This is a genomic window from Massilia sp. UYP34, assembly GCF_056279385.1.
On sequence record NZ_JBWBRF010000002.1, the window covers coordinates 115,344 to 173,014 of the forward strand.

Consider the following 57,671-nt stretch of genomic DNA (forward strand, 5'->3'; position numbering starts at 1 on the left):
AACGGGCCGCTGGCGAGCATCGCCGGCTTCCTCCTGCTGGCGGCGCCGCTGGCGATCTTCGTGTTCTACCGCACGATCGGCCCGGCCAGCCAGGTGGCCGAGGCCGGGCGCAAGCTGCAGCGCTTCAATCGCTGGGAACGCCAGGTGCACTGGGCCACCGCCTTCAGCTTCATCGCCCTCGGCGTCACCGGCATCATCATCATGTATGGCAAGAAGATCCTGCTGCCATGGATGGGGCACGACCTGTTCTCGTGGGTGGCGATCATCTCGAAATACCTGCACAACTTCGTCGGGCCGCTGTTCATCCTGTGCTCGATCCTGATGTTCCTCACCTTCCTGAAGCGCAACTTCTACAACCGCGCCGACTGGCAATGGGTCAAGCAGGGCGGGGGCATCGTCAGCCACAAGCACGTCCCGGCGGGCTTCTTCAATGCCGGCGAAAAAACCTGGTTCTGGGGCGGCGTGGCGCTGCTGGGCCTGATCATGTCGGTCACTGGCCTGGTGCTCGACTTCGCCGTCGGCCAGACCCGCTACGTGATGCAGGTGGCCAACGTCCTGCATGTGGGCGCCGCGGCGCTGTACATGGCGGCCGCGATGGGCCACGCGTACATCGGCACCTGGGGCACGCCGGGCGCCTATGAGGCGATGCGCTACGGCACGGTGGACGAGAACTGGGCCAAGGCCCACCACCGGTTGTGGTACGAACAGATGAAGACCGGCGTCCCGCCCGGCATGGACAAGGACGGCAACATGGTGCCTGGCCAGGGCGGCCAACCGCGACCCGGTCCGGCGCACTGAGGAATGGTGATGAAACGACGCACTGCATCGACGATCGGCGGCATGGCCCTGGCGGCCATCGTGCTGGCCGCCTGCGACCGCGACCAGGCGCCTGCCGCCAACGGCGTGATCCAGACCAACTACCCCGGCCAGGTCTCGGCCGGCGGCATGACCAGCGGCCAGATCATGGCGCGTACGGCGCGGCCGGAAACCGACGCCACCTATGCCGGCGGCACGCCGGGCACCGCCGGCGGCTCGGGCGGCAATACCAGCGGCGCCGAGACCGGCGGCGCGACCCGGGAAACCGGCCAGGGGCCGTCGAGCGGCGTCACCCAGCCCTCTAGCGCCGGGCGGGAAGGCAGCAATCTGCCGTCGGGCGAGCATCGTCCCAGCGCGCCGGCGCCGGGAAGCACCGAAGCGCCAGCGGCCAGCAATGCCGCGCCCCAGGGGCAGTCAGGAGGGACACGATGATGACCAGGCGATTGCGCGCCTTGCCGGCGCTGGCGTTCGGCTTGAGCCTGGCCGGCGCATCCTGGGCGGCCCTGCCGCCGCCTTCGCCGGCCCAGGCCCAGGCCGCGGCGGCGAAGAAGGCCGAGGCCGACGCCAAGGCGGCCAGGGACAAGGACGCATTGCACGCGTCGATGGACCGGATCAGCGCCCAGTGGCGCCAGCGCGCCGCGCAGGAGGGCTGGACGATCAGGCCGCCGCCGCCCGTGACCGGGCCGCTGGGTGTCGCCGCCTCCGATCCCACCCCGGCCGGCGCCGGCGTGCCGGCGCCGGCCCCTGCCGGCGGCGCCCCCGGCACCTCGGGCGCCGCGCCGGCCACGGCCGCCGCGCCGCGCGGGGCGCGTGCGCTGCACGCGGCCGAAGTGCCGGTCAAGAGCGAGAAGCTGGGCACGGCGCGGCCAAGCGAGGACGTCAAGCAGGGGCCGACCCGGTCCCTGCCGGCCGGCGCCGCGCCGACCGTCAACAAGCATGGCGTCCCCGACGACGCCACGAAGCAGTGAAGGGGCCGCGATGAAAATGGGAAGCATGCCGGTCGCCATCATCATGCAGCGGCGCGCGGTGCGGCACCGCTGGGGCGACATGGACAGCTGGGCTGCGGTGGGCATCGTGCCGGACCGCGGCGAGCTGCCGCGCCTGTCGGTGCTGAGCCAGAGCGCGGAACGCGACGACTACCTGGTGCGCGGCCTCGAACTCGAACTGTACACCGACGAGAACGAAGGCTATTACGAGAACGTGATGGCGCCGGAATCGAAGGTGTTCGTGCTGTGGCGCATGGAAGACGGCCGCGCGATGCCGGCGCGCGCCTCGGTGAGCTATGTCGAGGGCACGCGCATGTTCGATTCGGGCGAAGCGGCCGACGGCGTGACCATGCCGGCCGAGATCTACAGCTGGGTCGCGGGCTACCTGCGCGAGCATTTCACGCCGCGCCCGCGCAAGGGCAGGCAGCACGGATGAGCGCGGACGTCATGGCCGAGGAAGGATTCCTGCGCCGCTGGGCGCGCCTGAAGGCGGCGCCCGCGCCGGCGCCCGAGCCGGCGCCGGCCAGCGTTGCGGAGCCGGCCGGCAGCGCCGCGCCGCCCCTTGCCGCGCTGGAGGACGAACGGGCGCTTCCCACCCTGGACGACGTGGCCCGGCTCACGCCGCAATCCGATTACTCGGTCTTCGTCGCCAAGGGCGTCGACAAGACGGTGCAGCGCATGGCGCTCAAAAAACTGTTCGCCGATCCGGGCTTTGCGGTGATGGACGGCCTGGACATCTACATCGCCGACTACACCCAGTCCGCGCCGCTCACCGACGCCATGCTGGCTTCGCTCAGGCACGCACCGGGGGTGCTGAACCGGCTGCTGGGCGAGCACGAGGATGAGCACGAGCACGCAAATGAGGACAAGCACGAGCACGAGGACGAGCACAAGGACGAGCTTGGCCCGGCGGCCGAAGGCGCGCCGGGCACGCCGACACAAGGGACCCCATGACTAGCCGATTCGACGACGCCGCAGCTTTCGACCCCGTCCAGGACGGCCGCGACCGGGCCGCCCGCCAGGCCGCGCTGCAGGCGGCCCGGGATGTTCCCGACGTCGAGGCGGCCGTCACGGTCGACTACCGTTCGCACGGACGCACGCTGGTGGTGGGCAGCGCGCTTGACGCGCTGGCCCTGGCCGACCGGCTGGCCGGCACCTTGCCGGTCACCGCGCTGCTGCTGGACGAGCCAGGCGGGCAGCCGCGCCCGTATCCGGTGCACAAGGTGGAGAACGTGGCCGTGGCCGGCTGGCTGGGCGCCTTCGAAGCGCGCTGGCGCGCGGCCGGCGAGCCGGTCAGGGAGAGCGGAAAGGGCCGGTTCGACCTGGTGCTCGACCTGTGCCCGGCGCGCCTGATCGCCAGCCACCAGCGCCCGCACGGTTATTACGCACCCGGGCGCGACGAGGCGGCGCGCCTGGCCGCGGTCGAGGCCCTGCAGGGCATGGTCGGCGACTTCGAGAAGCCGAAATACTTCAGCTACAAGGAGCGCATCTGCGCCCATGGCCGCAACGGCATCCACGCCTGCAGCGCCTGCGTCGACATCTGCTCGGCGCAGGCGATCGTGAGCGACGGCGACCGGGTGAAGGTCAACCCGTATCTGTGCGCCGGCTGCGGCGCCTGCGGCGCCGTATGCCCGACCGGGGCCATGAGCTATGTCTATCCGCCGGTGCCGCTGACGGGCAAGCGCATCCAGGCCGCCCTGCGCGCGTTCCGCGCGGCGGGCGGCGCGCAGCCGGTGCTGCTGCTGCACGATGCGCAGGGACGGGACGCGATCGCGCTGCTGGCCGAGCGCCTGCCGGGGCGCATCCTGCCGTTCTCGCTGCACCACGTCGCCTCGACCGGCATCGACGTCTGGCTGGCGGCGCTGGCCTATGGCGCGGCCGGCGTCGCCGTGCTGACGACGGGCACTGAAGCGCCCCAATACGTGCAGGCGCTGGGCGAGCAGATGGGCATCGCCCAGGCCGTGCTCGATGGCCTGGGCTATGCCGGGCCGCACTTCCAGCTGCTCCAGCTGCGGAACTCGGCACTTTCCGCAGCCGAGGAACTGGCGCTCGCGCTGCGTCATGCGCCGCGCGGCGAGGCCCCATCGGCGCCGGCGGTGTTCCACCTGTCGGTCGAGAAGCGCACCACCCTGGACTACGCGCTCGACCACCTGCACCACCACGCGCCGGTGCAGCCGCTGCACATCGAGCTGCCCATGAAAGCGCCGTTCGGCGCGCTGGCCATCGACCGCCAGGCCTGCACCCTGTGCATGTCCTGTGCCGGCGTCTGCCCGGCCAATGCGCTGCAGGACGGGCAGGGCGCGCCGCAGCTGCGCTTCATCGAAAAGAACTGCGTCCAGTGCGGCCTGTGCGCCAATACCTGCCCCGAGGACGCGATCGCGCTGACGCCGCGCATCTCGTTCGCGCCGGAGCGCTTGCAGGCGGTGGTGCTGAACGCATCGCAGCCCTTCCACTGCATCCGCTGCAGCAAGCCTTTCGGCACATTGCAGATGGTCGAGAACATGCTTGGGCGCCTGGGGGCCCACCCGGCGTTCGCGGCCAACCTCGATCGCCTGCGCATGTGCGGCGACTGCCGCGTGATCGACATGATGACGCCCGGCGACGAGATGCAGGTGACGCCGCTGCGGCGCAACTAGATATTACCCAACCGTCAGGCGTCACCGCCGGCCGAATCGGTGGCAGAATGGTCGCAAGGCGGGGGCATCAACCGATGCACCCCGCCATCCACATGGCATAGCGACCAGGAGACACCCATGACGCCAACCCAGCGCTTCGTGCAGGCGCGCGACTTCCTCCAGCGGCACCGGCTCGACTACGACACCGCCTACCGCGATTTCGAGCAACCCGCGCTCGACCGCTTCAACTGGGCGCTCGACTTCTTCGACCACCAGGCCCGAAATAATCACGCTCCCGCCCTGTGGGTGGTCGAGGAAGACGGCAGCGAACGCAAGATCTCCTTCGCCGACATGGCCGCGCGCTCGAGCCAGGTGGCCGAATACCTGCGCAATCTCGGCGTGCGGCGCGGCGAACGGGTGCTCCTGATGCTGCCGAACCGGGTCGAGCTGTGGGAAATCATGCTGGCCGGGATCAAGCTGGGCGCGGTGCTGGTGCCGACCACGATCGCGCTGGCGGGCGACGACCTGGCCGACCGCCTGGAGCGCGGACAAGTGAAACACGTGGTTGCCGAGGCCGGCGAAGCCCACAAATTCGCGGCAATCCCCGGCAGCTACACCCGGATCGCGGTCGGGTGCGCGCATGGCGCGCCGACCGGCTGGCACGATTACGAGGACAGCCACGACGTGGCCAGCGTCTTCGTCCCCGAGGGCGAGACCCGCGCCACCGATACGCTGCTGCTGTACTTCACCTCCGGCACCACCGCGAAACCGAAGCTGGTGCTGCACACCCACCAGAGTTATCCGGTCGGCCACCTGTCGACCATGTACTGGATCGGCCTGCAGCCGGGCGACGTCCACTGGAACATCAGCGCGCCCGGCTGGGCCAAGCATGCCTGGAGCTGCTTCTTCGCGCCGTGGAACGCGGGCGCCACCGTGTTCGTGTTCAATTTCGAACGCTTCAGCAGCCGCGCCGTGCTCGACACGCTGGTGCGGTGCGGCGTGACCTCGCTGTGCGCGCCGCCGACCGCCTGGCGCATGCTGATCAAGGAAGACCTGGCCGCCTGGAAGCCCGCGTTGCGCGAACTGGTCGGCGCCGGCGAACCGCTCAATCCCGAAGTGATCGAGCAGGTCGAGCGCGCCTGGGGCATACGCATCCGCGACGGCTTCGGCCAGTCCGAGTCGAGCTGCCAGATCGGGAACTCGCCGGGCCAGCCGATCAAGCCGGGCTCGATGGGCCGTCCGTTGCCGGGCTACCGCGTCGCGCTGCTCGATCTCGACGACCGGCCGGCGGCGGAGGGCGAAATCTCGGTGGAACTTGCGTCGAATCCGATCGGTCTCATGGTCGGCTACGAAGGCAACGAGGAAAAGACGCGGGAAGTGATGCGGGCCGGCTACTACCACACGGGCGACACGGCGAGCGTGGACGGCGACGGGTATTATTTCTATGTCGGCCGCAACGACGACGTGTTCAAGTCATCCGACTACCGTATCAGCCCATTCGAGCTCGAGAGCGTGCTGATCGAGCACGAGAGCGTGCTGGAGGCCGCCATCGTGCCCAGTCCCGACCCGCTGCGCCTGGCCGTGCCGAAGGCCTTCGTGACGCTGCGCGCCGGGGTGGAGCCGAGCCGCGAGATGGCCGCGGCGCTGTTCGCCTTCACGCGCGAGCGGCTGGCGCCGTACAAGCGGATCCGGCGCATCGCCTTCCGCGAGCTGCCCAAGACCATCTCGGGCAAGATCCGGCGCGTCGAACTGCGCCGCGAGGAAGCGGGGCGCAGCGCCGGCGCCGGGGACACGGCCGAGTACTGCGCGGAGGATTTTCCGGCTTAGCCGTCCTGACAGGAGAACGACCATGCAACTGCACGCGCCGATCCAGCCCTGCCTGTGGTTCGATACCCAGGCCGAAGAAGCGGCCAAGCACTACATCTCGATCTTCCCCGACTCGCGCATCACGCACGTGTCGCACTACGGCGCGGCCGGCCGGGACGTGCACCGCATGACGCCCGGCAGCGTGATGGCGGTGCAGTTCGAAATCGACGGCCAGCCCTGCATCGCCATGAACGGCGGGCCGCTGTTTCGCTTCACCGAAGCCGTCTCCTTCATGGTGATGTGCGACAACCAGGAGCAGATCGATTATTACTGGGAGCGCCTGGGCGAGGGCGGGGATGAGGCGGCGCGCCAGTGCGGCTGGCTGAAGGACCGGTACGGGCTGTCGTGGCAGGTGACGCCGACCGACATCATGTCGTTGATGGCCGGTCCGCACGCCGACGCCGTCATGACGGCGCTGCTGCCGATGAAGAGGATCGACGTCGCCGCCTTGCGCGCCGCGGCCGGACTTTCCCGATGAAGCGTGCGGCCAGTGCGCGCCGATTGACGCCATAATGGATGCATTCATTCAATCGTCCATTCGGCACCCAGATGACCAACAAGAAGAGCTCCACCAAGGGCGGCGGCAAACCCGCCGACACCGACCCGATGGTCGAGGTACGCCAGTCGAGCGTCCACGGCAACGGCGTCTTTGCACTGCGCCCGATCGCCGCCGGCGAACGCATCATCGAGTACAAGGGCCAGCGCATCGAATGGGACGAGGCGACCCGGCGCGCCGAGAAGGCGGGTGGGCCGATCAACCATACCTTCTATTTCAGCCTGGCCGACGGCCGCGTGATCGACGGCGGCCGCGACGGCAACGACGCGCGCTGGATCAACCACGCCTGCACGCCCAACTGCGAAGCCTTCGAGGACGACGGCAAGGTCTATATCCACGCCATGCAGGACATCGAGGCCGGCGCAGAGCTGAACTACAATTATGCGCTGATCTACGACGAGCGCCACACGCCCAAGCTCAAGAAGCTGTTCGCCTGCCGCTGCGGCACCCCCGGTTGCACCGGCACCATGCTGGCGCCAAAGCGATCTTCAAAGCGCCGCGCCGGGAAGTAGGCGACAATACCGCTTGTCGCGCCCGTTGCGCACATGCCTGGAGCCTTGATGAAACCCGTAGTCCGCAGCCTGCTGGAGACCGATCTTTACAAGTTCACGATGTGGCAGGCCTTGCTTCACAGCCACCCCGGCGCCACCGGCGAATACGAATTCCGCTGCCGTAACGAGCCGGCCTACCCGCTGGCCGAACTCAAGGACGACGTCGAGCGCGAGCTTGACTACCTGTGCGGCATGATGTTCACCGAAGGCGAGGTTGCCTACCTGCGCGGCCTGCGCTTCATCAAGAGCGACTTCGCCGACTTCCTCACCCTGTTCCGCTTCCAGCGCAAGTTCATCCGGGTCGACACCGAGGGCCCGCGCCTGGTGATCCGCGCCAGCGGCCCGCTGGTGCACGTGATGGGCTTCGAGATCTTCGTGCTCTACATCGTCAACGAGCTGTACTTCCGCCGCTTCGACCAGCAGGAAGCGTTGCTCGAGGCGCGGCGCCGCCTGCAGTTGAAGATCGACGAACTGCGCGCCTTCGGCGACGAGGCGCCGCGCGCCAATCCCTTCGAGTTCTTCGACTTCGGCGTGCGCCGCCGCTATTCCGGCGAGTGGCACGACGAAGTGGTGACGACCATGGCGGGCGAGCTGCCGCAGTACTTCAAGGGCACCTCGAACGTGTATCTCGCGTATAAGCTCAGGCTGACGCCGATCGGCACCATGGCCCATGAATACCTGCAGGCCCACCAGTCCTTCGGCACCCGCCTGCGCGACTTCCAGAAGGCGGCGCTCGAGAACTGGGTGCAGGAATACCGCGGCGACCTGGGCACGGCCCTGACCGACGTGGTGGGCATGGACGCCTTCCTGGCGGACTTCGACCTGTATTTCGCCAAGCTGTTCGACGGCCTGCGCCAGGATTCGGGCGACCCGTTCGTGTGGGGCGAGAAGGCGCTGGCGCACTACGCCAAGCTGCGCATCGATGCGCGCACCAAGCGCCTGGTGTTTTCCGACTCGCTCACCGTGCCCAAGGCGCTGGAGCTGTACCGTCACTTCGCCGACCGCGTGATGACCGGCTTCGGCATTGGCACCAAGCTGACCAATGACACGCCCCACAAGCCGCTGAACATCGTCATGAAGCTGGTGCGCTGCAACGGCCAGCCGGTGGCCAAGCTGTCCGACACCAAGGGCAAGTCGCAGAGCACCGACGAGACCTTCATCGCCTACCTGCGCCAGGTGTTCAACAAGTACGATGCGGGGGACTGAGGAGCGACTGAGGGGTGACTGAGCCCTGGCGTGCGCAATTGTGTGAGATTGTGCGGCGCCGGGACGCGCTATGCTGTCGGCGTTCGATCCTTTCCACACGGAGTCCGCCATGAAACAGCTCGCACCGATCGCCCTCGCCATGATGTTCGCGCTGCCCGTCGCCGCCGTGCATGCGCAGGAAACCGAACACAGCAAGGCGGGGGTGGCCGCCGCCGGGCACTGGCTCGCGCTCGCCGACGCGAGCAAGGCAGCCGAGACCTGGAGCAGCGCCGGCGCGGTGTTTCGCGCCGCCGTCACCGCCGAGCAGTGGAGCGGCATGCTGGCGGCGGCCCGCGCGCCGCTGGGCGAACTCGCATCGCGCACCCTGGCCAACGCGCGCCATACCCGCACGCTTCCCGGCGCGCCGGAAGCCGACTACGTCGTGATCCAGTACGGCGCCGTGTACGCCAACCGTCCGGGCGTGACCGAGACCGTGGTCACGACCCGCGAGGCGGACGGCTGGAAGGTCATTACCTATCTGATTCAGTAAGCTTCCACAACTCGGCAGCGCCGCCGGCGCGTCCGGCTTGAAGAAACTCGAATCCTGGATGTGCGAGGTCGTCACGTAGATCGTGCCGTCCGGCCCCTGAGTGAAGGTGTCCGGCCAGCGCAGGCGCGGATCCTGCACCACCATCCGCACCTCGGCCTGCGGTCCGGCGTCGAGGTCGCGCATCTTGATCGCGTCGTCCTGCACCGAGGTCAGGAACAGGCGGTTGCTGCCACGGTCGAACAGCAGGCCGTCGTTGACGCCGTTGTGGCCGTATTCCTCCACTGCGTCGCCTACGTCGCCGCCTTTCAATCCGCGCTCGATCAGCACTTGCGTGGGGATGCGGTACAGGGTATCGCCCTTGATCGCCTGCCAGTACAGCCAGGCGCCGTCGCCAGACAGTTCGATGCCGTCGGCCGAGAACTCCACCCCGCGTCCGTCCGGCCGGCGCAGCACCTGGCCGTCGGCTTTCACGTTCAAGCCCTTCTTCATCTGGGTCGACGGATGGCCGTCGAGCAGGCGCGCGGTCTTGTCGTTGGCGAGGTCGACCACCAGGATGGCGCCGACCACGCCCGAGTCGGTGATGTAGGCATAGTTGCCGTCGTTCGAGAAGCGCACGTCGTTCAGGTAGGAGCCCTGCGGCGCCGTGTCCTCGTCGAAGGCGATCGTGCGCACGACCTTGTCGTTCGCCAGGTCGACCTGCACCAGCTTGGCGCCGCCGGACACCAGGTGGGCCTGGGCCGGCGCCGCCGGGTCGAGCACCCACAGGCTGCCGCGGCCGTCGGCCACGACGCTCTGCACGCAGACCCAGTGGTCGTTCGGGGAGACCTCGTCCTTGCGCGCATTGCGCCAGGCGTTCCATTCCTGGTCCGGGTAGGGCCGCAGCGAACCATCCGCTGTCAGTTCGGCCACCGAAACGGCGTTGTCCTCGGTCCAGCGCGGGAAGTTGACGAAGATGCGGTTATCCTCGGACACCGAGACGCCGGTGACCTGATGGTCGAAACGGGCGACGAGTTCGATCTTGTGTGTGGTCATGCCAGTCCTTTCGTGATGCGCTCAAGCGGCCGCGCGGGCGGCCGGGCGCGATGGTTTGCGGGTCGCGGCCTTCTTCGGCGCAGGCTTGCCGCGTGGCGCCGGGGGCCGCGGATGATCTTGCAACTGCGCCTGCTCGTGGCGCAGGCGCTGCTGCAGCATGGCCAGCACCGCGGCTTCCTCCGGTTGCAGGGCGTGCAGGTCTTCCTGCAGCGTCTCCTCGGTGCGCTCGCGCAACACCTCGATCGCGGCGCCGTCGAGATAGGCGTCCAGCACCGCCGGGTGCACGTAGCACTTGCGGCAGACCGACGGCGTATTGCCGAGCTTCTCGGCCACCGATTCGATCGCGCGCACGATGTTCTTCTTGGCCTGGGTCTCGGAATCGAATTTTTCGAACTCCTGCAGGGCCAGCGCCGCCAGCACGGTGCCCGACCAGGTGCGGAAATCCTTGGCGGTATAGTCTTCGCCGCTGATGGCGCGCAGGTAGTCGTTGACGTCGCTCGAATCGATGGCGTGGGTCGCGCCGTCCTCGTCCACGTACTGGAACAGTTCCTGGCCCGGCAGGTCGCGCGAGCGCGCGACGATGCGCGCCAGGCGCCGGTCGTGCACCCTGACCTTGTGATAGACGCCGCTCTTGCCGCGGAAGCTGAACTCGACGTCGCTGCCGTCGACCCTGGCGTGCCGGTTGCGCAGCGTCGTCAGCCCGAACGATTTGTTGGTGCGCGCGTATTCCTCATTACCGACGCGCATCATGGTCGTCTCGAGCAGGTAGACGATGGTGGCCAGCACTTTTTCGCGCGGCAGGCCGGGCAGGCGCAGGGCGCGGTCGACCTCGGCGCGGATGGCCGGCAGGGCCTGCCCGAACTTGAGCATGCGCTCGTACTTGACTTCGTCGCGCGCTTCGCGCCACTTGGGGTGATAGCGGTATTGCTTGCGGCCGCGGGCGTCGCGCCCCGTCGCTTGCAGGTGACCGTTCGCTTGCGGGCAGATCCAGACGTCTTGCCAGGCCGGGGGAATCACGAGGCGCTTGATGCGCGCCAGCGTGTTGTCGTCCGTGACCGTTTCGCCGCGGGCGTCGAGATAGCGAAAGCCATCCCTGACGGCCTCGCGCCGGATGCCGGGCCGGTCGTCATGGACGTAGCGCAGGCCGGCCGCGCGCGCGGCGGCGGGTGGATCGCTGGGGACGGCGTCGGCATCGGCTTTTTTGCTGGGCATGGCAGGTTCGCTGGAAGGTGGATCGTCCAGCCGATGCTACCCGTGCATTCCTATGCACACTGTACGCGAAGTAACGCAGGCGCGCTCCGCGGCAGACCGTGCGCTCAGCGGTAACGCGCCTCGACCAGGTCGATCTCGCGCAGCAGCTTGCGCGCGATCTCGTCCGACAGCTGGTTGTGGCGCGCCATGCGCAGCAGCACGGCGCGCTCCTGCTCGAGCGCGGCCAGTCGGTAGTGGCGCTCCGCATCCTCGGCGGCGCGGGCGCGCGCCGGCGCGATGCCGGCGCCGCCGGCGTTGCCCTGCCAGCCGTCGAGACGGTACTGGTACAGGCTGCGCACCTGGTCGGCCGCGCTGGCGTGCATCTCGGCCGCGCCGTCGGCGTCGCACCCCGGGGGCGGCGCCGGCGGCGGAGCCGCCGCGATCGCCTCCAGCGCCGCCAGCGCGGCGGCATGGCGCGCCTGGTCTTCCTCGCTTTCGTGGGCCGCTTCGGCCGGCAGTTCGAGGCCGCGCAGCACGCGCGGCAAGCCGACGCTGGCCAGCACCAGCGACACCACGATCACGGCGCTGGCCAGGAAGATCACCAGGTCGCGCCCCGGGAACGGCGTCCCGTTCGGCATCGCCAGCGGCAGGGTGAGCACGCCGGCCAGGGTGATCGCGCCGCGCACGCCGGCCAGCGAGGTGGCCAGGATCAGGCGCGGATTCGGACGGTAGACGGCCTGCTGCTGGCGCCGCGCGGCAAGCAGGGTCAGGCGCAGCGAGACCCAGACCCAGATGAAGCGCAGCAGGATCAGGCCGACGCTGATGGCCAGCGCATTGCCCAGCAGCCACCAGACATCGTTGGCCGCCGGCAATTCGGGCGCACCGAGCGCGGCGCTGACGATGGACGGCAGCTGCTCGCCCAGCAGCACGAACATCACGCCGTTCAGCGCGAACTGGACGGTATCCCACACCACGGCGCGGCGCACGCGGGTGGTCGCCAGCGCGCGGCCGCTGAGTTCGACGTAGCTCATCGTGATGCCGGCCGCCACCGCCGCCAGGATGCCCGAGGCTTGCAGGTGCTCGGCCGCCAGGTAGGCGCCGAAAGGCAGCAGCAGGTTGACCAGGATCGGCGAGCCGCTTTCCTCGCCGATGCGCGCCGCCAGCGTGCGCTGGGCCCAGCTGACGGCGACCGTCAGGCCGACGCCGATCGCGATGCCCGCGAGCGCCACCCACAGGAAGGTGAGGGCGGCGTCGCCCAGCGAGAAGGTGCCGGTGAGCGCGGCCGCCACCGCGAACCGGAAGCACACCAGGCCGCTGGCGTCGTTGAGCAGCGACTCGCCCTCGAGGATGTGCATCAGGCGCGGCGGAATCGGCACCCGCGCCGCGATCGACGACACCGCGACCGGGTCGGTGGGCGCCAGGATCGCGGCCAGCGCGAACGACACGGCCAGCGGCAGCGACGGGATCAGCCAGTGGATCAGGAAGCCCGCGCCGATCACGGTGAACAGCACCAGGCCGAGCGCCAGCTCGAGGATGGTCGAGCGGTCGCGGAACAGGCCCACCTTGGGGATGCGCCAGCCATCGAGGAACAGCAACGGCGGCAGGAACACGAGGAAGAAGATGTGCGGTTCGAGCCGCGCGCCGTGACCCGTGGCGCCGGAAATGGCGGCGCCGAGCGCGATCTGGACCAGCGGCAGGGGAACGGCGAACGGCAGTATCCGCACCAGGTAGCCGCTTGCCACCACCGCCAGCAGCATTGCCAGTACGATGCCCACCTCATCCATCGATATCGCTCCCGTTCAAAAAAAGCATGATAAGGGATGCGGGACGATCGCGTTGGACGGCAGTGCCTGCGCCGGGCTCCGGTCAGCTGTCCCCCTGAGCATGTGCACCGGCTTCCCGGTTTCTCCTTGCTCCACCATCGCGGGTACGCGCTGCAGTTGCGTACGCTCGTCGTCGTCCTTGCGCACGAGACCAGCTTGCGCCGGATGGCGACATGCGCCGTCTGCAGCGCTTGCGCGGCGGGTACGGCGAGGCTCAGGCTGAAACGCGCAGATGCTCGAGCAGAGCTGCCAGCGGCATCGGCCGATGGAACAGGAAGCCCTGCATGCTGGCATTGCCGTGGCGTGCGAGATACCTGGCCTGGGCCTCGGTCTCGACGCCTTCGGCGACCACGCGCAGCCCCAGGTGACCGGCCATCGACAGGATCGATTGCACGATCGCGGTGCCGTCCTTGTCGTGCGGGGTGTCACGGATGAAGCTCTTGTCGATCTTGAGCTCGTACAGCGGCATGCGGGTCAGGTAGGCCAGGCTCGAGTAGCCGGTGCCGAAATCGTCGACCGAGATGCGCACGCCCAGCGCCGCCAGCGCGTGCATGCGGTCGATGGTCTGGTCGAGGCGGTCGACCAGCAGGCCTTCGGTCACCTCGAACACCAGCTGGCCGGGCGGCACGCCGGTGTCTCGCAGGATGCTTTCCACCCGCGCCACGAAGTCGGGCTGGCGAAACTGCACCGGGCTGACGTTGACCGACAGCGGCAGCCGATGGCCGGCGCGCGCCAGCGCATGCCAGGCCAGGCAGGCTTCGCGCAGCACCCACTCGCCCAGCGGCACGATCAGGCCGCTCGACTCGGCGATCGGGATGAACTGGTCGGGCGGTACGCTGCTGCCGTCCTGGCGGCGCCAGCGCGTCAGGAGCTCGGCCCCGCTCGGGCGCCGTGCGCCGTCGACCTGCAGCTGCAGGTGCAGCGACAGCTCGCCGTGCTCGAGGGCCTGGCCCAGGTCGCGCTCGAGGGTCAGGCGGCGCTCGGCGTCGCGCAGCATGCCGGCCTCGAACAGGGCCACGCCGTTGCGGCCGCGCGCCTTGGCGTGGTACATGGCGGTATCGGCCTCGCGCAGCAGGTCGTGCACCGGGAGCGGCGCGCCTGCCGCCGCGGTCAGCGCGACGCCGATGCTGGTGGTGGCGTAGTAGCCCTGGCCGTCGATGATCATCTTTTCGCACAGCGCCGCGCGGACGTTTTCTGCCAGCGCCAGCGCGCGCGTGGCGGCGGCGCCGGCGTCCGCGCCCAGGTCGTCCAGCAGCACCACGAATTCGTCGCCCCCCAGGCGCGCCACGCAGGCCTGCGCTCCGGCCGCCGCCGCCAGGCGCGTGGCCGCCTGACGCAGCATCTGGTCGCCGACGGCATGGCCGCGCGCGTCATTGACGTTCTTGAAATTATCGAGGTCGACGTACAGCACGGCGCCCCGGCTGTTGCTGTGGCGCGTACGCTCGGCCAGTTCGGCCAGGCGGTCCATCAGCAGGCGCCGGTTCGGCAGGCCGGTGAGCATGTCGTAGAAAGCCAGGCGGTTGACGGCGTCGGCGGCGGTGCGCGCTTCCTGCGCCGAGCGCGCCAGGCCCTTGAGCAGGGTGCCGGCGGCAAAGGTGATGAGGCCGCCCACGCAGCTGAAGTTGATCGCCACCACCAGCGAGGACAGCAGCGGATCGGTTTCCACTCCCGGCACGTACAGTCGCGCATAACCGTTCATGCCGAATACCACGATGCATAGCGCGCCGAGGGCCAGCGCGAGGATGCCGTGCCGGTTGCCGAGCAGGATCACGGCCATGATCGGCGGCGCCATCAGGTAGTTCAGGCTCACCGGCCCCACCGCCAGCATCAGGCCGATGGCGACCATGAACAGCATGGCCAGGAAGTTCAGCACGCGGAAGGTGTGGGGCAGGCGGTCGAGGCGCCAGATGGCGAAGATCCAGGCCAGCGCCACCGCATCCATCACCGCGATCTGCCACAGGCCCTGGCGCAGCGCCAGGGCGATGCTCGGCAATGCGGCGCTGGTGCCCAGCACCAGCACGATCGGCAGCAAGGTAGAGAAAACGCGAACGCGCCATTGCGCGATATCGTCAGGCGCAACCATCAGGCAGCATCCAGGTCAGCATGCCCACAGAATTTCTCCAAAGTGCATAAATTTGCTCAGTGGCAATTCTATGTAGATTGCATGGAGCCTGTCACGCGATATTTACGATGATGTTGTTCCGAGACGACCACATGTGACATGGCGACGGGCCCGCGCCGCCGCGCTGCGGGCCCGCTGGTGGTTCAGCGCGCGGCGGCGGTGGTCAGCAGCTCGCCCAGTTGCAGCGTATTGACCGGCTTGACCAGGTAATGGTCGAAGCCGGCCTGGCTGGCCGCCTCGCGGTCTTGCTGGCGCCCATAGCCGGTGGCGGCGACCAGGGTCGCGTCGCTGGTCTGCGGCAGCCGGCGCAGGCGGCGCGCCAGTTCGTTGCCGTCCATGTCGGGCAGGCCGATGTCGAGGATGCAGACCTGGGGCGCGAACACCTTGGCGATCTCGATCGCGTCGACGCCGCAATAGGCGACCTCGACCTCGTAGCCGGTGGCGCGCAGGAACAGGTTGAGCGTGTGCGCGGCGTCGAGGTTGTCGTCCACCACCAGGATGCGCAGCGCGTTCGGCGGCGGCGCATCCAGGATCGGGCTGCCCGCGGGGAGGTGGCCCGGCAGTTGCGCGGGCAGGGGCACGCTCTCCTGCCGGTGGCGCGGCAGGCGCACGCTGAAGGTGCTGCCGTGGCCCAGGCCCGCGCTGCGCGCGCCGACGCTGCCGCCATGCAGCTCGACCAGGCTCTTGGCCAGCGCCAGTCCCAGGCCCAGGCCGCCCTGCGAGCGGTCAGGGGTGCGCTCGGCCTGGGTGAACAGGTCGAATACCCGCTCGACCAGGCTCGCCTCCATGCCGATGCCGTCGTCGCTCACGCTCAATTCCCAGTCGCCGTCGACCTCCAGCAGCTGGAGCTGGATGTGCCCGCCCTCGGGCGTGTACTTGGTGGCGTTGCCCAGCAGGTTGGCCACTACCTGCACCAGGCGCTTGTGGTCGCCCTTGACGTGGGCCGGGCCGGCCGGCAGGTCGAGCACCACCTTGTGGCGCCGCGCGCCGATCAGTGGACGGATCTGCTCGGCGGCGTCGTCGACCACGTTGCGCAGGTCCAGCACCTGGGTCGACAGCGACACCAGGCCGCGCGTCACGCGCGACACGTCCAGCAGGTCGTCCACCAGGCTGGTCATGTGCTCGACCTGGCGCGCGATGATGGCGCAAGTCTGGGTGATCTGGGCGTTATCCGAGTGCAGCAGCTTGAGCAGGTGGGCGCCGGTGCTGATCGGCGCCAGCGGATTTCTCAGCTCGTGCGCCAGCATCGCCAGGAATTCGTCCTTGCGCTGGTCGGCGGCACGCAGCTCGCGCTCGGCCTGGCTGCGCGCGGCTTCCTTCTTCTGCAGGTTTTCGGCCATTTCGTCCAGCGCCGCCGCCAGCCGCCCGATCTCCTCGTTGCCGTAATCGATCCGGGTGCGCGCATCGAGTTCGCCGGCGGCGATACGGCGCGCTACCGTGGTCAGGCCGCGCACCCGCTGCACGATCAGTTTTTCGCCGGCCAGCCAGGCAGCCAGCAGCGCCAGCACGGTGGTGGCGCCCAGGCCGAGCAGGGACATGAACTGGGCGTCGCGGGCTACCTGGGTGATCAGGTCGGTCGGCATCCCGATGGTAATGGTGTAGTCGGTGAGGGCCGGCGAGCCGACGCGGGCGAAGGCGTGCAAGCGCTCGATCCCGTCCTCGCCGGGCACCACCACCGCGCGGTCATGCGGCCCGCGCATGGCGTCCAGCAGCGCACCGCTGATGCGCTTGCCGAACCAGCGCTCGGGCTCGGGGCGGCGCGAGATCAGGTTGCCCGAGGCGTCGGCCGTCTCCAGGATCGAGCCCGGCGGCATGCTGATGTTGTTGACGAAGGTGTCGAGGCTCGCCAGGTCCATGGCCGCGAACACCACCGCCACCACGTCGCCCGAGCGGTCGATGACGGGATAGGTGAGATTGATCGTGTGCTTGCGGATCACGCGCCCGAACACGTAGTCGCTGGCGATGAAGCGGCGTTCGGCGATCGCGCGCTTGAAATGGCTGCGGTCGCCCAGGTTGACCGGGTGGAGCATCGGCACCGCGCTGCAGGTGATGTCGCCGTTCAGCTGGATCAGGCCGAAGTTGACGTAGCCCTCGTTGCGGTCGAGGACATTGGCCAGCAGGGCATTGCAGTCGGCGGTGTCGCCCATCAGGTCGGGCACGCTGACCAGGTCGACCAGGATCTGGCGCGCGCGGTCGATCGACTGCGCTTCGTTGGCGGCCGCCAGGACGGTGAGGCGCTTGAGGTTTTCTTCCGAGGCGCGGATCGCCGCCTCGCGCTCGCGCAGGCCGCCCAATATGGTGACGACGGCGATCGGCGTGATCGCCAGCAGCACCAGCAGCATCAGGCGGCTGCGCAGGCTGTTCAGGCGAAAGCGTCCCAGCAGACTGCTCATCGAGGCTCCGCCAGCCGCGCACCGAACGCAAGGATGCGGCGCACGCCTTCCATCAGGGTGTCTTCGTCGTCCGAGATGTAGCCGATGCGGATGAAGCCGGGCGCGCCGAGCGCGTCGCCGGGCATCAGCGCCACCCGTTCCTCGTCCAGCAGGCGCTCGGCGAAGCCGACCGTGTCCATGGTGAGCCCACGCACGTCGCCCCACAGATAGGGACCGGAAGCCGGCGCCTGCATGGAGATCCAGGGCGCCGCGGCGAACCGGCGCACCACCAGGTCGCGCCGCGCGCGATAGTCGCGCAACAGGTCGTGCGGGGCGCCGGTGGCGAAGGCCGCCGCCGCCGCCACCTGCGACAGGTGCGGCGCGGCGGCCGTGATCGGTCCCTGCAGGGTCTGCATCGCATTCACCAGCGCGGACGGCGCGAGCGCGAAACCGACCCGCCAGCCCATCATGGCATAGCTCTGCGAGGCCGAGAACAGGGTGACCACGCCCAGAGCGCGCCAGTCGCACAGCGCCGCCAGCGTGACGTGCTCGCCGTCATAGATCAGGTGTTCGTAGCTCTCGTCGACGATCACGTGCACCGCGCCGGCCGCCGCCCAGTCGCGCACCAGTTCCAGCTCGCGCCGGGTGAACACCTTGCCGGTCGGGTTGTGCGGATTGTTCAGGACCAGCACCTTGACCTTGCCGAGGCCCGCCAGGCAGGCTTCGGTCAGCGTCTCCGGCAGGTCGGCCAGCACCACCTCGAGTCCCAGCAGTTCGGCGGTCGCGAGATAGGCCGGCCAGTGCGGACGGAACACGGCGATGCGGTCGCCCGGATCGGTCATCGCGTACAGCGCCTGGTAATACGCCTGCTTGCAGCCATTGGTCACGATGATCTCATCGACCTGCGCCTCGACCCGATTCTCGCCGGCGAGCTTGGCGCGCAGCGCCTCGCGCACCTTCAGCGCGCCGCCCACCTCGGTATACGGCAGTGTGCGCTCGCGCTCGATGGTCCCGGAGACCGCGTCCAGCACGCCGGCCGGGGCCGGGAAGTGCGAAATCGCGATCGAGAAATCGATGACGCGCTCACCGGCATTGCGCAGCGCCTCGGCGCGACCATGCATGGCGGTGGTGGCAAGAGGGCGGGAGCGCGCGATTCGGTCTGAGATCTTCATCTTGTCGGTGGCATTTATCCAAGTTGGGTGGCCGGAGGCGCATCATCCGGGCTCTCGGTATGTTCTTTCTGGATTGTACTAAAAACTGGCGATTTCAATCGGAGGATTATTTCGTGCGCAACAAGTCATTGACAGCGCGAGCAAGGGGGCGGGTAAACTATCTCCCACACCAGCACCGGGAGAGATAATGAACATCGTTTGCGTGGGCGGCGGTCCTGCCGGGCTCTACTTTGGCCTGCTCATGAAACTGCGCCACCCGACGCATGCGGTGACGGTCATCGAGCGCAACCGGCCAGGGGACACCTTCGGCTGGGGCGTGGTGTTCTCGGACCAGACGCTGGGCCATCTGGCCCGGGCCGACGAACCGAGCGCGCGCGCCATCCTGCAATCGTTCAACCACTGGGACGCGATCGACGTCCACTTCAAGGGCGCCACCGTCACCTCGCATGGCCACGGCTTTTGCGGCATCGGGCGCAAGCGCCTGCTCGACATCCTCTCGGCGCGCTGCCGCGCGCTGGGCGTGGAGCTGGTGTTCGAGACGAAGGTCGAGGACGTGCCTGACCTCGCGCGCCGTTACGGCGCCGACCTGGTGGTGGCCGCAGACGGCGTGAACAGCGCGCTACGCCAGCGCTACAGCGAGGCGTTCCAGCCCGAGGTCGAGGAGCGCCTGTGCCGCTTCGTGTGGCTGGGCACGCGCAAGCGCTTCGACGCCTTCACTTTTGCTTTTGAGGAAACTGAACACGGCTGGTTCCAGGCCCACGCCTACCAGTACGATGGCGCGACCTCGACCTTCATCATCGAGACGCTGGACGCCACCTGGCGCGCGAGCGGCCTGGCCGACATGGCCCAGAGCGCTGCGCTGGCGTTCTGCGAGCGGCTGTTCGCGCGCCACCTGGACGGGCAGCCGCTGATGGCGAACGCCGCGCACGTGCGCGGCTCCGGCATGTGGATCCGTTTTCCGCGCCTGGCCTGTCGCCACTGGGTGCATGCGGTTGGGGTCGACGGGCGCCAGGTGCCGCTCGTGCTGATGGGCGACGCCGCCCACACGGCGCACTTCTCGATCGGCTCCGGCACCAGGCTGGCGCTGGAGGATGCGATCGGGCTGGCCGACGAGCTCGGACGCGAAGGCGAACTGTCGGCCGCCCTGGCGCGCTACCAGGAGGCGCGCCAGGTGGAGGTGCTGAAACTGCAGAGCGCCGCGCGCAACTCGATGGAATGGTTCGAGAACGTGGCGCGCTACACGGCGATGGAGGCCGAACAGTTCGCCTATTCGCTGCTCACGCGCAGCCAGCGCCTGTCGCACGAAAACCTGCGCCTGCGCGACGCCGCCTATGTCGACGGCTTCGAGCGCCGTTTCGCCATGGCGGCGGCGCGGCAGGCCGGCGTGGCGCCGCCCTCCGGGGCCATGCCGCCGATGTTCACGCCCTACCGGGTGCGCGGCGTGGTGCTGAAGAACCGGGTGGTGGTTTCGCCAATGGCGCAATACGCCGCCGTGGATGGCGTGGTCGGCGACTTCCACCTGGCCCACCTCGGGGCGCGGGCCCTGGGCGGGGCGGCGCTGGTGATGGCGGAGATGACCTGCGTCTCGGCCGACGCCCGCATCACGCCCGGCTGCCCGGGCCTGTACACGCAAGAGCAGATGCTGGCTTGGCGCCGCATCGTCGACTTCGTGCACACGGCCAGCGACGCGAAGATCGGCGTCCAGCTCGGCCATGCGGGGGCCAAGGGCTCGACCCGGCCGATGTGGGACGGCATCGACCTGCCTTTGGAAAGCGGCAACTGGCCGCTGCTGTCGGCCTCGCGCCAGCAGTACCTCGCCGGGGTCTCGCAGATCGCGGTCGAGGCGAGCCAGGACGACCTGGAGCGCATCAGGGACGACTTCGTGCGCGCCACCCGGGCCGCCGTTGACGCCGGCTTCGACTGGCTCGAACTGCACTGCGCGCACGGCTACCTGCTGTCGAGCTTCATCTCGCCCTTGACCAACCGGCGCCAGGATGCCTACGGCGGCAGTCTCGAACAGCGCTGCCGCTATCCGCTCGCGGTGTTCGCGGCGGTGCGCGCGGCCTGGCCGGACCACTTGCCGATCAGCGTGCGCATCTCGAGCCACGACTGGGTCGAGGGCGGCATCACGCCGCGCGACGCGGTGGACATCGCGCGCCTGTTCCGCGCGGCGGGCGCCGACATGATCGACTGTTCCTCGGGCCAGGTCAGCAAGCACGAAAAGCCCGTGTACGGCCGCATGTACCAGGCCCCGTTCGCGGACCGGATCCGCAACGAGGCCGGCATCCCGACCATCGCCGTCGGCGGCATCGTCGAGGCCGACCACGTGAACGGCATCATCGCCGCCGGCCGCGCCGACCTGTGCGCGGTGGCGCGCCCACACCTGGCCAATCCGGCCTGGACGCTGATGGAAGCGGCGCGCATCGGCTACACTGGCGCTGCCTGGCCGCGCCAGTACCTGGCCGGCAAGCAGCAGTTGGAGCGCAATATGGAGCGCGAACGCCAGCTGCAGGCGGCCTCCAGCGGCCTGTCGCCACAGCAAGCGGCCGCGCGCCTGTCCGAAGGCTGACCACATATCATCAGGAGTCATACGAATGCATTATCTACCGGGGCAGGCGCACCGCCTGCCGGGCGGGCGAAACAGTTTTGCGGGCCATGCGGCGCAGCACTTCGGCTTCGCGCTCGAGGCCGGCGTCGCCACCCTCACCCTGGACCGTCCCGAGCGCAAGAATCCGCTGACCTTCGATTCCTACGCCGAGCTGCGCGACCTGTTTCGCGCGCTGGCGTATGCCGACGACGTGAAGGCGGTCGTGATCGCCGGCGCCGGCGAGAACTTCTGCTCCGGCGGCGACGTGCACGAGATTATCGGCCCGCTGACGAAGCTGGACATGCCCGGCCTGCTGGCCTTCACCCGCATGACGGGCGACCTGGTCAAGGCGATGCGCGCCTGCCCGCAGCCGATCGTGGCGGCGGTCGACGGCGTGTGCGCCGGCGCCGGGGCGATGCTGGCGCTGGCCTCGGACATCCGCTACGGCACGGCGCGCAGCCGCACCGCTTTCCTGTTCACCCGGGTTGGCCTGGCCGGCTGCGACATGGGCGCCTGTGCATTGCTGCCACGCATGATCGGGCAGGGTCGGGCCGCCGAGCTGCTGTACACGGGGCGCTCGATGGATGGCGAGGAAGGGGAGCGCTGGGGCTTTTTCAACCGCCTGTGCGCGCCCGAACGGCTGCTCGGCGAAGCGAGCGCGTTTGCCGCCATGCTGGCCAGCGGCCCGACCTTCGCCCATGGCATGACCAAGAAGATGCTGCAGCAGGAGTGGAACATGGGCGTGGACGAGGCGATCGAAGCCGAGGCCCAGGCCCAGGCGATCTGCATGGCGACCAATGATTTTCATCGCGCCTACCACGCCTTCGTGGCCAAGGAACGGCCGCGCTTCGAGGGGGATTGATGGACTACCTGGACTGGCCCTTTTTCGAAGAGCGTCATGGCGCGCTGGCGCGCGAACTCGACGCCTGGGCGGCGGACAATCTTCACGACGCGCATGGAAGCGACGTCGACGCGATCTGCCGCGCGCTGGTCGCGCGCCTGGGCCGCGCCGGCTGGCTGCGCCACGCCGTGGGTGAGGAAGCCATCGACACCCGCGCCATCTGCCTGATCCGCGAAACCCTGGCGCGCCATGCCGGCCTGGCCGACTTCGCCTTCGCGATGCAGGGCCTGGGGAGCGGGGCGATTTCGCTGTTCGGCACGCCGGACCAGAAGCGGCGCTGGCTGCCGCCGGTGGCCAATGGGGACGCGATCGCGGCATTCGCGCTGTCGGAACCGGACGCCGGCTCCGACGTCGCCGCCATGCGCTGCGCTGCGCGGCGCGATGGCGACGACTGGGTGCTCGATGGCGAGAAGACCTGGATCTCGAACGGCGGGATCGCCGATTTCTACGTCGTGTTCGCCCGGACCGGGGACGGCGGCAAGGGTGGCGAGGGCGGCGGGCGCGGCTCGAAAGGCATTTCGGCCTTCATCGTCGACGCCGCCACCCCCGGCCTCGAGATCGCCGAGCGCATCGACGTGATCGCCCCGCATCCGCTGGCGCGCCTGCGTTTCGCCGGCTGCCGGGTGCCGGCCGGCTGCCTGATCGGCGCCGAAGGCCAGGGCTTCAAGGTGGCGATGGCGACGCTGGACGTGTTTCGCACCTCGGTCGCCGCCGCCGCGCTGGGCTTCGCGCGGCGCGCGATGGAAGAAGCGCTGGCGCGCGCCCAGGCGCGGCCGATGTTCGGCAAGCTGCTTTCCGATTTCCAGCTCACCCAGGCGAAGCTGGCCCAGATGGCGCTGGAGGTCGACGCCGCCGCGCTGCTGACCTACCGCGCCGCCTGGCTGCGCGACAGCGGCAAACGGGTGACGAAGGAAGCGGCGATGGCCAAGCTGGCGGCCACCGAATCGGCGCAGCGCGTCATCGACGGCGCGGTGCAGCTGTTCGGCGGCGAGGGCGTGCGCAGTGGGCAGGTGGTCGAAAGCCTGTACCGCGAAATCCGCGCGCTGCGCATCTACGAGGGAGCCAGCGAAGTGCAGCTCCTGATCATCGCGCGCGAGCTGCTCGCGCCGAAGGTTTAATCCAAGGTTTGGAGCAGGGATGGACATTCTTCAACCGCCGCTCTGGCCGCGTCCCCGCGGCTATGCCAATGGCGTGGCCTGCCGTGGGCGCCAGGTCTTTGTGAGCGGCATGATCGGCTGGGACGCCGAAGGGCGCTTTCACACCGACGACTTCGTCGGCCAGGCGCGCCAGGCCCTGCACAACATCGTGACCGTGCTGCGCGAAGCGGGCGCCGGACCGGAGCACATCGTGCGCATGACCTGGTATGTGGTCGACCGGCGCGAGTACCTCGACGCTGGACGCGAACTCGGCGCCGCCTACCGCGAGGTGCTGGGAAGCCACTATCCGGCCATGAGCGCGGTCCAGGTGGCGGCGTTGATGGAAGACCGGGCGCGGGTCGAGATCGAGGCGACCGCGGTCATACCCGATCCGTGAGGAAGAGACGGTGCAGCGACGCACACGCTTGACCTCGCGGGGGGCCGACTCGCCGTGACGACGCCGGGTTCGCCACCCTGCATGCCGGATTCTTCGCTGCCTCACGGCGCATGTCAATTCCGGTCTGCAAGTGCTGGTGTCGACCGAGCGCCACCGCGCCGGCCATTCTGGTAACTTGGTTCGATAGTGAACCAAGGAGCAGCACATGAACAATCCCATCGTACACGTCATCCAGGACTTCGCCATCGCCGAGCGCCTGCGGGCCGACCTGCTGGCGGCCGGCCTTTCGCAGGACAGCGTGGTCCTGTCGCCCATCGGAGACGAGGCGGGTCCAGGCCAGTCCAACTTCACGGTCGGCGACTCGCCGTCGGCCAAGGGCGGCACCGACTACAACGACGTCTATCGGCCGGATGGCGATATGCAAGGCGCCTGCATCCTCAGGGTCCTGACCCAGGATCGCCGTGAGGAAGAGCTGGCGCTGGCCATCGTCGAACGCCATCGCATCGCGGCCCCGCACGCGCTGAGCAAGCAGCGCGAACCATGACGTCCCGCCGGGCGCCCCGGCGGGAATGACGGGTGAGTACTTAGCTCCAGCTCAGATCCGTCTTGCTGAGCGGGAGTTCGCGCACCCGCTTGCCGGTGGCGGCGAAGATCGCATTGCACACCGCCGGGGCCAGCGGCGGCAGGGGCGGCTCCCCCAGGCCGGTCACCGGGTGGTCCGACTTCACGAAGTGCATCTCGATCCTCGCCGGCGCGTCGCCGATGCGCAGCAGCTGGTAATCGTGGAAGTTGCTCTGCACGATGCGACCATTCTCGAGGTTCAGTTCGGGGAACATCAGGGTCGACAGGCCGTCGATCACCGACCCCTCGACCTGGTTTTCGGCGCCCGACAGGTTGATGATGGTCGGGCCGACATCCACTGCCACCACGACGCGGTCCACCTTCACCTTGCCGTCCTTCGAGACGGTGACCTCGGCCACCTGCGCCACGTAGCCGCGATGGCTGAAGTGGAAGGCGATGCCTTGTCCCTGGCCGCGTGCGAACGTCTTCTTGCCCCAGCCGGCCTTGTCGGCGGCGGCCTGCAGCACCGCGCGCATGCGCGCCACGTTGTAGGGCTGGCCGCGCTCGACGCTCGGCGCCACGATGTCCTTGTCGCCCAGCAGTTCGAGACGGAAGGCGAGCGGATCGCGCCCGCCCGCATGCGCCAGCTCGTCGATGAAGCTGTGGAAGGCCCAGGCGAACACGCAGCTGCCCGGCGCGCGCCACGGTCCCATCGGCACGCTGCATTCCAGCGCGGTCTGCTCCAGCCGGCAGTTGGCGAGCCAGCGGCCCGGGAACTCGTCGGGCGACAGGCTGCCGCCGCTGCCGGGGCGCAGGGTGCTCTTGCCGTCCTGTTCCACCCGGTTGGCGAAGGTGACGAAGTGGTCGTGCCAGCCGACGACCTTGCCGGCCTTGTCGACGCCGCCGCGCAGGAAATGAAAGCCGCCCGGACGGAAGTGGTCGTGCTGCAGGTCGTCCTCGCGGGTCCAGGTCAGCTTGACCGGCGCCTTGTCCCGCATGCGCTGGGCGATCGCGGTGGCTTCGACGATGAAGTCCGAGCTCAGGCGCCGGCCGAAGCCGCCGCCGCTGCGGATGATGTGCATCGTGATCTTCTCTTTGGGGATGCCGCAGGTGCTCGATACCAGCGCCTGGCCCGCGTTCGGATTCTGGGTCGGGGCCCACAGTTCGAGCGCGCCGTCGGGCTTGATCCAGGCGGTGCAGTTCTGCGGCTCCATGCTGGCATGCGAGATGAAGGGATAGCTGTAGGCCGCTTCCACCGTCTTCGCCGCGCCCTCGAGGGCGGCGCCGACGTCGCCATCGCTGCGCAGCACGGTGGCGCCGGGCTGTTTCGCGGCTTTTCTTGCCTGGGCCGTGAAGTCGGCCCAGCTGTGCCGCGCGGCGCCGCCTTCGTCCCAGGTCACTTCGAGCGCGCGGCGGGCGCGGATCGCGGCCCAGGTGGAGGTGGCGACGATCGCCACGCCGGGACGCAGGCCGTTCAGGTTGCCGGTCCCTTCGACGATGAAGGCGTCCTTGACGCCGGGCAGGGCGCGCACCGCGTCCAGGTTGGCGCGCAGCGGCTTGCCGCCGAACACCGGGCACTTGACGTATTGCGCGTGCAGCATGCCCGGCAGCTGGACGTCGATGCCGAACAGCGGCTTGCCGCTGACGATGGCGGGGTTGTCGACGCCGCCGATGCGCTTGCCCAGCAGCCTGAAGGTGGCCGGGTCCTTGACCGCCACGCTCGCGGCGTCCGGCAGCGGCAGCTTTGCCGCCGCCCCGACCAGCTCGCCGTAAGCCAGGCGCCGCTTGCCGGCCATGTGCAGGACATGGCCGCCGTCGGTCGTGCATTCGCCGGCCGGCACTTTCCAGGCCTGGGCCGCGGCCTGCACCAGCACGGCGCGTGCGGTGGCGCCCAGGCGGCGGAAGTTCTCGTAGTTGTTCGGGGTCGAGTTCGAGCCGCCCGCACCCTGGCTGCCATACGCTTCCAGGTCGAGGTCGCCCTGGACCACGCGCACGCTTTCCCAGGCGACGTCGAGTTCCTCGGCGATCACCATCGGCAGCGAGGTCTTGATGCCCTGGCCGATCTCGGGCTGCTTGGAAATCAGGGTCACGCTGCCGTCGCGCGCGATGCGGATGAAGGCGTTCGGCACGAAGTCCCCTTGAGCGGCGCCGGCCCCGGTCCCGGCCCCGCTCACGGCGGCCAGCACGCCCTGCGCCGACATGCCGATCAGGAGGGCGCCGCCGGCGGCGCCGGCGCGCAGGAAGTCGCGGCGCGAGGTGGATGCGCGCGTCATGCTTTTTTCCCTTGCGTCGATGCGATCTCGGCGGCGCGGTGGATGCCCTTGCGGATCCGCATATAGGTAGCGCAGCGGCACAGGTTGCCGGCCATGGCGTCGTCGATCTGGGCGTCGGTCGGCTTCGGATGCTGCTCGAGCAGGGCGCAGGCGCTCATGATCTGTCCCGACTGGCAGTAGCCGCATTGCGGCACGTCCAGCTCTTGCCAGGCCAGCTGCAGCGGATGGCGGGCGTTGGCGTCCAGGCCCTCGATGGTGGTGATCTTCGCGTTGCCGATGCTTGACACCGGCAGCACGCAGGAGCGGGTCGCCACCCCGTCGAGGTGGATGGTGCAGGCGCCGCACTGGCCCAGGCCGCAGCCATACTTGGTGCCGACCAGGCCCAGGGTATCGCGCAGGGCCCACAGCAGCGGGGTATCGGCTTCGACGTCGACGGCCTGCGCCTTGCCGTTGACATTCAGGGTGTATGTACTCATGACGCTCCTTCAAGACGGTCCGGACAGGCTGCCAATGCTAGCTGATATTTCATCTTTTCAACAGCATTACCGGGCGAGGGATGTTGCCATTCATATACCTCATGTATCGTTTCGTCCATAGTTCTTGGTCGGGATGGCTTAATATGTAATACTTTGCCGCCTTGCGGTCGACAAATATTGATATGCCTAAACGCGGTCGGCGCCTGATGCCGGCGACCCTGAAGCTGCGCATCGCCTGCGTTGCCGCCCTCCTGGTGTTCGTGGCGACCTTGCTCGTCACGCTGGCCACCCTGGCGGTCGCCGAACGCGGCATGAAGTCGGTGATCGGCAACCAGCAATATGCGATGCTGGCCAGCGCCGCCTCCTTCATGGACGACCGCATCGTGGCGCGCGTGGCGCAGCTGGAGTCGCTGGCGGCCAGCCTGCCGCCGGCGGCGCTGGACGATCCGCAGGCCGCGCGTCGCTTTCTCGACGCCCAGGGGCCGATCTGGGAACACGAGTACCTGAATCTGCTCCTGCTCGATGCGCGCGGCCGGCAGGTGGTGTCGCTGCGCTCGTTCGGCCACGACAAGCCGCTGGACGCCGCGGGGCGCGAGTACTTCGAGCGCCCCCGGGCGACCCTGCTCGGCTTCATGTCGCAGCCTTTCGTCAGCCGCGTCTCCGCACGGCAGGTGGTCATCGTCAGCGCGCCCGTGCTCGACCAGGGCGGCAACCTGACCGGCGTGCTGACGGCCAGCATGGACTTGCAGGCGACCGGCTTCCTGCGCCAGATCAGCGCCCTCAAGCCGGGCGCCTCGGGCTACCTGTTCCTGATGACGCCCGACGGGGTCATGATCGACCATCCCGACCCGCGCCGCGTGCTGCAGCGGGCCGGGCCGCACACCGCGGGCCTGGAGCGCGCCCTGCGCGGCCTGGAGGGGTGGATCGAGGCGGACGGCCCCGATGGGCGCGCATCGATCTACGCCTACCAGCGCCTGCGCACCACCGGCTGGATACTGGGGGCGCGCTACCCCACCGAGGAAGCTTTCGCGCCGCTGGCGCAGATGTGCAGGAACGCCATCTTCGGCGCGACCGCGCTGGCGCTGGCCTCGGGCGTGCTGGCCTGGGTGCTGGTGTTCCGGCTGCTGGCCCCGCTGCAGCGGCTGCGCGACCGCATCCGCGCGATCCGTCATGACGGCGCCGACATCGCGGTGCTGCACGACACCCGGCGCGACGAGATCGGGGAGCTGGGCAACGCCTTCTACCAGCTGATGGCCGAGCGCGAGAACGCCGAAGGCCTGCGCGCGGCCAGCGAGAAGCGCCTGCGCCTGATCACCGACAACCTGCCCGTGCTGATCGCCTACGTCGACCGCGACCGGCGCTTCAGGTTCGGGAACGCGACCTTCGAGCGCTGGTTCGGGGTCGCGCCCGAGCGGCTGGTCGGCATGTCGATCGCCCAGTTGATGGGCGAGGATGCCGCGCGCCAGGGGGCCGAGGGCCTGGACAACGCGTTCGCCGGCCGCGCCGCCACCTGCCAGATGCGGCTGGTGATCAATGGGGCGCCGCGGGTGCTGGAAGGCGTCTACATCCCCGACCTGCAGCCGGACGGCAGCGTCGCCGGCGTGTACGCGCTCAAGCATGACATGACGCACGTGAAAGAGGTCGAGGAGCAGTTGAGCCGGCTCGCGCGCATCGATACCCTGACTGGCCTGGCCAACCGGCGCAGCTTCAACGAGACCCTGCAGCAGGCGCTGGCGCGCGCCGCGCGCCACGGCCGGGCGCTGGCGCTGGCCTACCTGGACGTCGACCACTTCAAGCGCATCAACGACAGCCACGGCCATGGCGTGGGCGACGAGGTGCTGAAGGAATTCGGCGTGCGCCTGTGCGCCTGCGTGCGCGCCAGCGACCTGCCTGCGCGGCTCTCGGGCGACGAGTTCGTGGTGATCCTCGAAGAGATCGGCGGCGCCGAGGCCGAGGCCGAACATATCGTGGCCCGGATCGCGGCCAAGATCGTGTCCACGATGCGCGCGCCCTTCGCCACCGGCGCCGGGATGCTGGCGGTGTCGGCCAGCGTCGGCGTCGCCTTGTGGCGGCCGGGGCAGGATGAAGACGCGCTGCTGGCGGCGGCGGATGCGGCCTTGTACGTGGCCAAGGCGAATGGCCGCGATGGGTACGCGGTAGGGTTGGCGGCTTCGCCGCCGACGCGGTGATAGTTGGCAGCAAGATCATCCGGCGCGAAAGCGGAGCCGATAACGATCACCGCAGCCGGCCGCCGCGTCGGCAGCGAAGCTGCCGACCCTACAGCCCTTCCGGATACGTCTCCGGCGGCTCGCCCGAGTGCCAGCCGCCCGTCGCGTCGAGCGGCTCGACCGCCGTGGTGCGGTCGATGTGGATCACGGCGTCGAACTGGCGCGGCAGCTGGGCCATGAAGTAGTGGCTGCGGCGCTCGCTGCGCGGCAGGTACAGCACGCCGATGGCGCGCTCCAGCCGCTCTTCCATCAGTGCGTCGCGCGCCGGCGACGGCGCCTGGAGCGGCAGGAAGAAGCGCCCGATGCCGGTGCAGTGCAGCAGGTGCTCGTAGCTGTTCTGCAGGGCCGGCCGCACGTGCTTGTGCAGGCCTTCGCCATCCCATTCGGAGGCCGCAGTGACCCGGCCTTCGTAGGTGGTGAAGCCGATCAGGACCGTGTCGGCGCCATGGGCCTTGCGCGCCAGCTCGCCCACCGTCCATTCGCCGTGGCGCCCGATCTCGGTCGCGCGCGCGTCGCCGATGTGCGAATTGTGTTCCCACACCACGACGCGCGCGGGTTCGCCGCCGCGCGACAGGTGGCGCGCCACCGCGTCCAAGGTCTCGGCCATGTGGCTGTCGCGCAGGTTCCAGGACGAGATGCGGCCCTTGAACATGGTGCGGTAGTACTCCTCGGCGTTCTTGACCAGGCGCGCGTTCTGCTGGGCGTAAAAGTAGGCGTCTGCGGCGCCGGGTGCCTCGGGCCGCACGTAGTCGAAGGCGCGCTGCTGCAGCGTGCGCAGGGTGGCGATCACGCCGTCCTGGCAGGAAGGCGACATGCCGAAGCTGGCCTCGTAGCCGTATTGCTGGCTGTCCCGCTCGTAGTGGTCGAAGCAGGCGTAGACCTTGCGCGCGTCGCGCGCGGCATCGGGGTCGACCTGGTCCAGGTAGTGCAGCACCTCATGGATCGAGGTATACATACTGTACAGGTCCAGGCCGTAGAAGCCGGTTTTGGCATCGGCGTCCAGGCCATCGTTGTGCGCGCGCAGCCACTCGACGAAGTCGAGCACCGCCGTGTTGCGCCACATCCAGGCCGGGAAGCGCTCGAATCCCATGAGTGCGGCGCGGCCATGCTCGTCCGCGCCTTCGCCGCGCACATAGCGGTTGACGCGCCAGGCGTCGGGCCAGTCGGCTTCGACCGCGACCGCGGTGAAGCCTTTTTCGGTGATCAGGCGCCGGGTGATGCGCGCGCGCTCGGCATAGAACTCGTGGCTGCCGTGGGTGGCTTCCCCGAGCAGCACGAAGCGGGCGCTGCCCACCATCTCGAGCAGGGCGTCGTAGTCGTCCGCGCCCCCCGTGAGGGGGCGGGCCGACGCGCGCACCGCGTCGAGGGTGGCGCTGGTGAGGATGGTCACATCAGTGCAGGAAGCTGTGGTCCGGCGCCGCCTGGCGGCCGGCGTAGTGGGCGCCGCCGCGTTCGATGAATTCCTTCATGCGCGCCAGGTCGTCGTCCATCTGGCGCTGCGGATCGGCGCCGAGCATGCGTGCGATGCCGTGGCCCAGCGCGCCGGCCGGCGGCGAGTAGGTCATGCGCACCGTGACGCGCGTGCCGTTGCCGGATGGCTCGAAGGTCACCGTGCCTTCCTGCTCGATCTCCGAGCCCGGTTCGCTGCGCCACGACAGGCGCTCGGGACGCGACTGCTCGGTCATGACCGCGTTCCAGGCGTATTCCATGCCGCCGGGACCGCGCACCACCCAGTGCGAGCGGCGGTGGCCGAGGTCGCGCACCTCGGTCACGTGCGACATGAAGCGCGGGAAGTTCTCGACTTCGGACCAGGCGTCGAACACCTCCTTCGGCGCGGCGTCGATGTGGATCGAGTTTTCCACCTTGACCTGGCCGGCGGCGCCGCGCTGACGCAGCGAATCGACCAGGTGGCGGCCGCGGTCGCTGCGCAGCAGCACCGCCAGCGCGCCCAGGCCGAGCAGGGCGGCCAGCGGCGAGCGGCGCGCCAGGCCGACCACGCTCAGGGCGCCGGTGCCCAGCAGGGCCGAATTGGTGAGCGTCGGGCTGCGCGCGCCGAACACCTGGCTCAGGTGGTCGGTCCATGCGCGGACCTGATTGCCGGCGGCGTTGGCGCGCGCGCGGGCGTCGGTTTTGAGGCTGTGGGCGCTCTGTTCCAGGCGTTCGCGCGCCTGGTCGGCGCGGATGCGGGCGCGTTCGGCGGCGTCGGCCGAGGCCGCTGCCGTGTACTCGGCGCGGTCGCGCGCCTTGGCGGCGGCATATTCGGCATGTTCGCGCGCCTCATGGGCCACATGGCCGGCGCGGTCGCGCGCCTCGTAGGCGGCGTGCTTCACGCGGTCGCGCGTCTCGTGCGCGACGTGGCTGGCGCGGTCTCGCGCTTCGTATGAGGCGTCGGCCAGGCGCTCGCGCGCATGGTCGAGCCGGTCGCGCGTGCGGTGCGAGGCCTCGGTCAGGCGGTCACCCGCCGCATGGGCGGCGCCGGCCAGGCGCTCGCCGGCGCGGGCCGCGGCGCCGGTGGCGCGCAGGCGCGCCGAGTCGAGGCGATCGCCCGCATTGTGCAAGGCATGTTCGAGGCGGTCGCCGGTGCGCACGCGCGCGTCGCGCAGTGCGCCGCGGGCGTTGGCGCGGCGCCTGGCGCCGCGCTCCGGGTCGAATGCGTACATCAGCAAGGCGCCCGCGACTGCTGCGCCGATCCATTTGCCTGCGTTGGTCGATTTTTCATTCGTATCGTTCATGTCGGCTCCTTTGGGTGGGGTTGGCTGGCGGCGTCGCGCGTCGGCGCCCACGCTTGTGCCAGCAGGGTCTGCACTTCTTCATCGCCCGTCTGGTCGAAGCGGCGATACCACTGCCCGACGGAACGAAAGCGGGCCGGGGCCACCAGGCATACCACGTCGTCGACCACGCCGCGCAATGCGTCCAGCGAATCCCGGGCCGCCGCCGGCACCGCAACCACCAGCCGGGACGGCCGCTGGCGGCGCGCGACTTCGACCGCCGCCAGCATCGTCGAGCCGGTGGCGATGCCGTCGTCGACCAGGATCACGCAGCGTCCCGCGACCCGGCATGGAGCACGCTCGCCGCGATAACGCCGCTCGCGCCGCGCCAGCTCGGCCCGTTCCGCTGCAATGACCGCGTCGACTTCGGACTGGGTCACGCCCATCAGGCCCGGCACGCCAGGCTGGAGCACCAGCACGCCGCCACTGGCGATGGCGCCCATGGCGAACTCGGGCTGGCCCGGCAAGCCGAGCTTGCGCACCAGCATCAGGTCGAGTTCGGCCCCCAGCGCCTGCGCGACCGGAAACGCGACCGGCACCCCGCCGCGCGGCAGCGCCAGCACGAGCACGTCGTGGCTGCAGCGTGCCGATGCGGGCGCCAACGCCAACGCCTGCGCCAGCGCCGTTGCCAACTTCGTGCCCGCGTCGGCACGGTCGATGAATGGTTCGAACTCTCGCATGATGAAGAAGTTGTTAACTTCCAGCATACACAGGGACGGGCGTGGCCGTCGTTCGTTTGCCGTGCGGAATGATGCAGCGAGGGCGGCGGCCCCGGACGGGGCCGCGCGTGGATCAGCCGAGCTGGCGGCTGTGGAAACGCAGATGGTCTTCGACGAAAGTCGAGATGAAGTAATAGCCGTGGTCGTAGCCCGGATGGCGGCGCAGGGTGAGCGGCTGCCCGGCCTTGGCGCAGGCTTCTTCGAACGCCTCGGGCAACAGCTGCTCGGCCAGGAATTTGTCGCCCAGGCCCTGATCGATCAGGATGCCGCCAGGGAATGGCGCGCTCGCATGCGACGCCATCAGGGCGCTGGCGTCATGTTGCTGCCAGACGCTTTCGTCGGGACCGAGGTAGCCACTGAAGGCCTTCTTGCCCCACGGGCAGCGGCTGGGCGCGGCGATCGGCGCGAAGGCCGAGACCGAGCGGAACAGGTCGGGATGCTTGAGCGCCATGGTCAGCGCGCCATGGCCGCCCATCGAGTGCCCGAAGATGCCCACCCGCGCCGGGTCGGCCTGGAAGGTGGCCAGCACCAGCGCATGCAACTCCAGCAGGTAGCTGTGCATGCGGTAGTGGCGCGCCCACGGTTCCTGGATGGCGTCGAGGTAGAAGCCGGCGCCGACGCCGAAGTCCCAGCTGTCGCTTTCTCCCGGCACGTTGGCGCCGCGCGGGCTGGTGTCGGGCGCGACCAGGATGATGCCCAGTTCGCTGGCCACGCGCTGGGCGCCGGCCTTGATCGTGAAGGTTTCTTCGGTGCAGGTCAGGCCGGCCAGGTAGAACAGGACCGGCAGCGTCTTCTCGCCCGCCGCCGGCGGCAGGTAGACCGAGAATTTCATCGGCAGCCCGATGGCGGCCGAGTCGTGCTGGTAGAAGCGCTGCACGCCGCCGAAGCAGGCGTGCTCATTGAGGAGTTGGGGCATGTTGGTGTCGATCGCAGTGGATACGCGGTTTACAAGGAAAGCGTCAGTATGCCGCGTCCCGGCGCCGCTTGCCAACTAGACCACGCCCAGCGCCCCCAGCAGCGCGCCGAGCGCCAGCATCCACAGCAGGTGCAGGCGGGTGCGCCAGACGACGATGGCGGTGGCCGCCGTCAACAGCCACAGGGGCCAGTTGTCCATGTGTTCGCCTCCCTTGCCGCCGCCGCTGGCCAGCAGCCAGGCGGTCGACAGCAGCATCGCGATCACCAGCGGCGCCATGCCCTGCTTGAAGGCGCGCACGGCGCGCAGAGCGTGGTTGCGCTGGGCCCAGCGCGCCACCTGGTAAGTGAATACGGTGGAGGGCAGCATGATGCCGATCATCGAGATCGCGACGCCGGAGAGCGCGGCCGTCATGCTGCGGGAGTTGAGGCCCACGTTCCAGCCCAGCAGGGCCACGAACAGGACGTTGGGCCCGGGCGACGATTGGGCCAGGGCCACCGAATCGGCGAACTGGGTCTGGCTGAGCCAGCCCTGGCGCTCGACCAGGTAGCGCTGCATCTCGGAGGTGGTCGAGATCGCGCCGCCGAGCGACATCATGGACAGCATCAGGAAATGGACGAACAGGTTCAGCCAGTCATGCCAGCCGAACGCCAGGACCGGCGCGTTCATGGCTTGAGCCCGCGCCAGGCCAGCACGCAGCCGAGGCCGCCGAGGAGGCCGACCACGGCCGCCAGCGGCAAGCGGATCCAGGCCAGCAGCACGAACCCGGTGGCGGCGATCGCGATGCAGGCCGCGAGCGGGATGACGTTCCGGGCCAGCGCGCTGGACATGCGCAGGCCGGTGGCGGCGATCAGGCCGGCAGCGACGGCGGCCATGCCGCGCAGGGCGCCCTGCACCTGGGGCTGGGTGGCGAACTGCGCGTAGACCAGGGCCAGGCACAGCACCAGGATCAGCGGCACGGTGAGGATGCCGGCCAGGGCGCTCATGGCGCCGGCCAGGCCGAAGTGGCGGGTGCCGATCATCATGGCCAGGTTGCAGACGTTGGGGCCCGGCATGACCTGGGCCACCGACCATTCCTCGATGAATTCTTCGTTGCTCATCCAGCGCTTGCGCTCGACAACTTGCTGCTGGATCACGGCCAGTACCCCGCCGAAGCCCTGCAGGGCAATCAGCGTGAATGACAGGAACAGGTCGGTCAGCGACGTCGGACGGGGACGATCGGGTTCGGCCGGAGGCGGAAGTGGCGCACCGTACGGTGCGCACTGCGGTGCGGAAGGCGGCGTTGGCAGGGGAGAGGCGCTCATCCCGCGATTATCGCCGCAGCGCGCGCGCCGTGTCCATGCGCTACCCGGGCCGGGTAGCGGCATGGGGCCGCACAGGCGGGCGAGCATCGTGCGTGCCGCGCCCGGCGGGCGCGCGCTGCGTTGCTCACGCCCGTCATGCAGCGGCTGCGCAGGTCGCCTACGCGCACGTCGCCTACGCGCATGTCGCCCACGCGCATGTCGCCTACGCACCTGTCCACAACGCCGCCGACCTGCCGGGACAGGGGCTCAGCCGCCGCCGATTCCTTCCATCACGCGGCCGCTGCCGCCGCATTGCGGGCATGGCTTGCCGTCGGCCAGCGTGCCGCGGCCGGCGCAGGCGTCGCAGATGTCCTCGCCGGCGCCAGGGGTGCCGGGCGCGGCGACGTCGCCGGGATTCAGGTCGGGGGTGGATTGGATGCTCATGGTAATCCTCGCGTCTGATTCGTTGAGCCGATTGTAGGCAGGATCGCGGCCGGGCGGCGCAGCGCAGGCGGCGGGCGCCGCTATCTGCCGTAAATATGGTTTTTGCGTATTGATACAGGTTTGACATTGACTTCGTTCCGCCATCGTCAATACTCGTGATGCGTCAGCGACATAACCTACCGGAGATCCGCGCCATGAGTCCATGCCGAGCCCAGGATAACGACCAACGCCTCTCCGGATCGTCCGCGCTCAGGCGCAACATCCTCCAGCGTGACATCGTGGCACGCGGCATCGCCACCCTGGGCGAGAGCGGCACCATGCCGGCGCTCGAATACCTCAAGGCGCACGGCGTGTGCCGGCAGGTGATCGAGCGCGTGCTGCTCGAGCCGGAGCGCCGCCGGGCGCCCCCCTGAGCGTGACTGGCGCGCCGGTTCGGCCACAACGTGGTCGCGAGAATTATTTTTGGTGCATACTGTGCAGATCGGGGATACAGCGTGTAAGCCCTTGATTCTTGGCGAATACAGGATTGCCTTCCCAATAGGCAAATTGTTGAAAGCCGCACGGGAGGCCGCGTATAGCGTGTCAAGCCCCCGCTTTTCCACACACTTATTCACAGACTTTGTGGATATCCATGAAATGCCTTGATATTCCGGGACTTGGCAGCGATTGTTGAGGTTATGGCTGATGTCATGTTTGCACTTCCTGACGCGGCCGCACGGCATCCGCATTTTCCCCTTGCCGGGCCGGACTGGATAAATGTACAGTATGGCATTTCCAGATTCCGCCCATGTCCGCCGTCGCCGATCCGATCGCCGCCCCGTCCGCCACCGATGACCCGTTCGCCAGCCTGAACCCCGAACAGCGGGCGGCGGTCGAGCACGACGTGGGGCGTGAGGCGCCGCGTCCGCTGCTGGTGGTGGCCGGCGCCGGTTCCGGCAAGACCAATACGCTGGCGCACCGGGTGGCGCGCCTGATCCAGGCGGGCGCCGATCCGCAGCGCATCCTGCTGCTGACGTTTTCGCGCCGCGCCGCCACCGAGATGACCCAGCGCGCCGGCGGCGTGCTGCACCGGATCTTCGGGCTCAGGGGCGGCCAGGCGCCGGTCACGCTGCCCTGGGCCGGCACGTTCCACAGCATCGGCGCGCGCCTGCTGCGCGAGTTCGCCGGCCGCATCGGACTGGACGCGGGGTTCACGATCCACGACCGCGGCGACGCCGAAGACCTGATGGGCATGGTGCGTCACGAGATTGGCCTGAGCCGGACCGAAAAACGCTTTCCGCTGAAAGGCACCTGCCTGTCGATCTATTCGCGCGTGGTCAATGGCCGCGAGCCGCTCGACGCGGTGCTGCAGGCATTTTTCCCGTGGTGCAGCGAGTGGGAAGCCCAGCTCAAGACGCTGTTCGGCGCCTACGTCGACGCCAAGCAGGAGCAGAACGTGCTCGACTACGACGACCTGCTCCTGTTCTGGGCCGAGATGGCGGCCGACCCGGTGCTGGGGCCGGAACTGGGCGCGCTGTTCGACCACGTGCTGGTCGACGAATACCAGGACACCAACCGCCTGCAGGCGGCCATCGTGACCGGCATGAAGCCCGACGGCCGCGGCGTGCTGGTGGTGGGCGACGATGCGCAATCGATCTATGGCTTTCGCGGCGCCACCGTGCGCAACATCCTCGACTTTCCCGCCCAGTTCTCGCAGCCGGCGCAATTGATCACGTTGGCCCGCAACTACCGCTCCACGCAGCCGATCCTGGACGCGTCGAACGCGGTGATCGGCGCCGCGCTCGAGCGCCACGCCAAGACGTTATGGACCGACAAGGCGTCGAACATCAAGCCGCAGCTGGTCTTGATTCCCGACGAAGCCGAGCAGGCGCGCTGGGTCTGCAATCGCATCCTCGAACAGCGCGAAACCGGCGTCGCGCTCAAGAGCCAGGCGGTGCTGTTTCGCGCAGCCAGCCACAGCGCCGCGCTCGAACTCGAGCTCATGCGCCGCAACATCCCCTTCGTCAAGTTCGGCGGCCTGAAATTCCTGGAAGCGGCCCACATCAAGGACGTGCTGGCCGTGTTGCGCTTCGCCCAGAACCCGAGCGGGCGGCTGGCGGGCTTTCGTGCCCTGCAACTCGTTCCCGGCATCGGCCAGGCAACCGCCAGCCGCCTGGTCGAGGCCGCGGGCAGCGGCGACGATGCGGTCGCGGCGCTGGAAGCGTTCGCGGTGCCGGCGCGCTGCAAGGCCGACTGGCAGACGTTCTGCGCGCTGTACCGGCGCCTGCGCACGCCGGGCCTGCGCTGGCCGATGGACCTCGAGCTGGCGCGCGCGTGGTACCAGCCGCATCTGGAGCGCCTGCATGACGACGCCCAGGTGCGCGCGGCCGATCTCGACCAGTTGGTGGCGCTGTCCGGCGGCTATGGCAACCGCGAGAGCTTCCTGGCCGAGATCACGCTCGATCCGCCCGAAGCCACCAGCGACCGCGCCGGCGCGCCGCTGCTGGACGAAGACTACGTGATCCTGTCCACCATCCATTCGAGCAAGGGGCAGGAATGGAAGTCGGTGCATGTGCTTAATGTCGTCGACGGCTGCATTCCGTCGGACATGGCGACCGGCAGCCCGGAAGACATCGAGGAAGAGCGGCGCCTGCTCTATGTGGCGATGACGCGGGCGCGCGAGCACCTGCACCTGGTGGTGCCGAACCGCTTCTTCATCAAGCAGCAGTCGAGCATGGGCGACCGCCACGTGTATGCGGCGCGCACGCGCTTCATTACCCCGGCCATGCTCAAGCATTTCGAGGAATGTGCCTGGCTCAGCGCCGACAAGCGCGCGCTGCGCACGCCGATGCCCGACAGCATCCGCATGATGGTGCGCGACCGCGCCCGGAACGCGTGGAAATGACGACAGATGGGGGCACGTTGACGACTTATCCCCCGTGCCCCACATTTGTAGGACTTTGCCACCTATAACATGGACGCGCAGAAGTGGTGCACGTGCAAGTTACTGATTTTACAAGGATATTTTTTTGCCTTTTGAACGGGCATTTTGTTGAAACCCGCATCAATGCTGCGCTTGCGGCTTGTCAAGTGGCGCTTTTCCACACACTTATCCACATTTCTTGTGGATAGACCAAAAGGCTGAATGAAATCAGCCACTTAGTGTTCAATAATACCTGTGCGAAACTTAGATTTCCGCGCAGCACCTTGCACGGCGTCGTCCCACTGCGGCAAGTCGCAGGCGCAGACGGACTCAAGCTTGGTTGGGCCCGGTCAGCCGCGCGAGCTCGGCCAGGAAGCGCTCAGAGGCCACGCCAGGCGCCCACGGTTCCCACGGCCGGCAATCATAGTAGGCGGCAAGCGGATCCTCGGCCAGCACCCCGGCGCGGATCTTGAGCGTGCGCCGCACCTCGTCGCGCGACCAGCCGGCCACGTGCACCGCTTCGCTGGCGGCGGCCAGGCGGTCGGCGCGCTTGTGCGCCGCGTGGCCGCGCGCATCCCAGGCCGGCAGGCCATAGCGCAGGAATACCATGTGTTCCAGGCGTGTCGTCAGCGCGCGGAAGGCGTCGCCCAGGAAAGGCTTGATGACCGAGATCGCATCGAAGCCGAGCAGACCTTCCTCGGCGTCGTGCAGCAGTTCGCGCAATTCTTCCAGCGGCGTGATGGCCGGCGTGGCAGCGCGGCGCAGCAGCATCACCGTGATCGAGTGCTGGGCCACCGACAGCGGCAGTGGCCAGGCCGAGTGGCCGCCCCAGCGGTAGGTGCGGGCCAGGCCGAGCGCCAGGTCGGCGTCGTCCCAGTCGAAGGGTGTCGGGTCGAGCAGGTCGAGACGGCGGCCGGATGGCATGCGGACCCAGGCGCGGGTCCGGTCGGGCGTGGACGGGATGGACATGTGGCGATTTTACACACCGGCCTGTCGATTCTCCGCATAATTGATGCAGGCGAACGCCGGGTTCGCGCGCGCGCGTAAAGTGGATCGGATGCGCTGGGCGGGTGCGCTGGGCGGATGAGCGTGGAGGAGAGGCGATGGGCGGGGACACGACGATCGATTGCGACCTGCTGGTGGTCGGCGGCGGCATCAACGGCGCCGGGATCGCGCGCGACGCGGCCGGGCGCGGGCTGGCCGTGGTGCTGTGCGAGAAGGACGACCTGGGCGCGCATACCTCGTCCGCCTCCAGCAAGTTGATCCATGGCGGCCTGCGCTACCTCGAATACCGCGAATTCGGCCTGGTGCGCAAGGCGCTGGCCGAGCGCGAGACCCTGCTCAGGAGCGCGCCGCACATCATGCGCCCGCTGCGCTTCGTGATGCCGCACGTGGCGGGCCAGCGTCCGGCCTGGCTGATTCGCGCCGGGCTGTTCCTCTACGACCGGCTGGCGCCGCGCGATTTCCTGCCGGCGTCCAGCGCGATCGAGCTGGCCGGCCATCCCGCCGGCGCGCCGCTCAAGCCCGAGTTTGCGCGCGGCTTCGCTTATTCGGACGGCTGGGTCGACGATGCGCGGCTGGTGGTGCTCAACGCCCTCGATGCCCACGAGCGCGGGGCGCGGGTGCTCACCCATGCGGCCTGCGACGACGTGGTCCGCCGCGCCGCGCACTGGGAGGCGCGGATCGATCGGGGCGGCGCGCCCCTGACCGTGCGCGCGCGCGGCCTGGTCAATGCCGCCGGCCCGTGGGCGGCGCGCTTCGCCGGGCGCGCCAACCGGGACGCGCCGCACCGCGCGCTGCGCCTGATCAAGGGCAGCCATATCGTCGTGCCGAGCCTGTTCGAGCACGGCTGCGCCTACCTGTTCCAGCATGCCGATGGCCGGGTCGTGTTCGCGCTCCCGTACGAAGAAGCGTTCACCCTGGTCGGGACCACCGACGTCGATTTCACGGGCGACCCCGGCGCGGCCGCGATCGGCGAGGGCGAGACGCGCTACCTGTGCGCGCTGGCCAACCAATACTTCAAGCGCCAGCTGGCGCCTGGCGACGTGGTGTGGAGCTATTCGGGCGTGCGTCCGCTGCTGGACGACGATGCCGGCAAGGCGGCGGCGATCACGCGCGACTATTTCCTCGAACGCGACGCCGATGGACCGCCGCTGCTGTCCGTCTTCGGCGGCAAGATCACGACCTACCGCAAGCTGGCCGAGGAAGCCGTCGACTGGATCGCGCCGCTGCTGGGCACGGCCCCGGCCGGGGCGTGGACGGCGGGCGCCGTACTGCCGGGCGGCGACCTGTTCGGGCCGCAGCCCGACAGCCGTGGGGTGCTGGAGTTCGACCGCTGGGTGGCGGCGCTGCAGCGCCGCCATGCCTGGCTGCCGAAGCCCTTGGCGCTGCGCTATGCGCGCGCCTACGGCACCCGGGTGGACGTTTTACTGGACGACTGCCGGGCGCTGGCCGATCTCGGCCCTGAAGTGGCCCCTGGCCTGTACGAGGCCGAGCTGCGTTACCTGATGACGCACGAGTGGGCCACGTGTGCGCAGGATGTCTTGTGGCGCAGGACCAAGCTGGGCCTGCACTTGCGGCCGGGCTTGGCAGACCGGATCGATGCCTGGATGGCGGGCAGGGTCGGCGGCCATGCCGCCGACGCGGCGATGGTTGGCGCCAGCATCATCCGGCGCGACATCGCGGCCGATAACGACCGCCGCGTCGGCGGCGAAGCCGCCAACCCTACGGGCGTCGGCATTCGTTATTAACGCACCCGCTTGTACCAGGTCCCATCCTCGAACAAGCTCTGGTAGTCGGCCGCGCCGGCGTCGCCTGCCCCCAGCGCGCGGTCGAGCCCGAGCACCCCGAACAGGGCCAGGCTGTCCCTGAACAGGCGCAGCACGCGCTGGCGCAGCAGCGGGCCGAAGTCGGGCAGGGCGCGACAGCAGACGATCGTGTGGAACTCGTTGAACGAGCCGTCCGTCACCAGGCAGTACTGCAGCCAGGTGATGCGCTCGCGCAGCCGAGGCAGCAGGCACGCGCGGCCGTCGCTGACCTCGAAGTAGTCGGCCAGCCGCCCGCTGCCGCCGCTGGCTTCGTAGCCGCGCTGGGCGTCCATCAGCTGGGAGGCCGGCAGCGTGGCTTCGCGCGCCTCGAACAGCAATTCGTCGCTGGCCAGGGTCGCGAACACCTCGGTGCGTGCGTACAGCTTTTCCTCGGCCAGCAGCACGGCCAGGGTCCAGGCTTCGCCCACGCCGGCCACCTCGGGCAGCCAGACCTTGGGCAGGGCGGTCGGACGCAGGCTGTCGGCCAGCGCGCCGCGCTGGCGCCGCGCCCAGTCGGGCCGGTCGAACAGCGAAGCCGGCTGCACCGCCAGCGCGCGCACCACGCCCAGCGCCGCGCCGGGCGCATGCAGCACCTGCTCCTGCAACCGCGTGAGATTCGGCAATGCGTGCAGGCGCGCCAGTTCCTGCAGCCGGCGCCGCAGGACGGCGCGCTCATGGCTGCGGTAATCCAGGCCGAAACGCTGGTACAGCGCTTCGAGCAGCAGCTCGATCTCGAGCTCCGCCAGGCCGGTATCGACCGGCACACCAGTCAGGGCGTTCATCGCGGCCTCGGCGCAACCATCGATGCAACCATCGATGCGGTCATCAATGCGGCCATCAATGCAGCCAAACCCGCATCATCGACAGCAGCTGCGCCACGTCGACCGGCTTGGTGATGTAGTCCGAGGCGCCGGCCGCGATGCACTTGTCGCGGTCGCCCTTCATCGCCTTCGCGGTCAGGGTAATGATCGGCAGCGAGCGGAATTTCGGGATGCGGCGGATCGCCCGCATCGTGTCGTAGCCGTCCATCTCGGGCATCATGATGTCCATCAGGACGATCTCGATGCCCGGGTCTTTCTCGAGCACCTCGATGCCGTCGCGGCCGTTCTCGGCGAACAGCACCTGCATCTGCTGGCGCTCCAGCAGCGTCGAGAGAGCGAAGATGTTGCGCAGGTCGTCGTCGACGATCAGCACCTTGCGCCCGGCCAGGCCCGAGTCGAGGGCGTGAATCTCCTCCAGCATGCGGCGCTGGGTCTCGGGCAGGCTGGCCTGCGAGCGGTGCAGGAACAGCGCCGTCTCGTCCAGCAGGCGCTCGGGCGAGCGCGCATCCTTGATCACGATGGTCTTGGCAAAGCGCTTGAGCTTCGTGACTTCCTTGCGATTGAGCTCCTGGGAAGTGTAGATCACGATCGGCAGGTCGCGCAGGCGCTCGTTGCGGCCGATCTGGTCGAGCAGGTCGAAGCCCGAGATGTCGGGCAGGGTCAGGTCGAGCACCATGCAGTCGAAGTGCGAGGATTGCAGGACCTCGAGCGCGGCGGCGCCATGGTCGACCGTCACCATATGGATGTCGTTGTTGCCGATCAGGGAAACGATCGCGTCGCGCTGGGCCGGATCGTCCTCGACCACCAGCAGGCTGCGCTTGCCGCCCATCAGGAATTTCTGGATGCGCTTGAATTCCTCGTTCAGCGCCTCGCGCTCGACCGGCTTGTTGATGTACGAGATGGCGCCCTGGCGCAGCGCGCGTTCGCGCTCGCGCAGTGACGACATCACGTGCACCGGGATGTGGCGCGTGCTCGGGTCGCGTTTCAGGCGGTCCAGCACCGTGAAGCCGTCGATGTCCGGCAGGTCGAGATCGAGCAGGATCGCCGACGGCAGGTAGTCGCGCGCCAGCGACAGCGTCGAATCCCCGCGGTGGGTCACAATCGCTTTGAAGTTTTTCTCTCGGGCGAATTCGAGCACCACCTTGGCGAAGCGCTCGTCGTCCTCGACGATCAGCACCGACGGGTCGCCCGGCGTCACCAGGCCGCGGTCGTCCAGCACGCTCGCGTAGGCGACCACGGCGCCGCTCGGGTCGAGCAGGTCCGCCGTGCGCTCGAGGGTCGAGACTTCGCTGTGTTCCTGCAGCACCGGCACCAGCGGGGCGGGGATGGTCAGGGGCGGGGCCAGGCGCGCCGGCTGCGGCTGGCGCGCCTGTTCGTAGTTGATGAAGCCGGCGCGGTTGTACGGCAGGTAGAGCGTGAACACCGAGCCGACGTTGACCGTCGACTCGACCCGGATTTCGCCGCCCAGGAGGCGCGCCAGTTCGCGCGAAATCGACAGGCCCAGGCCGGTGCCGCCATACTTGCGGGCGGTCGAGCCGTCGGCCTGCTGGAACGCTTCGAAGATCAGCTGCAGCTTGTCGGCCGGGATGCCCACGCCGGTGTCGTGCACCGAGAACGCCAGCACCGCGTCGGCATGCTCGAGGTTCGGGTGGTCGGCGGTCCAGCCGCTCGTCACCAGGCTGATGCCCAGCGAGACCTGGCCATGGCTGGTGAACTTGAAGGCGTTGGACAGCAGGTTCTTCAGCACCTGCTGCAGGCGCGTGGTGTCGGTCATCACGGCGGTCGGCAGGTTCTCGGTCAGCTCGACCTGGAAGCCCAGATGCTTGGCCTCGGCCATGTGGCGGAAGGTGCGGTCGACGTAGTTGCGCAGGTTCGAGAAGCGGTATTCCGACACGTCCAGCGTGACGGTGCCCGACTCGATCTTGGACAGGTCGAGGATGTCGTTAATCAGGGTCAGCAAGTCCGAACCCGAGCCGTAGATCGTCTTCGCGAACTCCACCTGCTTGCCCGACAGGTTGCCTTCCGGGTTGTCGGACAGCTGCTGTGCCAGGATCAGCAGCGAATTCAGGGGCGTCCTCAACTCGTGCGACATATTGGCCAGGAATTCGGACTTGTACTTCGAAGACAGCGCCAGCTGGGTCGCTTTTTCTTCCAGCGCCAGCTTGGCCTGCTCCACCTCGCGGTTCTTGCGCTCCACCTCGATGTTCTGCTCGGACAGCAGGCGCGCCTTCTCGCCCAGCTCCTGGTTGGTCTGCTGCAGTTCCTGCGCCAGCGACTGCGACTGGGTCAGCAGCGACTCGGTGCGGCTGTTGGCCTCGATCGTGTTCAGGACCACGCCGATCGATTCCATCAGCTGGTCGAGGAAGGACAGGTGGGTTTCGGTGAAGCGGTCGAGCGAGGCGATCTCGATGACGGCCTTGACCTGCTGCTCGAACAGGATCGGCAGCACCACGATATTGTTCGGCGGCGCCGAGCCCAGGCCCGAGGACACCACGATGTAGTCGCGCGGCACGTCGGTCAGCCAGATGCGGGTCTTTTCCAGCGCGCACTGGCCCACCAGGCCTTCGCCCGGCAGGAACGAGGTCGGCAGCTTGCGGCTCGAGCGGTAGCCGTAGGAGGCGATCATGCGCAGGCGCGCATCGGTCTCCTGCGAGTCCATCATGTAGAACACGCCATGGTGGGCCGACACCAGCGGCGCCAGTTCCGACAGAATCAGCTTGGTCACCGCCTGCAGGTCGCGCTGGCCCTGCAGCAGGCGCGTGAAGCGCGCCAGGTTGGTCTTGAGCCAGTCCTGCTGCGCGTTCTTCTGTGTGGTTTCCTTCAGGTTGCGGATCATCTCGTTGATGTTGTCCTTCAGGTAGGACACCTCGCCGCGCGCTTCCACCTGGATCGAGCGCGACAGGTCGCCGCGCGTCACCGCGGTCGCCACTTCGCCGATCGCGCGCATCTGGTTGGTGAGGTTGGCCGCCAGCTGGTTGACGTTTTCCGTCAAGTCCTTCCAGGTGCCGGCCACGCCCGACACGTTCGCCTGGCCGCCGAGTTTGCCCTCGGTGCCGACCTCGCGCGCCACGCGCGTGACTTCCGACGCGAACGAGGACAGCTGGTCCACCATGACGTTGATGGTGTCCTTCAGCTCGAGAATCTCGCCCTTCACGTCCACGGTGATTTTCTTGGACAGGTCGCCGCGCGCCACCGCGGTGGTCACCGCCGCGATGTTGCGGACCTGGCCGGTCAGGTTCGAGGCCATGAAGTTGACGTTGTCGGTCAAGTCCTTCCAGGTGCCGCCGACGCCCGGCACATAGGCCTGGCCGCCGAGTTTACCCTCGGTGCCGACTTCGCGCGCCACCCGGGTCACCTCGGAGGCGAACGAGGACAGCTGGTCGACCATCACGTTGATGGTGTTCTTCAGTTCCTGGATCTCGCCCTTGACGTCCACCGTGATCTTCTTGGACAGGTCGCCGTTGGCCACGGCGGTGGTCACTTCCGCGATGTTGCGCACCTGGGCCGTCAGGTTGCCCGCCATCGAGTTCACGCCGTCGGTCAAGTCCTTCCAGGTGCCGGCCACGCCCGGCACGTTCGCCTGGCCGCCGAGTTTACCTTCGGTGCCGACCTCGCGCGCCACGCGCGTGACTTCCGAGGCGAACGAGTTCAGCTGGTCGACCATCACGTTGATGGTGTTCTTCAGCTCGAGAATCTCGCCTTTCACGTCCACCGTGATCTTCTTGGACAGGTCGCCGTTGGCCACCGCGGTGGTCACGTCGGCGATGTTACGCACCTGGCCGGTCAGGTTGCCCGCCATCGAGTTGACCGAGTCGGTCAAGTCCTTCCAGGTGCCGGCCACGCCTTTCACCACCGCCTGGCCGCCGAGTTTCCCCTCGGTGCCGACCTCGCGCGCCACGCGCGTCACCTCGGAGGCGAACGACGACAGCTGGTCGACCATCACGTTGATGGTGTTCTTCAGTTCCAGGATCTCGCCCTTGACGTCCACCGTGATCTTCTTGGACAGGTCGCCATTGGCCACCGCGGTGGTCACCGCCGCGATGTTGCGCACCTGGCCCGTGAGGTTCGACGCCATGAAGTTGACGTTGTCGGTCAAGTCCTTCCAGGTGCCCGCCACGCCCGGCACATAGGCCTGGCCGCCGAGCTTACCCTCGGTGCCGACCTCGCGCGCCACGCGCGTGACTTCCGAGGCGAAGGAGCGCAGCTGGTCCACCATGACGTTGATCGTGTCCTTCAGTTGCAGGATCTCGCCGCGCACGTCCACCGTGATCTTCTTGGACAGGTCGCCGTTGGCCACCGCGGTGGTCACTTCGGCAATGTTGCGCACCTGCGAGGTCAGGTTGCCCGCCATCGAGTTGACCGAATCGGTCAAGTCCTTCCAGGTGCCGGCCACGCCCTTGACCTGCGCCTGGCCGCCCAGTTTGCCCTCGGTGCCGACCTCGCGCGCCACGCGCGTGACTTCGGACGAGAACGAGGACAGCTGCTCGACCATGGTGTTGGCCGTCATCGCCGCGCGCAGGTACTGGCCCTTGAGCGGGTGGCCGTCGACTTCGAGGGCCATGGTCTGGGACAGGTCGCCTTTCGCCACTGCGCCGATCACGCGCGCCATCTCGGTGGTCGGGCGCACCAGGTCGTCGATCAGCGTGTTGACCGAGCTGATCATGGTGCTCCAGCCGCCCACCACGCCCGGCAGGTCGGCGCGCTGGGTCAGGTGACCTTCGCGGCCCACCACCCGCGAAACTTCCGTGACGGTCTCGACCATTTTCTGCTTGGTCTCGATGATGTCGTTCAGGGTGTCGGCGATCTTGCCGGAAACGCCAGTCCAGTCGTCAGGCATGCGTACCGAAAAATCGCCTTTTTTCAAGGCCATCAATGTGGTGAGCAGCAGCTTGACGTCCAACTGTTCGCCCATATCGGTCATGGTGTTCATCGCCTGGATCCTCATCCTGAAAGGAAGTTTATTAGTTAGCCGTTGGAATCGGCAAAGTGTCGTTTTTAGACATGCACAAGATACGATTCTATAGATCTAAATCAAGTTGCGAAACGGTATCTCGGCTAGTAAATACTTGCTAATCTGAAATTTGTTGCAGGTAATTCGGCGGAGGGTAGCCGATTCCCCTCTGGCGAGGCGCACGATTGTAAATTGTTGTTGTTTATGCACGACAGCATGCATCAATAATAAAAGTAAATATCTCCGTTGTTAATTTCTGTGAATTTGTGAACGGGGTGAACCATCTAGCATAGGGGTGTTATATCAAACTTTACCCCCATGATTGACACTGCGCTATTACGCGAGCTGATGCAGGCCAAGGATGCTTCTCATTGGAGCGCGTCCCTGTTCAACATTGCCCGTGGGCTAGGCTTTGACCAGGTACTGTTTGGCGTCGTCAATTCGCGTCATACCCGTTTCGAGTCGGCCTTCTTGCGCAGTAATTACTCCGAAAGCTGGCGCGATCGTTACGACCGCAACGGCTTCGCCTACGTCGATCCCACGGTCGCCCATTGTCAGTCGAGCACGATACCCATCGTGTGGGAGCCGGGCACGTTCGCGTCCGGCCCCCAGCAGGCTGGGCTCTACGAAGAGGCCAGCGCCCACGGCATCCGCAGCGGCGCGACCTTGCCGGTGCACGGGCCGCAGGGCGAGTTCGGGGTGATCAGTTTTGCGTCCGACGCGCGGCCCGACGCCGATGCCCGGCGCGCCATGAGCGAAGCGCTGCCGATGCTGGCGCTGGTGCGCGACTACGCCTTCGTGTCCTCCGGGCGTTTCCGCGACGAGGAGGCGCGGCCGGACGAGACGCCGCGCCTGACGCGGCGCGAACTGGAAGTGCTGCAGTGGGTGATGGCGGGCAAGTCATCATGGGAAATCGCGCGCATCACGGGTTGTTCCGAAGCCACCGTCAATTTTCACCTGGCGAATGTGCGTCAAAAATTTGACGTCAACACTCGCCAGCAGGCGGTGGTCAAGGCCATCGCCCTGGGGCTCATCACCCCTGAAGATCACCATCGCTGAGCTTGCCGTTCATGTACATGCGCAGAAGAATCGACACCGGCGCCGGGATCGCAAGACCGGTCTCGAAGCGGCTGCCGCTGGACTGGGTGACGCCGAAGCGACCCCAGAATTTTTCCTGGCTCTCGCGCTTGGTAATGCGCAGCCGGCGCAGCTCGTGCGGCGCCAGGCGCGTGGTACCGGCGGCCTGGATGAGGTGGTTCGCTTGCAGTTCAGCTGCCAGTGCGTCGCACATCAGATCGTTTGCCATGATGGTTCCTTTCGGGGTGATGAATCGGAGAGTCCGGAAGCTGCGCCGGGAACTGCGTCGTTTCCAAAAGTATTGCACCGCCGATATTGATCGCCACCTATCAATGCTGATAGTACCCACCTTACCCATTTTGCATGACGCTTTTATGCGTAGTGCATATTTCTTGAACCGATTTTCTCAACCAGGAGGGGGTTGGCAATGAGCATGCAAATCACGATCGCGCCGCGGCGCGCATTCGCATCGAAAGAGCTGTGGGAAATGCATACGCTGCGCGCGAAGGTATTCCGCGGGCGGCTGGGATGGGAAGTGCCGGTGCTGTCCGGCATGGAGATCGATGGCTACGACGCGCTCGAGCCGCGCTACATGCTCATGCGCGACGGCGAGACGCTGCGCGGTTGCTGGCGCCTGCTGCCGACCGAAGGGCCGTATATGCTCAAGGATTCCTTCCCCCAGCTGCTCGACGGCCAGGAGCCGCCGAGCGACCCGCACATCTGGGAACTGTCGCGTTTCGCCATCGAGACCGAAGGCGCCGGCAGCTATGGCTTTTCGGAGATGACGATGGAATCGATCGAGGCCATCATCCGCCACGCCCACGAGCGCGGCCTGTCGCGCTACGTCACCGTCACCACCACCGCGATCGAGCGCATGCTGCGCCGGGCCGGCGTGGTCACCACCCGCATCGGGTCGCCGCAGGCGGTCGGGATCGAGACCGCGGTCGCGCTCTACGTGGAGATCGAGCCGACCTGGGAAGCGCTGTTCGCCAGGCGGCTGGCGTCCTGACGCGCAGCGCGATCACGCCGCATGAGAGGACGAATCCGACGCCGGGTGCGCACCGAGCTGGCGCAGCAGGAACGTGTAGGTCAGCGCCACCATCCGCGCGGTCTGGGCGTTGTCGGCGGCGCCGGCATGGCCGCCCTCGGTGTTTTCCCAGTACAGCACGTCGTGTCCCTGGTCCAGCATGCGCGCCGCCATCTTGCGCGCATGCGCCGGATGGACGCGGTCGTCGCGGGTCGAGGTGGTCAACAGCACGCGCGGGTAGCGCTCGCCGGGCCGCACGTTGTGGTACGGAGAGTAGCGCGCCAGGTAGGCCCAGTCGTCGGCATCGTCCGGATCGCCGTATTCCCCCATCCACGAGGCGCCGGCCAGCAGCAGGTGGTAGCGCCGCATGTCCAGCAGCGGCACCTGGCACACCACGGCGCCGAACAGGTCGGGACGCTGGGTCAGCGCCGCGCCGACCAGCAGGCCGCCATTGCTGCCGCCCATGATGCCCAGCTGTTGCGCCGTGGTGACGCCGCGCGCCACCAGGTCCTGGGCGACGGCGATGAAGTCGTCGAATGCGCGCTGGCGGTGCTGGCGCAGCGCCGCCTGGTGCCAGCGTGGGCCGAACTCGCCGCCGCCGCGGATGTTCGCCAGCACGTAGGTGCCGCCCTGTTCGAGCCAGGCGGCGCCGGTCATGCCGCTGTAGAAGGGCTTGAGCGACACCTCGAAGCCGCCGTAGCCGTACAGCAGGGTCGGATTCGGTGTGCCGACGCTCGCCCCCCGTCGGGTAACGACGAAATAGGGCACGAGCGTGCCGTCGCTGGACGCCGCCGCGTGCTGGCTCACTGCATACGGTTCGGCGTCGAAGAAGGCCGGCATCGCCTTGAGCGGCTCGCGCGCGTCGCTGCCGCTTTGCATCAGGTACAGCGTGGTCGGATGCAGGAAATCGGTCACGGTGAGGAAGTAGTCGTCCGAATGGTCCGAATCCACGGCCGACACGCCCAGCGAACCGATGCCGGGCACGGCGACTTCGCGCCGCAGCCACGCCCCATCCTCGCGGCGCAGCTCGACGATGCGGTTCTTGACGTTGTCGAGCACCGTCAGCAGCAGGCTGCTCCTGGTGGCCGCCACGCCGTCCAGCGAGGTCGTTGGCGTCGGCGCGAACAGCACCTCGAAGGCGCGGCCGCCGCTCATGAAGGCGTCGAAGCCGGTCGCCAGCAGCGCGCCCTGGGGATACGTCACGCCGTCGATGGTCCAGTCCGAGCGCAGCTCGATCACGAGCTGGTCGCGCAGGGCGAAGGCGCTGGCGTCGAGCGGCTTGTCGATCCGGGTCAGCTGCGCGCCGCGCCGCCAGAACAGTTCGCTCGTATAGAAATCGATCTGGCGCAGCACGAACGCGCGTTCCCAGCCGGGGCTGTGGTCCTGGTAGCCGGACGCCGCCATGTCGCCGGGGGCCGCCTCGTACACGGTGATGGCGGCCGCCAGCGGCGTGCCGCGCTTCCACTCCTTGACGATGCGCGGATAGCCCGACTCGCTCAGGCTGCCGGGGCCGAAGTCGGTGCCGACGAACAGGGTGTCGCGATCGATCCAGGACACGTCGCTCTTCGCCTCCGGCAAGACGAAACCGTCGGCCACGAAGCAGAGCCGGTCGAGGTCGAATTCGCGCACCACCCTGGCGTCGCCGCCGCCGCGCGACAGCATCACCAGGCAGCGCGCGGCATCGGGCTCGAGCCAGGACACGCCGGCCCAGACCCAGTTTTCATTTTCGGTGCGCGCCAGCGCGTCGAGGTCGAGCACCGTTTCCCAGGCGGGGGCCGGCTTGCGGTACTCGGCAAGCGTGGTGCGGCGCCAGACGCCGCGCACGTGGGTCGCGTCGCGCCAGAAGTTGTAGCACCAGCCGCCATGCACGCCGACGAAGGGAATCTTGTCGCTCGAATCGAGGATGCCTTGCAGGCGTTCGCGCAGCGGCGCGAAGCGCGGATCGGCCTCCAGTTCGGCTTCGGTGGCCGCGTTGCGCGCGTCGACCCAGGCGCGCGCCTGTTCGGTGTCGATCTGTTCCAGCCACAGCCAGGGATCGTCGTGGTGTTGCATGCTGTCCTCATCAGTATCGCGCCGGCCCGGCGCGCCGATATACTAGCAATATTGGGTGGCAGGCACCGCCCTCCACGGAAAGCATGAAGCGCTCCGCCATGTCAGGAATCGACGCCATCGGCGCGGTTTGGGCGCGCCTGGGCCGGCCGTTCGTGCTGTGGGGCGGCGGCATCGCGCTGTCGCTGGCGGTCGGCGTGCTGCTGCATGCGGTGGCCAGCGCCTCGATCGAGGACGAGGCGCGCGGGCGCTTCGATGGCCTGGCCCGCGCGGCGCGCGACCGGATCGACGTGTCGCTCGCGTCGTATGGCCGCGCCGTGCGTTCGCTGGCGGCCCTGCATGCGGCCGGCGCCGGCGACGCCGTGCCCGACCGGGCGTCGTTTCACCGTTATGTCGCCGCGCTCGACATCGAACGCAGCTATCCGGCGATCGAGGGGGTGACTTACGCCGCCCACGTGCCCGAAGCCGGGCGCGAGCGCTTCGTCGCCGGCATGCGCGCCGATCGCAGCGTCGACGCCCGCGGCTACCCGGAGTTCGCGATCTTTCCTGCCGGGCGCCGTCCCTGGTACGAGGTGATCGCCTACCAGTATCCGGTCGACCAGCCCAGCCGCCGGCTCGGCTTCGACATGGCCGCCAGGCCCGCCGTCGCCCGCGCCCTGGAGCAGGCGCGCGACACTGGCGGCATCAGCGCCTCGGGACAGCCGGTATTCCTGCGCGACCCCACGCCGCACTATACCCTCGGCATGCGCATGCCGGTCTATCGCGGCGGGGTGACCCCGCCGAGCCTCGAAGGGCGGCGCGCGGCCTACCTGGGTTCGTTCGGCATCGCCTTTTCGGTGCCCGAACTGGTCGACAATGCGCTGGCGGCATCCGCCGGCGCGCCGCTGTCGGTCAGCGTCTACGGCGCGAACCGCGATGCCGAAGGGGGCGAACTGCTGCTGCACGGGCCCGACGTGCGGCGCACGCCGCTCGACCCGGGCGTCTGGCTCACGACCGTCCTCGACGTGGATTTCGGCGGCAACCGGTGGACGTTGCATTTCGCCGCGCCCGAGCGCGCCATGTTCCGGGGCGCCGATCCCTGGATGCCGATGGCGGCGCTGGCCTTCGGCTTCGCCGGCACCCTGCTGGTCTACGTGCTGTTCCTGGCCCAGTACCGCTCGCGGCGGGCCGCCGTCGAGCAGCGCCTGCTGCTCGACACGGTGCTGGACAACCTGGACGCCGAGGTCTACCTGAAGGATGCGGGGCGGCGCATCCGCTACCTCAATGCCAAGGGCGCCTCGCGCTTCGGACGGCCGGCGGCGGAGCTGGTCGGCCGGCGCGACGTCGAGGCCCTGGGCCGCGACCTGGCCGATGGCGCCTGGGAGCTCGATCGCGCGGTGCTGCAGGATGGCCGCCGCAGCTGCGCCCAGGTGGCGCAGCCGGCCCCGGGCGGCGCGCCGCGCCAGCTGTGGACGGTGCGGGTGCCGATGCAGGTCGATGAGGAAGCGGCCGTGCTGTGCGTGGCGACCGACGTCACCGAGCTGCACCGCCTGAAGGCGCGTGCCGACGCCGCCAGCAAGGCCAAGAGCGACTTCCTGTCGAACATGAGCCACGAGATCCGCACCCCGATGAACAGCATCATCGGCATGACCCACCTGGCGCTGCAGGCCGGACCCGACGCGCGTCAGCGCGACTACCTCGAAAAGATCGACCACTCGGGCCAGCACCTGCTGGGCATCATCAACGACATCCTCGATTTCTCCAAGATCGAGGCCGGCATGCTGGAGCTGTCGCGGGTGTGCTTCATGCTCGACGCGCTGATGCGCAACGTCGAGGCCCAGCTGGGCACCGCGGCCGCGGCCAAGGGCCTGGGCTTCGACATCGAGATCGATCCGGTCCTGATGCGGCCCCTGTGCGGCGATTCGCTGCGGCTGGAACAGGTGCTGCTCAACTTCGCCGGCAATGCCGTCAAGTTCTCCGACCGCGGCCGGATCACGCTGCGCGCGCGCCTTGCGCGCGCCTTCGGTCCCGAAGTGCTGGTGCGCTTCGAGGTGGAAGACCACGGCGTGGGCATCGACGCCGCCGCGCTGCCGCACCTGTTCACGCCGTTCCAGCAGGCCGACCAGTCGGCCACGCGGCGCCACGGCGGCACTGGCCTGGGCCTGGCGATCAGCCGCCAGCTGGCCGAACTGATGGGCGGCGAGGTCGGCGTGGCCAGCACGCGGGGTGAGGGCAGCACCTTCTGGTTCACGGCGCGCCTGGCCCTGGACGATGCCGCCGGCGCGCGTTCGGGGGCGGGCCTGGGCGCCGCGCCGGCCGCGGTCCAGGTGCGCCTGGACGGCTGCGCGGTGCTGCTGGTCGAGGACAATCCCTTCAACCAGCAGGTCGCGCGCGAGCTGCTGGAACAGTCCGGCGCCGCGGTCGAGGTGGCCAACAATGGCCTCGAAGCGCTGGCGGCGATGGGGGGCAAGCGCTTCGACTGCGTGCTGATGGACGTGCAGATGCCGGTGATGGACGGGCTGGAAGCGACCCGTCGCATCCGCCGCGATCCCGCCTTGCAGCACACCCTGGTGGTGGCGATGACGGCCAATGCCGGCGTCGACGACCGCGCGCGCTGCCTGGCCGCCGGCATGAACGAGTTCCTGGCCAAGCCGGTGGTGCCGGAACTGCTGGCGGCCACCATCGCGCGCTGCCTGGGCCGCGCCACGGCGCCGGAGTCGTGCGGGGATGGGCAGGGTGGGCAGGCGCAAGTGCTCGACCTGGCCAGCCTGGCCAGCACCGCCGGCGGCGACACCGAGCGGATGCGTAAATATGCGTTCCTGTTCCTCGATACCGCACGCGAGAACCTGGCCGCGATCGAGGCCGCCCTGGCCGGCGGCGACCTGACCCACACCGCCAGCCTGGCGCACCAGCTCAAGTCGGCGGCGCGCGCGATCGGCGCCGCCAGCTTCGGCGCCATCTGCGAAGACCTGGAGGCGCAACCGACGCGCTCGCCGCGCCTGGGCGCGGCCGGCACCGCCCAGGCCCGGGCGCTGGCGGCGCGCCTGCGCGCACTATTGATCCGGATCGAACGCGAAGTCTCGACCCAGTTCGGTAGCCGGGACGGCGAGGTGCGTTGAGGGGCGCCTTTCGAGGTGCCCTTGAGGGCAGGGGCCGCCTGCGCCCCTACCGCGAGCGGACCAAACACGGTATGCTGTGGACCCGACCGTTCGAGCTTCACGCATGCCTTCCCCGATCACCCCCGGCCTCCTGATCCTCCATGGCAACCAGATGGAGTTGCTGCGCAGCGCCGTGTTCGACTGGCTGCGCAACCATCCGCTCGGCCCCCTCGAAGAAGAGATCTTCCTCGTGCAGTCCAATGGCGTGGCCGAATGGCTCAAGATCGCGCTGGCCGAGGAGATCGGCGTATGCGCCGCCACCCGGGTGGCGCTGCCGGCGCGCTTCATGTGGGAAGCGTATCGCGGCATGCTGGGCCGCGAGCGGGTGCCCAATCGCGCGCCGTTCGACAAGGATCCGCTCACCTGGCGCCTGATGCGCCTGTTGCCCACCCTATTGCAAGAGGACGGCTACGAGCCGCTGGCGCGCTTCCTGGCCGACGGCGACGCCGAGCGCCGCCTGCAGCTGGCCGAGCGCGTGGCCGACCTGTACGACCAGTACCAGGTCTACCGCGCCGACTGGCTGGCCGACTGGGCCGCGGGCGGCGACCAGTTGCGCCGCGCCGCAGGCTCGCTGGGCCATGAAGCCGTGCCGCTGGCGCCCGACCAGCGCTGGCAGGCCTGCCTGTGGCGCGCCGTGCACGCCAGCCTGGACGAGTCGCAGCGCGATAGCGGGCGCGCGACCATCCACCAGCAGTTCCTCGCCGCGATCGAGGCCGGCCAGGCGCCCGCCGGCCGCCTGCCGCGCCGCGTGGTGCTGTTCGGGATGTCGACCCTGCCGTACCAGACCCTGCAGGCGATCGCAGCGCTCTCGCGCCATACCCAGGTGCTGTTCGCGGTGCCGAACCCGTGCCGCTTCTACTGGGGCGACATCATCGATGGCCGCGACCTGCTCAAGGCCGCGCGCCGGCGCCAGCCGCAGCGGGGCGGCGTCGACCTGGGCGCGATCCCGATCGAGGAGCTGCACGCGCACAGCCATCCGCTGCTGGCGAGCTGGGGGCGCCAGGGGCGCGACTTCGTGCGCATGCTGGACGAATTCGACAACCAGGACCGCAGCGAAGAAGCGGGTTCGGCCGATACTGCGCCGCTGAAGGTCGACCTGTTCGCCGACGACGACGGCGCGACGCTGCTGGGGCAAGTCCAGGCCGCGGTGCGCGACCTGTTGCCGCTGTCCGAGCACCCGCGCGTGCCGCCGGCGCCGGGCGAGCGCTCGATCGAATTCCACGTCACCCACAGCGTGCAGCGCGAAGTCGAGGTCCTGCACGACCAGCTGCTGTCGTGGTTCGCGCAAGACCCGAGCCTGCGGCCGCGCGACGTGGTGGTGATGGTGCCCGACATCGACAGCTTCTCGCCGGCGATCCACGCGGTGTTCGACCAGCATCGCCAGCGCGACTTGCGCCGCATCCCGTTCGAGATCGGCGACGTGCGCGACCGCAGCGTCAACCCGCTGCTGGTGTCGCTCGAATGGCTGCTGCGCCTGCCGCAGCAGCGCTGCCGCCAGAGCGAGGTGCGCGACCTGCTGGACGTGCCGGCCGTGGCGCGCCGCTTCGGCCTGGGCGACGACGACCTGGCCATCCTGGGCCGCTGGATCGAGGGCGCCGGCGTGCGCTGGGGCCTGGACCGTGAACACCGCGCCGGCCTGGGCCTGGGCATGGCGGGCGAGCAGAACGCCTGGATCTTCGGCGTGCGGCGCATGCTGCTGGGCTACGCCAGCGGCGCCGGCGCCAGCTTCGCCGACATCGAGCCCTATGCGGAGGTCGGCGGGCTCGACGCGGCGCTGGCCGGCGCGCTGGCGCAGCTGGTCGACTGCCTGCTGAATTGGCGCGCCCGGCTCGACACGCCGCGCACGCCGGCCGCGTGGGGCGAAGCAGCGCGCGAGATGCTGTCGTGCTTCTACGCCGCCAGCGATGAAGCCGACCGCCTCACCCTGCAGAGCCTGAACGAAGGCCTGCAGTGCTGGCTCGAGACGTGCGACGCGGCCGGTTTCGACGAGAGGGTAGAGCTGGCGGTGCTGCGCGAAGCCTGGATGAACGAACTCGACCAGCCGACGCTGAACCACCAGTTCGTCTCGGGCGGCGTGACCTTCTGCACCCTGATGCCGATGCGGGCGGTGCCGTTTCGCGTGGTGTGCCTGCTGGGCATGAACGACGGCGACTTCCCGCGCCGCGCGCGCCAGTCCGACTTCGACCTGCTGGCGCTGCCCGGCATGGCGCGCCCCGGCGACCGTTCGCGCCGCGACGACGACCGCTACCTGATGCTCGAAGCCCTGCTGGCGGCGCGCGACAAGTTCTACGTGAGCTGGGTGGGGCGCAATGTGCGCGACAACAGCGAGCAGCCGCCATCGGTGCTGGTGTCGCAGCTGCGCGACTATCTCGCCGATGGCTGGAACCTGGACCTGGCCAGCCTGACGACCGAACACGCGCTGCAGCCTTTCAGCCGCGTCTATTTCCAGCAGGGCGGCCTGTTGACCTATGCCGGCGAATGGCGCCTGGCCCATGGCGCCGAGCAGCTGGAAGGGGGCGATGCGTTGCCGCCCTACGCGCTGGAGCCCGACTTCGTGCTCAAGCTGGGCGAGCTGGCCAGCTTCCTGCGCCAGCCGGCGCGCTACTTCTTCCGCCGCCGCCTGGGCGTGGTGTTCGCCGACGCCGCCCAGGTGGGAGAGGACGAGGAACCTTTCGCGCTCGACGCGCTCGAGCGTTACCAGATCGAGGACCACCTGCTGGACGACAGCGGCGAGCCCGAGAAGCTGCACGAGGTGCGCGCCACGCTGGCCACGCGCGCCGAGCGGCTTGCGCGCGAGGGCGTGCTGCCGATCGGCCTGATGGGCCGCATGTGGCAGGAGCAGCTGGTCGAGAGCCTGGCGCCGGTGCGCACCGAGTGGCTGCGCCTGGGCGCGCGCTTCCCGGAAGTTGCGCCCAAGCAGGCGCTCCATCTCGAGCTGGACCACGGCGGGCTGGACGACATCGTGCTCGACGACTGGATCGATCGCTTGCGCAGCAATGGCGAGCGCACCGCGTGGCTGATGCAGCTGTCGTCGAAGGTGCTGGACCGCAACGGCCGCCCGCGCGGCGACAAGCTGATCGCCCCCTGGCTGCGCCAGCTGGGCAGCAGCGCGGCCGGCCATCCGGTGGCCGGTTACCTGGTCGCGCGCGACGCGGTGCTCGAGATGGCGCCGCTGGCCCGGGAAGAGTCGCTGCAGATCCTGCGCGACCTGGTGCGCCTGTGGCGCGCCAACCTGGATGCGCCGCTGCCGGTGGCCTGCCGCACCGCGCTGGCGCAGCTGGCCGATGGCGACCCGCGCGCCACCTATGACGGCGGCTTCGAGCAGAGCGGCGAAGTGGACGACCTGTGCCTGGCGCGGCTGTGGCCCGATTTTGAAG

General features: G+C 68.8%; 43 protein-coding genes and 1 pseudogene (2 of these 44 cut by a window edge). 24 read left to right on the plus strand and 20 right to left on the minus strand.

Annotation, left to right across the window (positions count from 1 at the left end; genetic code table 11):
• From ACZ9AQ_RS03925 to ACZ9AQ_RS03975, 11 genes are all read left to right on the plus strand, one after another.
• A protein-coding gene (locus tag ACZ9AQ_RS03925) for a formate dehydrogenase subunit gamma (protein WP_429202674.1) crosses the window boundary here: on the plus strand, window positions 1-798 show its 3' portion. The gene continues 306 nt to the left of window position 1, outside the view; the window shows 798 of its 1,104 coding nt (coding positions 307-1,104); its start codon lies beyond the left edge, outside the window; it ends in the stop codon at window positions 796-798.
• Window positions 799-807: 9 nt separating this feature from the next.
• The gene (locus ACZ9AQ_RS03930) at window positions 808-1,248 is read left to right on the plus strand and encodes a hypothetical protein (RefSeq protein ID WP_429202672.1); all 441 of its coding nucleotides are present in this window, start codon (window positions 808-810) and stop codon (window positions 1,246-1,248) included.
• The gene (locus tag ACZ9AQ_RS03935; protein ID WP_429202670.1) at window positions 1,245-1,784 is read left to right on the plus strand and encodes a hypothetical protein; all 540 of its coding nucleotides are present in this window, start codon (window positions 1,245-1,247) and stop codon (window positions 1,782-1,784) included. Before ACZ9AQ_RS03930 ends, ACZ9AQ_RS03935 begins: the two co-directional genes overlap by 4 nt.
• 10 nt (window positions 1,785-1,794) lie before the next feature.
• Entirely contained in the window at window positions 1,795-2,238 is a 444-nt protein-coding gene (locus ACZ9AQ_RS03940; RefSeq protein ID WP_429202669.1) for a DUF3305 domain-containing protein, read from the plus strand.
• A complete protein-coding gene (locus ACZ9AQ_RS03945) occupies window positions 2,235-2,756 on the plus strand; it encodes a DUF3306 domain-containing protein (RefSeq protein WP_429202667.1) in 522 nt (173 codons plus the stop codon). The genes ACZ9AQ_RS03940 and ACZ9AQ_RS03945 overlap by 4 nt, the downstream gene beginning before the upstream one ends.
• Complete coding sequence (locus ACZ9AQ_RS03950; RefSeq protein ID WP_429202666.1) at window positions 2,753-4,438, plus strand: 4Fe-4S binding protein; 1,686 nt, start codon at window positions 2,753-2,755, stop codon at window positions 4,436-4,438. The genes ACZ9AQ_RS03945 and ACZ9AQ_RS03950 overlap by 4 nt, the downstream gene beginning before the upstream one ends.
• Before the next feature lie 117 nt (window positions 4,439-4,555).
• On the plus strand, window positions 4,556-6,244 hold the full coding sequence (locus ACZ9AQ_RS03955; protein ID WP_429202664.1) for an AMP-binding protein: 1,689 nt from the start codon (window positions 4,556-4,558) through the stop codon (window positions 6,242-6,244).
• 22 nt (window positions 6,245-6,266) lie between these two features.
• The gene (locus ACZ9AQ_RS03960) at window positions 6,267-6,761 is read left to right on the plus strand and encodes a VOC family protein (protein WP_429202663.1); all 495 of its coding nucleotides are present in this window, start codon (window positions 6,267-6,269) and stop codon (window positions 6,759-6,761) included.
• Between the two features lie 38 nt (window positions 6,762-6,799).
• Window positions 6,800-7,351 (plus strand): SET domain-containing protein, encoded by a 552-nt coding sequence (locus ACZ9AQ_RS03965; protein WP_429202661.1) that lies wholly within the window; start codon window positions 6,800-6,802, stop codon window positions 7,349-7,351.
• Between the two features lie 48 nt (window positions 7,352-7,399).
• Window positions 7,400-8,596: a nicotinate phosphoribosyltransferase gene (gene pncB / locus ACZ9AQ_RS03970; RefSeq protein WP_429202659.1), complete on the plus strand. Its 1,197-nt coding sequence runs from the start codon at window positions 7,400-7,402 to the stop codon at window positions 8,594-8,596.
• Between the two features lie 142 nt (window positions 8,597-8,738).
• Window positions 8,739-9,125 (plus strand): DUF4019 domain-containing protein, encoded by a 387-nt coding sequence (locus ACZ9AQ_RS03975; protein ID WP_476108118.1) that lies wholly within the window; start codon window positions 8,739-8,741, stop codon window positions 9,123-9,125.
• Window positions 9,126-9,209: 84 nt separating this feature from the next.
• Here ACZ9AQ_RS03975 and ACZ9AQ_RS03980 read toward each other — a convergent pair.
• The 6 genes and pseudogenes from ACZ9AQ_RS03980 to ACZ9AQ_RS04005 all read right to left on the minus strand — a co-directional run.
• Window positions 9,210-10,157, minus strand: a pseudogene (locus ACZ9AQ_RS03980) (L-dopachrome tautomerase-related protein); the annotation flags it as partial.
• Between the two features lie 21 nt (window positions 10,158-10,178).
• A complete protein-coding gene (locus tag ACZ9AQ_RS03985) occupies window positions 10,179-11,369 on the minus strand; it encodes a DNA topoisomerase IB (protein WP_429202657.1) in 1,191 nt (396 codons plus the stop codon).
• Window positions 11,370-11,473: 104 nt separating this feature from the next.
• Entirely contained in the window at window positions 11,474-13,132 is a 1,659-nt protein-coding gene (locus tag ACZ9AQ_RS03990) for a Na+/H+ antiporter (protein ID WP_429202655.1), read from the minus strand.
• Between the two features lie 253 nt (window positions 13,133-13,385).
• Complete coding sequence (locus tag ACZ9AQ_RS03995) at window positions 13,386-15,254, minus strand: putative bifunctional diguanylate cyclase/phosphodiesterase (protein WP_429202654.1); 1,869 nt, start codon at window positions 15,252-15,254, stop codon at window positions 13,386-13,388.
• A 182-nt stretch (window positions 15,255-15,436) separates the two neighbouring features.
• Entirely contained in the window at window positions 15,437-17,686 is a 2,250-nt protein-coding gene (locus ACZ9AQ_RS04000; protein ID WP_429202652.1) for a hybrid sensor histidine kinase/response regulator, read from the minus strand.
• Window positions 17,683-18,837: a pyridoxal phosphate-dependent aminotransferase gene (locus tag ACZ9AQ_RS04005; RefSeq protein WP_429202650.1), complete on the minus strand. Its 1,155-nt coding sequence runs from the start codon at window positions 18,835-18,837 to the stop codon at window positions 17,683-17,685. Before ACZ9AQ_RS04005 ends, ACZ9AQ_RS04000 begins: the two co-directional genes overlap by 4 nt.
• 187 nt (window positions 18,838-19,024) lie before the next feature.
• Between ACZ9AQ_RS04005 and ACZ9AQ_RS04010 the strand changes: the two genes are divergently transcribed.
• From ACZ9AQ_RS04010 to ACZ9AQ_RS04030, 5 genes are all read left to right on the plus strand, one after another.
• Window positions 19,025-21,406, plus strand: coding sequence for a bifunctional salicylyl-CoA 5-hydroxylase/oxidoreductase (locus ACZ9AQ_RS04010; protein WP_429202648.1), 2,382 nt, complete (start codon window positions 19,025-19,027; stop codon window positions 21,404-21,406).
• A 25-nt stretch (window positions 21,407-21,431) separates the two neighbouring features.
• Complete coding sequence (locus ACZ9AQ_RS04015) at window positions 21,432-22,286, plus strand: enoyl-CoA hydratase family protein (protein WP_429202646.1); 855 nt, start codon at window positions 21,432-21,434, stop codon at window positions 22,284-22,286.
• Window positions 22,286-23,443: an acyl-CoA dehydrogenase family protein gene (locus ACZ9AQ_RS04020; RefSeq protein WP_429202645.1), complete on the plus strand. Its 1,158-nt coding sequence runs from the start codon at window positions 22,286-22,288 to the stop codon at window positions 23,441-23,443. The genes ACZ9AQ_RS04015 and ACZ9AQ_RS04020 overlap by 1 nt, the downstream gene beginning before the upstream one ends.
• Before the next feature lie 19 nt (window positions 23,444-23,462).
• Window positions 23,463-23,858, plus strand: a complete 396-nt coding sequence (locus ACZ9AQ_RS04025) for a RidA family protein (RefSeq protein WP_429202643.1) — start codon at window positions 23,463-23,465, stop codon at window positions 23,856-23,858.
• A 205-nt stretch (window positions 23,859-24,063) separates the two neighbouring features.
• Window positions 24,064-24,402, plus strand: a complete 339-nt coding sequence (locus ACZ9AQ_RS04030) for a hypothetical protein (RefSeq protein WP_429202641.1) — start codon at window positions 24,064-24,066, stop codon at window positions 24,400-24,402.
• Window positions 24,403-24,442: 40 nt separating this feature from the next.
• Here the strand turns inward: ACZ9AQ_RS04030 and ACZ9AQ_RS04035 are convergent, their stop codons facing one another.
• The gene (locus ACZ9AQ_RS04035) at window positions 24,443-26,692 is read right to left on the minus strand and encodes a xanthine dehydrogenase family protein molybdopterin-binding subunit (RefSeq protein WP_429202640.1); all 2,250 of its coding nucleotides are present in this window, start codon (window positions 26,690-26,692) and stop codon (window positions 24,443-24,445) included.
• Window positions 26,689-27,168: a (2Fe-2S)-binding protein gene (locus ACZ9AQ_RS04040; RefSeq protein WP_429202638.1), complete on the minus strand. Its 480-nt coding sequence runs from the start codon at window positions 27,166-27,168 to the stop codon at window positions 26,689-26,691. Before ACZ9AQ_RS04040 ends, ACZ9AQ_RS04035 begins: the two co-directional genes overlap by 4 nt.
• A gap of 182 nt (window positions 27,169-27,350) precedes the next feature.
• Here ACZ9AQ_RS04040 and ACZ9AQ_RS04045 point away from each other — a divergent pair, with 182 nt between their 5' ends.
• Window positions 27,351-29,357: a diguanylate cyclase domain-containing protein gene (locus ACZ9AQ_RS04045; protein WP_429202636.1), complete on the plus strand. Its 2,007-nt coding sequence runs from the start codon at window positions 27,351-27,353 to the stop codon at window positions 29,355-29,357.
• Window positions 29,358-29,445: 88 nt separating this feature from the next.
• Here ACZ9AQ_RS04045 and ACZ9AQ_RS04050 read toward each other — a convergent pair whose 3' ends face one another.
• The 7 genes from ACZ9AQ_RS04050 to ACZ9AQ_RS04080 all read right to left on the minus strand — a co-directional run bounded on the left by ACZ9AQ_RS04050 (window position 29,446) and on the right by ACZ9AQ_RS04080 (window position 35,523).
• On the minus strand, window positions 29,446-30,786 hold the full coding sequence (locus ACZ9AQ_RS04050) for an erythromycin esterase family protein (RefSeq protein WP_429202635.1): 1,341 nt from the start codon (window positions 30,784-30,786) through the stop codon (window positions 29,446-29,448).
• 1 nt (window position 30,787) lies between these two features.
• Window positions 30,788-32,128, minus strand: a complete 1,341-nt coding sequence (locus ACZ9AQ_RS04055) for an SRPBCC family protein (protein WP_429202634.1) — start codon at window positions 32,126-32,128, stop codon at window positions 30,788-30,790.
• A complete protein-coding gene (locus ACZ9AQ_RS04060; RefSeq protein ID WP_429202633.1) occupies window positions 32,125-32,871 on the minus strand; it encodes a phosphoribosyltransferase in 747 nt (248 codons plus the stop codon). The genes ACZ9AQ_RS04055 and ACZ9AQ_RS04060 overlap by 4 nt, the downstream gene beginning before the upstream one ends.
• Before the next feature lie 85 nt (window positions 32,872-32,956).
• Complete coding sequence (gene fghA / locus ACZ9AQ_RS04065) at window positions 32,957-33,799, minus strand: S-formylglutathione hydrolase (RefSeq protein WP_429202631.1); 843 nt, start codon at window positions 33,797-33,799, stop codon at window positions 32,957-32,959.
• Between the two features lie 75 nt (window positions 33,800-33,874).
• Window positions 33,875-34,465, minus strand: coding sequence for a chromate transporter (locus ACZ9AQ_RS04070; RefSeq protein WP_429202630.1), 591 nt, complete (start codon window positions 34,463-34,465; stop codon window positions 33,875-33,877).
• Window positions 34,462-35,100: a chromate transporter gene (locus ACZ9AQ_RS04075; protein ID WP_429202628.1), complete on the minus strand. Its 639-nt coding sequence runs from the start codon at window positions 35,098-35,100 to the stop codon at window positions 34,462-34,464. The genes ACZ9AQ_RS04070 and ACZ9AQ_RS04075 overlap by 4 nt, the downstream gene beginning before the upstream one ends.
• Window positions 35,101-35,346: 246 nt before the next feature.
• Window positions 35,347-35,523, minus strand: a complete 177-nt coding sequence (locus ACZ9AQ_RS04080; protein ID WP_429202627.1) for a hypothetical protein — start codon at window positions 35,521-35,523, stop codon at window positions 35,347-35,349.
• Between the two features lie 194 nt (window positions 35,524-35,717).
• Between ACZ9AQ_RS04080 and ACZ9AQ_RS04085 the strand changes: the two genes are divergently transcribed.
• Window positions 35,718-35,936 (plus strand): hypothetical protein, encoded by a 219-nt coding sequence (locus ACZ9AQ_RS04085; RefSeq protein ID WP_429202625.1) that lies wholly within the window; start codon window positions 35,718-35,720, stop codon window positions 35,934-35,936.
• Window positions 35,937-36,310: 374 nt separating this feature from the next.
• Window positions 36,311-38,407: an ATP-dependent helicase gene (locus tag ACZ9AQ_RS04090; protein WP_429202623.1), complete on the plus strand. Its 2,097-nt coding sequence runs from the start codon at window positions 36,311-36,313 to the stop codon at window positions 38,405-38,407.
• Between the two features lie 348 nt (window positions 38,408-38,755).
• On the opposite strand, the gene ACZ9AQ_RS04095 is transcribed toward ACZ9AQ_RS04090, so the two are convergent.
• Complete coding sequence (locus ACZ9AQ_RS04095) at window positions 38,756-39,394, minus strand: phosphohydrolase (protein ID WP_429202622.1); 639 nt, start codon at window positions 39,392-39,394, stop codon at window positions 38,756-38,758.
• Between the two features lie 134 nt (window positions 39,395-39,528).
• Between ACZ9AQ_RS04095 and glpD the strand changes: the two genes are divergently transcribed.
• Window positions 39,529-41,175, plus strand: a complete 1,647-nt coding sequence (gene glpD, locus ACZ9AQ_RS04100) for a glycerol-3-phosphate dehydrogenase (RefSeq protein WP_429202620.1) — start codon at window positions 39,529-39,531, stop codon at window positions 41,173-41,175.
• Here glpD and ACZ9AQ_RS04105 read toward each other — a convergent pair.
• Both ACZ9AQ_RS04105 and ACZ9AQ_RS04110 read right to left on the minus strand, forming a co-directional pair.
• Window positions 41,172-42,014, minus strand: a complete 843-nt coding sequence (locus tag ACZ9AQ_RS04105; protein ID WP_429202618.1) for a protein-glutamate O-methyltransferase CheR — start codon at window positions 42,012-42,014, stop codon at window positions 41,172-41,174. The two genes, glpD and ACZ9AQ_RS04105, sit on opposite strands and share 4 nt — an antisense overlap.
• 55 nt (window positions 42,015-42,069) lie before the next feature.
• Complete coding sequence (locus ACZ9AQ_RS04110; protein WP_429202616.1) at window positions 42,070-46,983, minus strand: response regulator; 4,914 nt, start codon at window positions 46,981-46,983, stop codon at window positions 42,070-42,072.
• Between the two features lie 339 nt (window positions 46,984-47,322).
• On the opposite strand from ACZ9AQ_RS04110, the gene ACZ9AQ_RS04115 reads away from it, so the two are divergent.
• On the plus strand, window positions 47,323-48,063 hold the full coding sequence (locus tag ACZ9AQ_RS04115; RefSeq protein ID WP_429202614.1) for an autoinducer binding domain-containing protein: 741 nt from the start codon (window positions 47,323-47,325) through the stop codon (window positions 48,061-48,063).
• Here the strand turns inward: ACZ9AQ_RS04115 and ACZ9AQ_RS04120 are convergent.
• Window positions 48,038-48,310, minus strand: a complete 273-nt coding sequence (locus ACZ9AQ_RS04120) for a helix-turn-helix domain-containing protein (RefSeq protein WP_429202613.1) — start codon at window positions 48,308-48,310, stop codon at window positions 48,038-48,040. The genes ACZ9AQ_RS04115 and ACZ9AQ_RS04120 overlap by 26 nt on opposite strands.
• 198 nt (window positions 48,311-48,508) lie before the next feature.
• Between ACZ9AQ_RS04120 and ACZ9AQ_RS04125 the strand changes: the two genes are divergently transcribed.
• The gene (locus ACZ9AQ_RS04125; protein WP_429202611.1) at window positions 48,509-49,090 is read left to right on the plus strand and encodes an acyl-homoserine-lactone synthase; all 582 of its coding nucleotides are present in this window, start codon (window positions 48,509-48,511) and stop codon (window positions 49,088-49,090) included.
• A 12-nt stretch (window positions 49,091-49,102) separates the two neighbouring features.
• Here ACZ9AQ_RS04125 and ACZ9AQ_RS04130 read toward each other — a convergent pair whose 3' ends face one another.
• Entirely contained in the window at window positions 49,103-51,160 is a 2,058-nt protein-coding gene (locus tag ACZ9AQ_RS04130; RefSeq protein ID WP_429202610.1) for a prolyl oligopeptidase family serine peptidase, read from the minus strand.
• 83 nt (window positions 51,161-51,243) lie between these two features.
• Between ACZ9AQ_RS04130 and ACZ9AQ_RS04135 the strand changes: the two genes are divergently transcribed.
• A complete protein-coding gene (locus tag ACZ9AQ_RS04135; protein WP_429202608.1) occupies window positions 51,244-54,255 on the plus strand; it encodes a CHASE domain-containing protein in 3,012 nt (1,003 codons plus the stop codon).
• Window positions 54,256-54,358: 103 nt separating this feature from the next.
• Window positions 54,359-57,671, plus strand: partial view of an exodeoxyribonuclease V subunit gamma gene (recC, locus tag ACZ9AQ_RS04140; RefSeq protein ID WP_429202606.1) — the 5' portion only. The gene runs 113 nt beyond the window's last position; 3,313 of the gene's 3,426 nt are visible here — the first part of the coding sequence; it begins with the start codon at window positions 54,359-54,361; its stop codon lies beyond the right edge, outside the window.

Bases quoted from the DNA above. Each gene is read 5' to 3' on its own strand.
- ACZ9AQ_RS04005 (WP_429202650.1), bottom strand. From the start codon at position 18,837: ATGAAGATCTCAGACCGAATCGCGCGCTCCCGCCCTCTTGCCACCACC.
- ACZ9AQ_RS03960 (WP_429202663.1), top strand. From the start codon at position 6,267: ATGCAACTGCACGCGCCGATCCAGCCCTGCCTGTGGTTCGATACCCAG.
- ACZ9AQ_RS04020 (WP_429202645.1), top strand. From the start codon at position 22,286: ATGGACTACCTGGACTGGCCCTTTTTCGAAGAGCGTCATGGCGCGCTG.
- ACZ9AQ_RS04105 (WP_429202618.1), bottom strand. From the start codon at position 42,014: ATGAACGCCCTGACTGGTGTGCCGGTCGATACCGGCCTGGCGGAGCTC.
- ACZ9AQ_RS04090 (WP_429202623.1), top strand. From the start codon at position 36,311: ATGTCCGCCGTCGCCGATCCGATCGCCGCCCCGTCCGCCACCGATGAC.
- ACZ9AQ_RS04115 (WP_429202614.1), top strand. From the start codon at position 47,323: ATGATTGACACTGCGCTATTACGCGAGCTGATGCAGGCCAAGGATGCT.
- ACZ9AQ_RS04075 (WP_429202628.1), bottom strand. From the start codon at position 35,100: ATGAGCGCCTCTCCCCTGCCAACGCCGCCTTCCGCACCGCAGTGCGCA.
- ACZ9AQ_RS04045 (WP_429202636.1), top strand. From the start codon at position 27,351: ATGCCTAAACGCGGTCGGCGCCTGATGCCGGCGACCCTGAAGCTGCGC.
- ACZ9AQ_RS03965 (WP_429202661.1), top strand. From the start codon at position 6,800: ATGCATTCATTCAATCGTCCATTCGGCACCCAGATGACCAACAAGAAG.
- ACZ9AQ_RS04030 (WP_429202641.1), top strand. From the start codon at position 24,064: ATGAACAATCCCATCGTACACGTCATCCAGGACTTCGCCATCGCCGAG.
- ACZ9AQ_RS04135 (WP_429202608.1), top strand. From the start codon at position 51,244: ATGAAGCGCTCCGCCATGTCAGGAATCGACGCCATCGGCGCGGTTTGG.
- ACZ9AQ_RS04040 (WP_429202638.1), bottom strand. From the start codon at position 27,168: ATGAGTACATACACCCTGAATGTCAACGGCAAGGCGCAGGCCGTCGAC.
- ACZ9AQ_RS03955 (WP_429202664.1), top strand. From the start codon at position 4,556: ATGACGCCAACCCAGCGCTTCGTGCAGGCGCGCGACTTCCTCCAGCGG.
- ACZ9AQ_RS04010 (WP_429202648.1), top strand. From the start codon at position 19,025: ATGAACATCGTTTGCGTGGGCGGCGGTCCTGCCGGGCTCTACTTTGGC.
- ACZ9AQ_RS04060 (WP_429202633.1), bottom strand. From the start codon at position 32,871: ATGCTGGAAGTTAACAACTTCTTCATCATGCGAGAGTTCGAACCATTC.
- ACZ9AQ_RS03935 (WP_429202670.1), top strand. From the start codon at position 1,245: ATGATGACCAGGCGATTGCGCGCCTTGCCGGCGCTGGCGTTCGGCTTG.
- glpD (WP_429202620.1), top strand. From the start codon at position 39,529: ATGGGCGGGGACACGACGATCGATTGCGACCTGCTGGTGGTCGGCGGC.
- ACZ9AQ_RS04085 (WP_429202625.1), top strand. From the start codon at position 35,718: ATGAGTCCATGCCGAGCCCAGGATAACGACCAACGCCTCTCCGGATCG.
- ACZ9AQ_RS04015 (WP_429202646.1), top strand. From the start codon at position 21,432: ATGCATTATCTACCGGGGCAGGCGCACCGCCTGCCGGGCGGGCGAAAC.
- ACZ9AQ_RS04035 (WP_429202640.1), bottom strand. From the start codon at position 26,692: ATGACGCGCGCATCCACCTCGCGCCGCGACTTCCTGCGCGCCGGCGCC.
- ACZ9AQ_RS04095 (WP_429202622.1), bottom strand. From the start codon at position 39,394: ATGTCCATCCCGTCCACGCCCGACCGGACCCGCGCCTGGGTCCGCATG.
- ACZ9AQ_RS03990 (WP_429202655.1), bottom strand. From the start codon at position 13,132: ATGGATGAGGTGGGCATCGTACTGGCAATGCTGCTGGCGGTGGTGGCA.
- ACZ9AQ_RS03975 (WP_476108118.1), top strand. From the start codon at position 8,739: ATGTTCGCGCTGCCCGTCGCCGCCGTGCATGCGCAGGAAACCGAACAC.
- ACZ9AQ_RS03950 (WP_429202666.1), top strand. From the start codon at position 2,753: ATGACTAGCCGATTCGACGACGCCGCAGCTTTCGACCCCGTCCAGGAC.
- ACZ9AQ_RS03985 (WP_429202657.1), bottom strand. From the start codon at position 11,369: ATGCCCAGCAAAAAAGCCGATGCCGACGCCGTCCCCAGCGATCCACCC.
- ACZ9AQ_RS03940 (WP_429202669.1), top strand. From the start codon at position 1,795: ATGAAAATGGGAAGCATGCCGGTCGCCATCATCATGCAGCGGCGCGCG.
- ACZ9AQ_RS04055 (WP_429202634.1), bottom strand. From the start codon at position 32,128: ATGAACGATACGAATGAAAAATCGACCAACGCAGGCAAATGGATCGGC.
- ACZ9AQ_RS04000 (WP_429202652.1), bottom strand. From the start codon at position 17,686: ATGAGCAGTCTGCTGGGACGCTTTCGCCTGAACAGCCTGCGCAGCCGC.
- ACZ9AQ_RS04130 (WP_429202610.1), bottom strand. From the start codon at position 51,160: ATGCAACACCACGACGATCCCTGGCTGTGGCTGGAACAGATCGACACC.
- pncB (WP_429202659.1), top strand. From the start codon at position 7,400: ATGAAACCCGTAGTCCGCAGCCTGCTGGAGACCGATCTTTACAAGTTC.
- fghA (WP_429202631.1), bottom strand. From the start codon at position 33,799: ATGCCCCAACTCCTCAATGAGCACGCCTGCTTCGGCGGCGTGCAGCGC.
- ACZ9AQ_RS04025 (WP_429202643.1), top strand. From the start codon at position 23,463: ATGGACATTCTTCAACCGCCGCTCTGGCCGCGTCCCCGCGGCTATGCC.
- ACZ9AQ_RS04110 (WP_429202616.1), bottom strand. From the start codon at position 46,983: ATGAACACCATGACCGATATGGGCGAACAGTTGGACGTCAAGCTGCTG.
- ACZ9AQ_RS04080 (WP_429202627.1), bottom strand. From the start codon at position 35,523: ATGAGCATCCAATCCACCCCCGACCTGAATCCCGGCGACGTCGCCGCG.
- ACZ9AQ_RS04070 (WP_429202630.1), bottom strand. From the start codon at position 34,465: ATGAACGCGCCGGTCCTGGCGTTCGGCTGGCATGACTGGCTGAACCTG.
- ACZ9AQ_RS03930 (WP_429202672.1), top strand. From the start codon at position 808: ATGAAACGACGCACTGCATCGACGATCGGCGGCATGGCCCTGGCGGCC.
- ACZ9AQ_RS03995 (WP_429202654.1), bottom strand. From the start codon at position 15,254: ATGGTTGCGCCTGACGATATCGCGCAATGGCGCGTTCGCGTTTTCTCT.
- ACZ9AQ_RS04120 (WP_429202613.1), bottom strand. From the start codon at position 48,310: ATGGCAAACGATCTGATGTGCGACGCACTGGCAGCTGAACTGCAAGCG.
- ACZ9AQ_RS03945 (WP_429202667.1), top strand. From the start codon at position 2,235: ATGAGCGCGGACGTCATGGCCGAGGAAGGATTCCTGCGCCGCTGGGCG.
- ACZ9AQ_RS04125 (WP_429202611.1), top strand. From the start codon at position 48,509: ATGAGCATGCAAATCACGATCGCGCCGCGGCGCGCATTCGCATCGAAA.